This is a genomic window from uncultured Arenimonas sp., from assembly GCF_963976025.1.
Lineage (GTDB): Bacteria > Pseudomonadota > Gammaproteobacteria > Xanthomonadales > Xanthomonadaceae > Arenimonas.
Genome location: NZ_CAXBJS010000002.1, coordinates 1 through 44,010, shown reverse-complemented (window position 1 = coordinate 44,010; position 44,010 = coordinate 1). Strand labels below are relative to the sequence as shown.

Annotated in this window: 46 protein-coding genes and 1 pseudogene; 21 read left to right on the top strand and 26 right to left on the bottom strand. The window is 69.2% G+C overall.

The genetic code is table 11. The annotated features are described in order from the left end of the window. Window positions 1–89 precede the first annotated feature (89 nt). On the bottom strand, window positions 90–446 hold the full coding sequence (locus AACZ35_RS00440; protein WP_339824689.1) for an MGMT family protein: 357 nt from the start codon (window positions 444–446) through the stop codon (window positions 90–92). Window positions 447–488: 42 nt separating this feature from the next. Here AACZ35_RS00440 and AACZ35_RS00435 point away from each other — a divergent pair, with 42 nt between their 5' ends. Next, window positions 489–896: a hypothetical protein gene (locus AACZ35_RS00435; protein ID WP_339824686.1), complete on the top strand. Its 408-nt coding sequence runs from the start codon at window positions 489–491 to the stop codon at window positions 894–896. A 1-nt stretch (window position 897) separates the two neighbouring features. Here AACZ35_RS00435 and AACZ35_RS00430 read toward each other — a convergent pair whose 3' ends face one another. Together AACZ35_RS00430 and AACZ35_RS00425 are read right to left on the bottom strand one after the other, a co-directional pair. Beyond that, window positions 898–2,025 carry an inorganic phosphate transporter gene (locus AACZ35_RS00430; RefSeq protein WP_339824683.1) on the bottom strand — a complete coding sequence of 376 codons (1,128 nt, stop codon included), beginning with the start codon at window positions 2,023–2,025 and terminating at the stop codon, window positions 898–900. Between the two features lie 3 nt (window positions 2,026–2,028). Further along, the gene (locus AACZ35_RS00425) at window positions 2,029–2,658 is read right to left on the bottom strand and encodes a DUF47 family protein (RefSeq protein WP_339824681.1); all 630 of its coding nucleotides are present in this window, start codon (window positions 2,656–2,658) and stop codon (window positions 2,029–2,031) included. Between the two features lie 179 nt (window positions 2,659–2,837). On the opposite strand from AACZ35_RS00425, the gene AACZ35_RS00420 reads away from it, so the two are divergent. Together AACZ35_RS00420 and AACZ35_RS00415 are read left to right on the top strand one after the other, a co-directional pair. Beyond that, window positions 2,838–4,154 carry a hemolysin family protein gene (locus tag AACZ35_RS00420; RefSeq protein ID WP_339824679.1) on the top strand — a complete coding sequence of 439 codons (1,317 nt, stop codon included), beginning with the start codon at window positions 2,838–2,840 and terminating at the stop codon, window positions 4,152–4,154. Between the two features lie 36 nt (window positions 4,155–4,190). After that, window positions 4,191–4,799, top strand: coding sequence for an exopolysaccharide biosynthesis protein (locus AACZ35_RS00415; RefSeq protein ID WP_339824676.1), 609 nt, complete (start codon window positions 4,191–4,193; stop codon window positions 4,797–4,799). A 3-nt stretch (window positions 4,800–4,802) separates the two neighbouring features. On the opposite strand, the gene AACZ35_RS00410 is transcribed toward AACZ35_RS00415, so the two are convergent. The 3 genes from AACZ35_RS00410 to AACZ35_RS00400 form a co-directional block, all read right to left on the bottom strand. Further along, window positions 4,803–6,935 carry an EAL domain-containing protein gene (locus tag AACZ35_RS00410; RefSeq protein WP_339824673.1) on the bottom strand — a complete coding sequence of 711 codons (2,133 nt, stop codon included), beginning with the start codon at window positions 6,933–6,935 and terminating at the stop codon, window positions 4,803–4,805. Next, window positions 6,932–7,825 (bottom strand): phosphate/phosphite/phosphonate ABC transporter substrate-binding protein, encoded by an 894-nt coding sequence (locus AACZ35_RS00405; RefSeq protein ID WP_339824671.1) that lies wholly within the window; start codon window positions 7,823–7,825, stop codon window positions 6,932–6,934. The genes AACZ35_RS00410 and AACZ35_RS00405 overlap by 4 nt, the downstream gene beginning before the upstream one ends. Window positions 7,826–7,924: 99 nt before the next feature. Next, complete coding sequence (locus AACZ35_RS00400) at window positions 7,925–8,683, bottom strand: RNA methyltransferase (RefSeq protein ID WP_339824692.1); 759 nt, start codon at window positions 8,681–8,683, stop codon at window positions 7,925–7,927. Window positions 8,684–8,766: 83 nt separating this feature from the next. Between AACZ35_RS00400 and AACZ35_RS00395 the strand changes: the two genes are divergently transcribed. Next, window positions 8,767–9,570, top strand: a complete 804-nt coding sequence (locus AACZ35_RS00395) for an inositol monophosphatase family protein (protein WP_339824668.1) — start codon at window positions 8,767–8,769, stop codon at window positions 9,568–9,570. A 30-nt stretch (window positions 9,571–9,600) separates the two neighbouring features. Here the strand turns inward: AACZ35_RS00395 and AACZ35_RS00390 are convergent, their stop codons facing one another. Beyond that, the gene (locus tag AACZ35_RS00390; protein WP_339824666.1) at window positions 9,601–10,872 is read right to left on the bottom strand and encodes an NAD(P)(+) transhydrogenase (Re/Si-specific) subunit beta; all 1,272 of its coding nucleotides are present in this window, start codon (window positions 10,870–10,872) and stop codon (window positions 9,601–9,603) included. After that, window positions 10,869–11,162: an NAD(P) transhydrogenase subunit alpha gene (locus AACZ35_RS00385; protein WP_339824664.1), complete on the bottom strand. Its 294-nt coding sequence runs from the start codon at window positions 11,160–11,162 to the stop codon at window positions 10,869–10,871. Before AACZ35_RS00385 ends, AACZ35_RS00390 begins: the two co-directional genes overlap by 4 nt. A 140-nt stretch (window positions 11,163–11,302) precedes the next feature. On the opposite strand from AACZ35_RS00385, the gene AACZ35_RS00380 reads away from it, so the two are divergent. The 3 genes from AACZ35_RS00380 to AACZ35_RS00370 are packed head-to-tail and all read left to right on the top strand — an operon-like array spanning window position 11,303 to window position 12,710. Next, the gene (locus AACZ35_RS00380) at window positions 11,303–11,851 is read left to right on the top strand and encodes an RNA polymerase sigma factor (RefSeq protein ID WP_339824661.1); all 549 of its coding nucleotides are present in this window, start codon (window positions 11,303–11,305) and stop codon (window positions 11,849–11,851) included. Beyond that, window positions 11,848–12,192, top strand: coding sequence for a hypothetical protein (locus AACZ35_RS00375; RefSeq protein WP_339824659.1), 345 nt, complete (start codon window positions 11,848–11,850; stop codon window positions 12,190–12,192). Before AACZ35_RS00380 ends, AACZ35_RS00375 begins: the two co-directional genes overlap by 4 nt. Continuing rightward, window positions 12,189–12,710, top strand: coding sequence for a DUF3106 domain-containing protein (locus AACZ35_RS00370; RefSeq protein ID WP_339824656.1), 522 nt, complete (start codon window positions 12,189–12,191; stop codon window positions 12,708–12,710). Before AACZ35_RS00375 ends, AACZ35_RS00370 begins: the two co-directional genes overlap by 4 nt. On the opposite strand, the gene AACZ35_RS00365 is transcribed toward AACZ35_RS00370, so the two are convergent. Then, complete coding sequence (locus AACZ35_RS00365; RefSeq protein WP_339824653.1) at window positions 12,711–13,811, bottom strand: NAD(P) transhydrogenase subunit alpha; 1,101 nt, start codon at window positions 13,809–13,811, stop codon at window positions 12,711–12,713. 64 nt (window positions 13,812–13,875) lie between these two features. Next, a complete protein-coding gene (locus AACZ35_RS00360; protein ID WP_339824652.1) occupies window positions 13,876–16,149 on the bottom strand; it encodes a DUF1631 family protein in 2,274 nt (757 codons plus the stop codon). A 130-nt stretch (window positions 16,150–16,279) separates the two neighbouring features. Here AACZ35_RS00360 and AACZ35_RS00355 point away from each other — a divergent pair, with 130 nt between their 5' ends. The 3 genes from AACZ35_RS00355 to AACZ35_RS00345 are packed head-to-tail and all read left to right on the top strand — an operon-like array spanning window position 16,280 to window position 18,294. Continuing rightward, window positions 16,280–16,846, top strand: coding sequence for a nitroreductase (locus AACZ35_RS00355; protein WP_339824650.1), 567 nt, complete (start codon window positions 16,280–16,282; stop codon window positions 16,844–16,846). After that, window positions 16,834–17,724 carry a 5'-3' exonuclease H3TH domain-containing protein gene (locus AACZ35_RS00350; RefSeq protein WP_339824647.1) on the top strand — a complete coding sequence of 297 codons (891 nt, stop codon included), beginning with the start codon at window positions 16,834–16,836 and terminating at the stop codon, window positions 17,722–17,724. Before AACZ35_RS00355 ends, AACZ35_RS00350 begins: the two co-directional genes overlap by 13 nt. Window positions 17,725–17,757: 33 nt before the next feature. Continuing rightward, window positions 17,758–18,294: an NUDIX hydrolase gene (locus AACZ35_RS00345; RefSeq protein WP_339824645.1), complete on the top strand. Its 537-nt coding sequence runs from the start codon at window positions 17,758–17,760 to the stop codon at window positions 18,292–18,294. 4 nt (window positions 18,295–18,298) lie between these two features. Here AACZ35_RS00345 and pip read toward each other — a convergent pair whose 3' ends face one another. Further along, on the bottom strand, window positions 18,299–19,240 hold the full coding sequence (gene pip, locus AACZ35_RS00340; protein WP_339824642.1) for a prolyl aminopeptidase: 942 nt from the start codon (window positions 19,238–19,240) through the stop codon (window positions 18,299–18,301). Between the two features lie 102 nt (window positions 19,241–19,342). Between pip and AACZ35_RS00335 the strand changes: the two genes are divergently transcribed. The 4 genes and pseudogenes from AACZ35_RS00335 to AACZ35_RS00320 all read left to right on the top strand — a co-directional run. Continuing rightward, window positions 19,343–19,990: an HNH endonuclease gene (locus tag AACZ35_RS00335; RefSeq protein WP_339824641.1), complete on the top strand. Its 648-nt coding sequence runs from the start codon at window positions 19,343–19,345 to the stop codon at window positions 19,988–19,990. Window positions 19,991–20,076: 86 nt separating this feature from the next. Continuing rightward, entirely contained in the window at window positions 20,077–21,024 is a 948-nt protein-coding gene (locus AACZ35_RS00330; RefSeq protein WP_339824638.1) for a hypothetical protein, read from the top strand. Window positions 21,025–21,130: 106 nt separating this feature from the next. Beyond that, window positions 21,131–23,032: a 1-deoxy-D-xylulose-5-phosphate synthase gene (gene dxs / locus AACZ35_RS00325; RefSeq protein ID WP_339824636.1), complete on the top strand. Its 1,902-nt coding sequence runs from the start codon at window positions 21,131–21,133 to the stop codon at window positions 23,030–23,032. A gap of 64 nt (window positions 23,033–23,096) precedes the next feature. Continuing rightward, a pseudogene (locus AACZ35_RS00320) lies at window positions 23,097–24,311 on the top strand (OmpA family protein); the annotation flags it as partial. A gap of 52 nt (window positions 24,312–24,363) precedes the next feature. On the opposite strand, the gene prmC reads toward AACZ35_RS00320, so the two are convergent. From prmC to ahpC, 4 genes are all read right to left on the bottom strand, one after another. Then, a complete protein-coding gene (gene prmC, locus AACZ35_RS00315) occupies window positions 24,364–25,170 on the bottom strand; it encodes a peptide chain release factor N(5)-glutamine methyltransferase (protein WP_339824634.1) in 807 nt (268 codons plus the stop codon). A gap of 1 nt (window position 25,171) precedes the next feature. Beyond that, complete coding sequence (locus AACZ35_RS00310; protein WP_339824631.1) at window positions 25,172–25,738, bottom strand: Pycsar system effector family protein; 567 nt, start codon at window positions 25,736–25,738, stop codon at window positions 25,172–25,174. 75 nt (window positions 25,739–25,813) lie between these two features. Continuing rightward, window positions 25,814–27,415 (bottom strand): alkyl hydroperoxide reductase subunit F, encoded by a 1,602-nt coding sequence (gene ahpF / locus AACZ35_RS00305; RefSeq protein WP_339824629.1) that lies wholly within the window; start codon window positions 27,413–27,415, stop codon window positions 25,814–25,816. A gap of 135 nt (window positions 27,416–27,550) precedes the next feature. Continuing rightward, on the bottom strand, window positions 27,551–28,114 hold the full coding sequence (gene ahpC / locus AACZ35_RS00300; protein ID WP_339824626.1) for an alkyl hydroperoxide reductase subunit C: 564 nt from the start codon (window positions 28,112–28,114) through the stop codon (window positions 27,551–27,553). 180 nt (window positions 28,115–28,294) lie between these two features. Here ahpC and AACZ35_RS00295 point away from each other — a divergent pair, with 180 nt between their 5' ends. From AACZ35_RS00295 to AACZ35_RS00285, 3 genes are all read left to right on the top strand, one after another. Beyond that, the gene (locus AACZ35_RS00295; protein ID WP_339824624.1) at window positions 28,295–29,236 is read left to right on the top strand and encodes a LysR substrate-binding domain-containing protein; all 942 of its coding nucleotides are present in this window, start codon (window positions 28,295–28,297) and stop codon (window positions 29,234–29,236) included. A 93-nt stretch (window positions 29,237–29,329) separates the two neighbouring features. Next, window positions 29,330–29,743: a nucleoside diphosphate kinase regulator gene (gene rnk / locus AACZ35_RS00290; RefSeq protein ID WP_339824620.1), complete on the top strand. Its 414-nt coding sequence runs from the start codon at window positions 29,330–29,332 to the stop codon at window positions 29,741–29,743. A gap of 18 nt (window positions 29,744–29,761) precedes the next feature. Next, on the top strand, window positions 29,762–30,397 hold the full coding sequence (locus AACZ35_RS00285) for a hypothetical protein (RefSeq protein ID WP_339824618.1): 636 nt from the start codon (window positions 29,762–29,764) through the stop codon (window positions 30,395–30,397). A gap of 15 nt (window positions 30,398–30,412) precedes the next feature. Here the strand turns inward: AACZ35_RS00285 and AACZ35_RS00280 are convergent, their stop codons facing one another. Both AACZ35_RS00280 and AACZ35_RS00275 read right to left on the bottom strand, forming a co-directional pair. Further along, window positions 30,413–31,060 carry a glutathione S-transferase family protein gene (locus AACZ35_RS00280; RefSeq protein WP_339824615.1) on the bottom strand — a complete coding sequence of 216 codons (648 nt, stop codon included), beginning with the start codon at window positions 31,058–31,060 and terminating at the stop codon, window positions 30,413–30,415. A gap of 6 nt (window positions 31,061–31,066) precedes the next feature. Beyond that, entirely contained in the window at window positions 31,067–33,256 is a 2,190-nt protein-coding gene (locus AACZ35_RS00275; protein ID WP_339824613.1) for a diguanylate cyclase, read from the bottom strand. Between the two features lie 135 nt (window positions 33,257–33,391). On the opposite strand from AACZ35_RS00275, the gene AACZ35_RS00270 reads away from it, so the two are divergent. Genes AACZ35_RS00270 through AACZ35_RS00255 form a run of 4 tightly spaced genes read left to right on the top strand, consistent with a single transcriptional unit; the run spans window position 33,392 to window position 37,031 of the window. After that, window positions 33,392–35,134, top strand: a complete 1,743-nt coding sequence (locus tag AACZ35_RS00270) for a glutamine--tRNA ligase/YqeY domain fusion protein (RefSeq protein ID WP_339824610.1) — start codon at window positions 33,392–33,394, stop codon at window positions 35,132–35,134. Further along, window positions 35,131–35,685, top strand: coding sequence for a nucleoside deaminase (locus tag AACZ35_RS00265; protein ID WP_339824608.1), 555 nt, complete (start codon window positions 35,131–35,133; stop codon window positions 35,683–35,685). Before AACZ35_RS00270 ends, AACZ35_RS00265 begins: the two co-directional genes overlap by 4 nt. Beyond that, a complete protein-coding gene (rlmM, locus tag AACZ35_RS00260) occupies window positions 35,675–36,721 on the top strand; it encodes a 23S rRNA (cytidine(2498)-2'-O)-methyltransferase RlmM (protein ID WP_339824606.1) in 1,047 nt (348 codons plus the stop codon). Before AACZ35_RS00265 ends, rlmM begins: the two co-directional genes overlap by 11 nt. Continuing rightward, window positions 36,711–37,031: an EF-hand domain-containing protein gene (locus AACZ35_RS00255; protein WP_339824604.1), complete on the top strand. Its 321-nt coding sequence runs from the start codon at window positions 36,711–36,713 to the stop codon at window positions 37,029–37,031. The genes rlmM and AACZ35_RS00255 overlap by 11 nt, the downstream gene beginning before the upstream one ends. Here AACZ35_RS00255 and AACZ35_RS00250 read toward each other — a convergent pair. The 9 genes from AACZ35_RS00250 to rsmD form a co-directional block, all read right to left on the bottom strand. Then, window positions 37,028–37,423 (bottom strand): MAPEG family protein, encoded by a 396-nt coding sequence (locus AACZ35_RS00250; RefSeq protein WP_339824602.1) that lies wholly within the window; start codon window positions 37,421–37,423, stop codon window positions 37,028–37,030. The two genes, AACZ35_RS00255 and AACZ35_RS00250, sit on opposite strands and share 4 nt — an antisense overlap. Before the next feature lie 10 nt (window positions 37,424–37,433). Next, window positions 37,434–38,840: an alkaline phosphatase PhoX gene (locus AACZ35_RS00245; protein ID WP_339824600.1), complete on the bottom strand. Its 1,407-nt coding sequence runs from the start codon at window positions 38,838–38,840 to the stop codon at window positions 37,434–37,436. A gap of 61 nt (window positions 38,841–38,901) precedes the next feature. Beyond that, window positions 38,902–39,318, bottom strand: coding sequence for a DUF4920 domain-containing protein (locus tag AACZ35_RS00240; protein ID WP_339824598.1), 417 nt, complete (start codon window positions 39,316–39,318; stop codon window positions 38,902–38,904). 10 nt (window positions 39,319–39,328) lie between these two features. Further along, on the bottom strand, window positions 39,329–40,219 hold the full coding sequence (locus AACZ35_RS00235) for an MBL fold metallo-hydrolase (RefSeq protein WP_339824596.1): 891 nt from the start codon (window positions 40,217–40,219) through the stop codon (window positions 39,329–39,331). Between the two features lie 9 nt (window positions 40,220–40,228). Beyond that, entirely contained in the window at window positions 40,229–41,929 is a 1,701-nt protein-coding gene (gene ggt / locus AACZ35_RS00230) for a gamma-glutamyltransferase (protein WP_339824594.1), read from the bottom strand. After that, window positions 41,926–42,186, bottom strand: a complete 261-nt coding sequence (locus tag AACZ35_RS00225) for a YfhL family 4Fe-4S dicluster ferredoxin (protein WP_188660724.1) — start codon at window positions 42,184–42,186, stop codon at window positions 41,926–41,928. Before AACZ35_RS00225 ends, ggt begins: the two co-directional genes overlap by 4 nt. 67 nt (window positions 42,187–42,253) lie before the next feature. After that, on the bottom strand, window positions 42,254–42,757 hold the full coding sequence (locus AACZ35_RS00220; protein ID WP_339824588.1) for a hypothetical protein: 504 nt from the start codon (window positions 42,755–42,757) through the stop codon (window positions 42,254–42,256). A 25-nt stretch (window positions 42,758–42,782) separates the two neighbouring features. Then, the gene (coaD, locus tag AACZ35_RS00215) at window positions 42,783–43,283 is read right to left on the bottom strand and encodes a pantetheine-phosphate adenylyltransferase (RefSeq protein ID WP_339824586.1); all 501 of its coding nucleotides are present in this window, start codon (window positions 43,281–43,283) and stop codon (window positions 42,783–42,785) included. Between the two features lie 42 nt (window positions 43,284–43,325). Beyond that, on the bottom strand, window positions 43,326–43,898 hold the full coding sequence (gene rsmD / locus AACZ35_RS00210) for a 16S rRNA (guanine(966)-N(2))-methyltransferase RsmD (protein WP_339824583.1): 573 nt from the start codon (window positions 43,896–43,898) through the stop codon (window positions 43,326–43,328). Window positions 43,899–44,010 lie beyond the last annotated feature (112 nt).

Here is a 44,010-nt window from a genome sequence, read left to right as displayed (position 1 = left end):
AGGGCCTTGGTGACCGGCGGCAGGTACATGCGGAATTCCCGGGGAAAGACCCGGCCATCATAACGGCTGCCGGTGTGAAGCCGCCGGGCTCAGTCCGGCGGCGACCAGAGGATTTCATCCAGGCTGGGCGCCGCCCGCTGCCCGCGCACCCGGCCCGCTTCCACCCGCACGCCCTCGGCGCGCAGGCGCTGCACCTGTTCGTCGAACTCGGGCGAGCCGGCCGGGAAGGCGATACGGCCGTCCGAACGCAGCACGCGGTGCCAGGGCAGGCCAGGCTCGTCGCCGGCGGAAAGAATACGCGCCACCAGCCGGGCGAGGCCCGGCAGGCCGGCCCGGCGGGCGATTTCGCCATAACCGGCGACCTGCCCGGGCGGCACCGCGCGCACGGCCGCCAGCACCTGGCGGCGCTGTTCCTGGACCCGGCTTTCCTTGGGCTTTGCTGGCATGGGCGCTAGGATAGCCCTCCCCCAAGCCAGCAGTACGCAACCATGCAGAATTTCGAACAGATCCGCGGCCACCTCCAGGGCAAGTACAAGCTGACCGCCAGCGAGCCCTACCTGGCCTGCGTGCAGCTGTCGCTGGACAAGGGCAAGCGCCACCAGAGCATCTTCCTGTCGGAAATGATGGACGAGACCGACCGGCCCTACCTGCGCGTTAGCACCGTCATCGCGCCGATGACCGGCGTCGACGCCAAGCGCATGCTGGCCTTCAACTGGCAGAGCCCGGTGGGCTTCCTGGCCGTCGGCGAACTCGACGGCATGCCCTACCTGCAGCTGTGCGAAAACCGCCCCTACGACACCCTGACCGCCGCCGAGATCGACCGCCTCGTGCTGGAAATCGGCGGCCTGGGCGACCAGATGGAACGCATGCTCTCGGCCGGCGGCGACCTGCTGTAACTCAGGTCCAGCCAACCCACTCGGCGCCCTTGTACAGGGCATAAGCGAGCCCGCCCGCGGCGGGGATGGTGAGGATCCAGGCCCAGATTATTTTCTGGATGATGGTCCAGCGCAGCCCGCGCGGGTTCTTGGCCACGCCCACGCCCATGATCGCGGTGGAGATGCTGTGCGTGGTCGAGACCGGCATGCCGAAGTGCGCGGCCAGCGACAGGATGGTGGCCGAGCTGGTTTCCGCGGCGAACCCGTGGATGGGATGCAGCTTCACCATCTTGTGGCCCAGGGTCTTGATGATGCGCCAGCCGCCGGCCGCCGTGCCCACGGCCATGACGATGGCGCAGGTGACGATGATCCAGGTATCGATGCCACCTTCGGCGCTGCCCGGGTGCAGGAAGGCCAGCATCGGCGGCAGGTCGTCGAGCGTGCCGGCGGCTTCGGCGCCGATCAGGGCCAGGGCGATGATGCCCATGGTCTTCTGCGCGTCGTTGGTGCCGTGCGCATAGCCCATGTAGGCGGCGGAAACGATCTGCGCCTTGCCGAACACGGCGTTGACCCAGCGCGGCCGCGAAATGCGCGCCAGCCAGCCGCCGGCGCCGTTCATGGCACTGATGACGGCCATCAGGGCACCCATCATCACCAGGCCCAGCGTGAAGCCGGCCAGGGGCGAACTGACCATCGGCACGATCACCTTCCAGAAGATGCCTTCGTTCTGCGTCCAGTGTTCGGCCTGGCGGGCCCAGATGAGCACGTCGAAGTTGTTGCCCGACGCCGCCAGCGCGGCGCCGACCAGGCCGCCGATCAGGGCATGGCTTGAAGACGAGGGCAGTCCGAACCACCAGGTGATCAGGTTCCAGACGATGCCGCCGCTGAGCGCGCAGATCATCAGCTGGGAGCTGACCAGCACCACTTCGGCGTCGATCAGGCCCGAGGAAATGGTCAGCGCCACCGCCGTGCCCATCAGCGCGCCGATCAGGTTCATCACCGCGGCCAGCGCCACCGCCTGCATGGGCGAAAGCACCTTGGTGGCGACCACGGTGGCGATGGAGTTGGCGGTGTCGTGGAAGCCGTTGATGTATTCGAAGACAAGCGCGACCAACACCACGAACAGCACCAGGCCCAGGGCGACGGTCATGGATCAGGCGTTCTTGAGCACGATGTGGTAGATGACGTTGCCGGCGTCGCGGCAGCGGTCGATGGCCTTTTCCAGGATCTCGTAGAGGTCCTTGAGGATCAGGTAGCGCATCGGGTCGGTTTCGTTGGTGTAGGTGTCCCGGTACATCTCCAGGATCAGCCGGTCGGCCTCGGACTCGATCGCCTGCAGCTTGTCGTTCAGGGCCTTGGTGGTTTCCAGGTCCATGCCCTTGCGCAGCATGCCGACCATCTGTTCGAGCACCGTGCAGGCGCGTTCGAGCATGGCCGCACGCGGAATGAAATCGACGTCGCCGACCCGTTCCGAGGCCAGGGCGTAACGTTCGGCGAACTTCTCCACGACCTTGGGGATCTTGTACAGGGCGCCGGACAGTTCCTCGATGTCCTCGCGCTCGAGCGCGGTGACGAAGGTGTTCACCAGCTGCTGGCTGATTTCCGCCTGCAGGTCCTTTTCCAGCTGCCTGGCCGCCTTGAAGCGCTCCAGCGAGCGTTCCGCCGGCGGCGTGGACAGCAGTTCGCCCAGGGCCCGGGCACTTTCGCGGGCGGCGCCGGCGCTGGCTTCGAGCAGGCCGTAGAACTTGTCGCCCTTGCCGAAGATGGTCTGGAGGGAAAACATGGGGATTCCTTGCCTGGCCGGGACCGCCCCGCGCTTTGGTTGGCGCGCATGTTACCGCCATGTGACGGGTGGCCCCAGCTTCCTGCACCCCGATGGCCCGGGGCGCCTGTGGCATATTGTCGGCCATATCCGCCCCGAACCTCCTGCAGGAGCCCTGCGCCGGCCCAGTCCGGCAGCCCATGACCTTCGAACTCGCCCTCGTCCTGTTCCTGATCCTTTGCAACGGTTTCTTCGCCCTGTCGGAGATGTCCGTGGTCACCTCCCGGAAGGCCCGCCTCAAGCAGCAGTCCGAAGAAAGCCTGCGCGCCAAGGCGGCGCTGGAGCTGGCCGAACACCCGGAACGTTTCCTGTCCACCGTGCAGGTGGGCATCACCTCGATCGGCATCCTCACCGGCATGTTCGGCGGCGCCAGCATCGGCCGCCAGATCGCCGCGTCCCTGGCGCCGCTGGGCCTCGACGCCGGGCTGGCGGACGACGTCGGCAAGGGCATCGCGGTCGTGCTGATCACCTACTTCAGCATCATCGTCGGCGAGCTCGTGCCCAAGCGCATCGCACTGCTGGCGCCCGAGCGCATCGCCGGCATCGTGGCGATCCCGATGAAGTGGATATCGCTGGTCGCCACGCCCTTCGTCTGGCTGCTTTCGCACAGCACCCGCCTGCTGATGAAGGTGCTGCGCCTGGACCGCGGCCAGGCCGACCAGGTGACGGAAGAAGAAATCCGCATGCTGGTCGCCGAAAGCCACGAACAGGGCGTCATCGACGTCGGCGAACGCAACATGATCAACCGCGTGCTGCGCCTGGGCGACCGCAGCAGCGCCGGCCTGATGACGCCGCGTACGCGCATCGTGTGGCTGGACGCCTCGGCCAGCTTCGAGGAAAACCTGGAAGTGATGCGCGAAACGCCCTTCGCCCGCTACCCGGTCTACCGCGGCAGCGACACCGAAGTGCTGGGCATCCTGGAAACCAAGTCGCTCACCGGCATGATCGGCCGCGTCGGCAGCAATGCCGAACTGTTCCGCGAGCTGCGCCCGGCGCTGTTCGTTTCCGAATCCACCCAGGCCATGAAGCTGCTGGAAATCTTCCGCGAGGAACAGCAGACCCTGGCCCTGGTGGTGGACGAATACGGCGACGTGCAGGGCATGGTTTCCGCCAACGACCTGCTGGCGGCGGTGCTGGGCCGCGTGCAGGACACCGAGTCGGCGCCCGAGGAAGCCCTGGTGGTGACCCGCGACGACGGCTCCTACCTCGTCGACGGCCGCCTTTCCACCGAAGAACTTCGCGAACTGCTGTCCCTGAGCCGCCTGCCAGACGAAGACGACGGCGACTACCACACGGCCGCCGGCATGGTCATCGCCAGCTTCGGCCGCATCCCGCATTCGGGTGAACACTTCGACTGGGCCGGCTGGCGCTTCGAGGTGGTCGACCTGGACGGCGCGCGCATCGACAAGCTGCTGGTCGCCCGCCTGCCCGAACCCGATCGCGAGGACGGGATTTAGCACGGATAAAGGCACCCCACCCCAGACTCCGGTGCCATGACACCCGCCGAAATCAGCACCCGCGCCCTGCTCGATGCCCTTGCCGAAGGGCGCTGCGGGGCGTCGCCGATGACCCTGGGCGGGATCCTGGACGAATTCCGGGCCCGCGCCTTCGGCATTTACCTGCTGATCGTCATCCTGCCCGCCTTCATCCCGCTGCCGGCCGGCGCCGGCGCCGTCAGCGGCCCGCTGGTGTCCCTGGCCGGCCTGCAGCTGATGGCGCTGATGGCCCATCCCTGGGTACCGGGATTCCTGTCCCGGCGCCCCCTGCCCCCCGAACGGCTGGCGCGATTCCGCGACCGCAGCTCGGGCATGCTGCGCCGGCTCGAGAAGATCAGCCGCCCGCGCAGTGAATGGGCCATCGACCATCCGGCGGCGCGCCTGTTCACCGGGCTGCTGCTGGTGCTGCTGGGCGTGCTTCTGGCCCTGCCCATCCCGCTGACCAACTACCCCTTCGGCCTGCTGCTGCTGGCCTACGCCATCGCGCTGATCGAACGCGACGGCCGCCTGCTGGTGGTGGTCTGGGTGCTGGGCGTGGCCGAGATCGTCACCGTGGCGCTGTTTTCCAGCCAGATGGCGCAGTGGCTGGCCGACCTCTTCGCCTGAAGCTTATTCGCCCGAGGCTTCGCGGAAAGTCCGGCGCATCTCGTTGGCTGGCATCGGCCGGCCCAGCCAGAATCCCTGGCCCTGGTCGCAGCCGCGTTCGCGCAGCACCGCGTACTGCCCTTCGGACTCGATGCCCTCGGCCACCACGGTGATGCCCAGCGAATGCGCCATGGCGATGATGGCGGAGGTCAGGGCCAGGTCGTCGGGATCGCGCAGCACGTCGGCGACGAAGCTGCGGTCGATCTTCACCCCGTCCACCGGTACCCGGCGCAGGTGGCTCAGGCCCGAGAAACCGGTGCCGAAGTCGTCCAGCCAGACCTTGACGCCGGTGGCGCGAAGCCGGGACAGCAGGGCGCTGGCCTGGGCCTCGTCGCCCAGCACCGCGGTTTCGGTGAGTTCAAGGTGCAGCTGCTGCGGCTTCACGCCGGTGGACTGCAGCGCGCTGGCCACCACGTCCGGCAGGTCGCCGGTGCGCAGCTGCCGCGGCGAGATGTTCACCGACACGAAGGGTGTTTCCATGCCCGGCTGCTGCCAGGTGGCGGCATCCTGGCAGGCCTGCACCAGCACGTGCCGGCCCAGGGCCTCGATAAGTCCGCTCTGTTCGGCCACTTCGATGAACACCGAGGGCGGCACCACGCCCAGGCGTGGGTGTTCCCAGCGGCACAGCGCCTCGGCGCCCATCGGGCGGCCGTCGGCGAGGCGGTAGATGGGCTGGTAGTGCAGGCTCAGTTCGCCGCGCTCCCAGGCGCCGCGCAGTTCTTCTTCCAGTTGCACCCGGCGCTCCACCGCCTGGTCCATGGCCTTGGAATAAAAGCGATAGCAGCCCTTGCCGGCGACCTTGGCCTGGTACATGGCGATGTCGGCGTTCTTGAGCAGCTGCACGGCGCTGGACGCATCGAAGGGGAACAGCGTGATGCCGACCGAGGCGCCCAGGAACACCTGCCGCCCCTGCAGCACCAGCGGCCGCTGCACTTCTTCGATCAGCTCCTCGGCCAGACGGCCCGAGCTGGCGCGGATGTCTTCGGCCAGGAACAGCACGATGAATTCGTCGCCACCGAAGCGGGCGATCTCGGCGCCCTGCCCGCCCAGTCGTTCGACCGTCATGCGGATGCGCACCGACAGCTGGCCCAGCACTTCGTCGCCGGCCTCGTGGCCCAGGGTGTCGTTGACGCGCTTGAAGTCGTCCAGGTCCACGAACAGCAGGGCCAGTTCGCCGCTGCTGGCCTGCAGGGTCATCAGGCGGTCGTCGAGCGCTTCGCGGAAAGCCAGTCTGTTGGACAGGCCGGTCAGCGAATCGGTGTAGGCCATGCGGCGGATGTCGCGGTCGTGCCGCGCCACGGCTTCGGCCATGCGCCCGAAGCCACGCACCAGGTCGCCCAGTTCGTCCTGGCGCTCCGAGCGCAGTTCGATCTCGCCGTAGCGGCCCTTTTCCATGCGCCCGGCCGCGTCGGCCAGTTCGCTGATGGGCTGCACGATACGCTTCTGCAGCAGCCACATCGCCAGTATCGCAATGCCGAACTGCGCGGCCAGCAGCGCCACTATCCATGCCAGATGTTCGCGGTTGGCCTGGCCCAGGCTGGCTTCCAGCGGGCCCAGCACCTCGACCTCTCGGCTCAGGGCGTTGTCGCGCGAAAGGCCGACGCGCACGCCGCCGATGCGTTCGCCGCCGATGCGGATCGGGCTGGCGACGTCGAGCAGCTTGTCGTTCCACTGGCCGTGCGGGCCCTCGGCCTGCAGCGCCTCGAAAGCCATCGGGTCGGACATCGGCTGGCCGAAGGCCGGGATGTCGCCGGAGCCGTCGTGCAGCACCTGGCCTTCGGCGTCGTGGATGATCACGTACACCACGTCGGGCTGGCGCAGCGTGGCGCGCGCCAGCTCACCCAGCTTGGCCAGGTCCAGGTAGTACATCGGGTTGGTGGCGGCGTCGGCCAGCTGGCTCGACAGCGTCTGGCCGCGCATCAGCAGGCCCTCGCGGGCCAGTTCGCGCACGGCGTCGGCGCTCAGCTCGCGGGCATCGGCATTGCTGCGCTGGGTGTGCAGCCAAAGCGCTCCGAACAGCGCGGCGACCACCAGCATCACCAGGGCCAGCAGCCAGGTCAGTTCACCGCGCAGGCCCAGCCGGAACGGCAGCCTCATTCCAGGGCCTCGCGCACGCGGCGGGCACCACGCTGGAGCTCGTCGAGCGAACGGCGGGTCTCGGCGTCGGCTTCGTAGAAGCCGGTGGTGCGGAAGAACTGGCGCAGGGCGTCACGCGCCTGCGGGTCTTCGCTGGCGCCAAGCAGCACTTCCTTCAGGCGGGCGGCGACCTTGGGGTCCATGTCCTCGCTGACCAGCTCCATCGCCCGCGGCACCGGGCCGGTGGTGTGGATGATGACCAGGTCGCGGCGGAAGGCTTCGGACACCTTCTGCAGCGACGACCAGTCCTGGTCGCTGAAACCGCCGGCATCGACCAGGCGCTTGTGCACCCAGGCGCCAAGGTTGGCGTCGGTATTGGCGAAGACATATCCCACCGAATCGTCGTCGCCCTCGTCGAGCGGCGAGATCATCAGCGCCATCGGCAGGTCGCGCTCGAGCAGGGCCATGGCCGGCACCAGGTAGGCGCTGGTGGACGAGGGCGACTGGAAGGCGATGGTGTGCCCGCGCAGCTGCGAGAGGTCGGTGATGCCGCTGTCGCGGTGGGTGAAGATGACGCTGCGGTATTCGCGCGAACCGCTGCGTTCGGTGAGCAGCAGCGGCCGGGCGCCGGCGCGGTCGGCCAGCAGCAGGCCGGTGCCCGGGGTTTCGGTGACCCAGTCGACCTTGCCGCGGCGCAGGTAGCTCATCATCTGCTGCGGGTCGCGGGCCATCAGCACGCGGCCTTCGGTGATGCCGACGTCCTTCATGCGCGGAACGACGTAATCGATCAGCGGCTTGAGCTGTTCGTAGTGCCGGCGGGGGTCGTCGCTGATGCGTCCCAGCACCAGCACGCCGTCATTGGCCGAGGCCAGACCGGAAAAGGCCAGCAACAGCAGGGAGGCCAGGCGCACCAAACCACCGGGAACTGCACTGTGGAAAGGGGGCGTCACTGGGTTCTCTTCGTGCTCTGGACCGGACCTGCCTACTGTATTCGCCCGGCCGCGGCGGCGCTAGGCTTGCCCGCCCCGGGCCAGCCGGGCCATGCGCTGGGCCTCGGACAGGATGCCGCGCAGGATTTTAACCTCCCGCGTGTCCAGCCCGGCCCGCAGGTACAGGCGGCGCAGCCGGCCCATGACCATCTCGGGCGGGCGGCCCTTGTGGAAGTCGATGTCGTCCAGGGCCTCTTCGAGGTGGCCGAACAGGCGCTCGAGCTCGTCCGCGGTGGCCGGCGGCTCGGTGTCGGGCGGCGGCATGGGCCGGGCCACGGGCAGCTGGCCCCCGGCGGCCTCCAGGGTGGCCAGGCGCAGCTCGTAGGACAGCACCTGGACGGCGGCGGCCAGGTTGAGGGAGGCGAAACCGGGGTCGGTGGGGATGCAGACCGAGGCGTGGCAGCGCTGCAGTTCCGCGTTTTCCAGGCCGGTGCGTTCGCGGCCGAACAGCAGGGCCACGGGGCCTTCGGCGGCGGCCTGGACCAGCTGCCGGGCGGCCTCGCGCGGGCTCAGCTCGGGCAGCGGGATGGTGCGGCGACGGGCGCTGGTGCCGACCACGAAGCGGCAGCCGGCCAGGGCCTGAACCAGGTCATCGTGGACCGGGGCGGAGGCCAGCAGGTCGTCGGCACCGGCGGCCAGCATGTTGGCCTCGGGGTCGGGAAAACGCTCGGGCGCGACCAGGCGCAGGGACGCCAGGCCCATGGTCTTCATGGCCCGGGCAGCGGAGCCGATGTTGCCCGGATGCTGCGTGCCGACGAGCACGATGCGGATATTTTCGATGGCCAACCTGTTATCCTTGCGCGGCGCCGGCACGGACCGGCCCCTTGTTCTTCACACAATCCAGCGGTTCTTCGGACGGGAATATGCAGAAACCTGTCGTCAACGTCATGGTCAAGGCCGCCCGATCGGCCGGTAACCTGATCTTGCGCCACATGGGCAAGCTCGACGCCCTCAATGTCTTCGAGAAATCGAAGCTCGACTACGCCAGCGAGGTCGACTCCGAGGCCGAGGCGGCGATCATACGCGAGCTTCGCCGGGCATTCCCCGACACCGCCATCCTGGGCGAGGAGTCGGGCGCGATGGGCAAGGGCCGCTCGACCTTCGTTATCGATCCGCTGGACGGCACCTCGAATTATCTTCGTGGCTGGCCGCATTTCTGCGTGTCGATCGCGCAGGTGGAAAACGGCGAGCCGGTGCACGGGGTGATCTTCGATCCGATGCGCAACGAGCTGTTCACGGCCTCGAAGGGCGCGGGCGCGCTGCTCAACGACAAGAAGATACGCGTGGCCGAACGCAAGGACCTCAAGGGCGCGATGCTGGTGACCGGCTTCCCGCCGCGCGAGCGCGCGCGCCTGGCGCCGCAGCTCGATTCGATCCGCACGATGCTTTCGGAAGCCGAAGACATCCGCCGCACGGGTTCGGCGGCGCTGGACCTGGCCTACGTGGCCTGCGGCCGCGCCGATGCGTACTTCGAGGCGGGCGTGAAGCCCTGGGACATCGCGGCCGGCATCCTGCTGGTTCGCGAAGCCGGTGGCCGCGTCTGCGACTTCCACGGCCGCGGCGACCGCCTGCTCGATTCGGGCCAGATCATCGGCAACCTCAAGATCTCCGAGGTGCTGCAGAAGACCGTGTACTCCACCAACTACGCCGCCGCCTTCTCCGCCTGACCCCCCACTCCTGTTGTAGGAGCGCCAGGGTCAGTGGCCGCCGTCTACGGATTTGAGTTCTGCGATCAGTTCGGCCACCGCGGCGGCGCCGTCGCCGTAGAGCATGCGGGTGTTGTCGGCGTAGAAGAGCGCGTTTTCGATGCCGGCGAAACCCGTGCCCTTGCCGCGCTTGATCACGATCGTGTTTTTCGACAGCGACACGTCCAGGATCGGCATCCCGTAGATCGGCGAGGCCGGGTCCGTTTTCGCCACCGGGTTCACCACGTCGTTCGCGCCGATCACCAGTGAAACGTCCGTCGTCGGGAATTCGGGGTTGATGTCGTCCATGTCCGTGATCAGGTCGTAGGGCACGCCCGCTTCCGCCAACAGTACGTTCATGTGCCCCGGCACGATCACCACGCGCTCGGCGTAGGCCATCATCGCCGCCACGTCGCCGGCTTCGATCGGCTTCTGCGCGCCCGCGATTTCCTTCGCCTCGCCCGTCGCCCCGAAGCTGCCGAACAGCACGCTCGCGATCGAGCGGTTCATCGCCTTGGCCATCAGCTGCGTCAGCATCGTGCCCGCCGCGCCCACCACCATGCCGGCGATGATCAGCGCCTCGTTCTGCAGCACGTAACCTTCGAAGGCCACCGCCAGGCCGGTCAGCGCGTTGTACAGCGAAATCACCACCGGCATGTCCGCGCCGCCGATCGGCAGCGTCATCAGGATGCCCACCGCCAGCGCCGCCACGAAGAAGCCGATGATCACAGGCTGCTGCAGCCCCAGCACCGTGAACACGCCCAGCACCACCGCCACCAGGAACACCAGCGCGTTGAACACCTGCTGGCCCGGGAAGGTGAAGCGCCGGTCCAGCCGGCCGTCGAGCTTGGCCCAGGCGATCACCGAGCCGGTGAGCGACACCGAGCCGATGAGCGCGCCCACCACCGCCAGCACCAGCACGGTTTGCGAAGGCGCCACGCCCAGGTCCGAATACCGCAGCAGTTCGACCGCGCCGATCGCCGCCGCCGAGCCGCCGCCCAGGCCGTTGTACAGCGCCACCATCTGCGGCATGTCGGTCATCGCCACGCGTTTGCCCGACCACCAGGCCACCACCGTGCCCAGCACCACGGCGGCCAGGATAAGCGGGATGTTGTGCATGCCCGGCGTCGCGAAGGTCGCCACCGTGGCCAGCACCATGCCGGCGCCGGCCCAGCGGATCCCGCTGCGCGCCGTCACCGGCGAAGCCATGCGCTTGATGCCCAGGATGAAAAGCAGTGCGGCGACGAAGTAGCTGGCCTTCACCAGCAGCGGCAGCCAGCTCATGCGCCGCCTCCCTTCTTGCTGGGCTTGAACATCTCCAGCATGCGCTCGGTCACCACGTAGCCGCCGGCCGCGTTGCCCGCGCCCATCAGCACCGCCAGGAAGCCGATGACCTTTTCGGCCGTGGTGTCGGCGTGGCCCAGGACCACCATGGCGCCCACCAGCACGATGCCGTGCACGAAGTTCGAGCCCGACATCAGCGGCGTGTGCAGGATCACCGGCACCCGGCCGATGATTTCGTAGCCCGTGAAAGCGGCCAGCATGAAGATGTACAGCGCGACGAAACCGTCCATGTCCCCTCCCCGTGCGATGGCGATCGCCCTGGCATCATAACCGCTGCTTGAATGCCGGCCAGCGCCGGCTGCCGCGCGGTCAACCCGGCGGCCGGCGATGCGTTATAAGGCCACATGCCCGGACCGACCGCCCGCCCTTGATGCCCTTCGACGCCGCCCCCGCCGCCGGACCCACCAGCCTCGACGCCTTCCTGGCCTCGGTCGAGCGCCGTGGTTTCCGCATGGCCGAGCTGGCGCTGGGCCACCGGGAGGACGCCCTGGACGCGGTGCAGGAGGCCATGATCAAGCTGGTCGGCTACCGGGACCGGCCGCCGGCGGAATGGACGCCGCTGTTCTGGGCCATCCTGCGCCGGCAGGTCACCGACCGGCACCGCCGCAACGGGGTGCGCCAGAAGGTCATGGCCATACTGGGCCGGGACGAGGACAGCCGCGAAGACCCGCTGGAAATGTTGCCCGACCCGAACGAGGACCCGGCCCGCCGCCACGCCGACGGCGCCGCCTGGGCCGCGCTGGGAAAGGCCGTGCGGCGCCTGCCCCGGCGCCAGCGTGAAGCGTATTTGCTGCGTGAGCTGCAGGGCCTGGACGTCGCGGAAACCGCGGCCGCCATGGGCTGTTCCGAAGGCTCCGTGAAAACCCACCTGTCGCGGGCGATGGCCGCCCTGCGCATCCACCTGGAGCAATGGCGATGAGCCGCCCCGACCCCACCCTCGACCGGGCCCGCGACCTGTTCGATCGAGCCAGCGACCGCCTGGATCAGGGCACGGCCTTCCGGCTGCGCCGGGCCCGCGAGGCCGCGCTACGGCCGCAAACCGCATCCACCGGCCGCCGCATGTGGCCGGCCGGCGCGCTGGCGGCCAGCGTCATGACCCTGGCCCTGGCCTGGTGGATTCCTTCGCGCATCGGCCCGGAAGCCCCGGGCGCCGCGCCGCTGGCCAGCGACGAGATCGAATCGCTCGTGATGGCCGAAGATGCCGAACTCTACGCCTGGCTGGCCGAGGCCCCGGTGGCCTCGCCCGGGGAGCCGCAATGACGTCCCACTGGCCCCGGATGCTGCGCCTTGCGGCCCTCGCCGTGGTGCTGGTGGCGTCGCTGCCGGCCCTGGCGCACGAGCGCGGGGACCGCGGCGAGCGCCTCTGGCATGACCCGCCCGGCGCCGCCCCCGTGCCCCCCGGCGTGAAAGTGCCCAGCTGGGAAGAACTGAGCCCGCAGCAGCGCAAGCACCTTGCGCGCCACGAGGCCGACTGGGACACCCTGCCCGCCTCGCGGCGGGTGCAGGCGCTCGAGCGCGCGGAGCGGCGCGCCCGCTGGGAAGCCATGCCGCCCGAACAGCGCGAACGCATCCGCCAGGGCATGCGCAACTACCGGGACATGTCGCCGGCGCAGCGCGAGCAGATGCGGGAATCGATGCGGGTCATGCGCGGCCTGCCGGCCGAACAGCGCCAGGCCCTGGCCGACCAGTGGCGGGCGATGAACCCGCAGCAACGTCGCGCCTGGCTGGAAACCGGCGGCCCCGGCATTTCCCCGCCCCCGGAGCCGGAAACCGACTGATCAGCCGTCGCGGCGCGCGCCGTCATGGGCCAGGCAGGTCCTGGCCAGCAGTTCGTCGTCCCAGTCCATGGCCAGCGCGCCGTCCTTGAGCGACAGCGCCAGGAAGTTGTAGACGTTGCGCGCGTACATTTCGCTGGCGTGCATCGCGCCCTGGCTGGCCAGGTTCAGCGGGCCGGCGAAGGTGACGCCGCCCTGTTCGAAGGTTTCGCCAGGACGCGTCAGTTCGCAGTTGCCGCCGGTTTCAGCCGCCAGGTCGACGACCACGCTGCCCGGCTTCATGCCCGACACCATTGCCGCGCTGATGATCTTCGGCGCCGGCCGGCCGGGTACGGCCGCGGTGGTGACCACCACATCCACGGTCTTGAGGTGTTCGCCCAGGCGCCGCTGCTGTTCGGCGCGTTCTTCGGCGGTGAGCTCACGGGCATAACCCCCTTCGCCTGCGGCGCTGACGCCCAGGTCGAGGAACTTGCCGCCCAGGGATTCGATCTGCTCGCGGGTTTCCGGGCGCACGTCGAAACCTTCCACCTGCGCGCCGAGGCGGCGCGCGGTGGCGATGGACTGCAGGCCGGCGACGCCGGCGCCGACCACCAGCACCTTCGAGGGCCGGATGGTGCCGGCGGCGGTGGTGAGCATCGGGAAATAACGCGGCGCCAGCTGCGCGGCCAGCAGCACGGCCTTGTAGCCGGCCATGCCGGCCTGCGAGGACAGCACGTCCATGGCCTGGGCGCGGGTGGTGCGCGGCAGTTTCTCCAGCGGGAAGGCGGTGAGTTTTCCGTCGACGAAGGCCTGAACGCGGGCCGGGTCGGCATGCGGGGCCAGCAGGCCGATCACCACGGCGCCGGGCTTGAGCCTGGCCAGGCGATCGTTCGACGGCGGCTGCACGCAGACCAGCACGTCGGCCTGGGCCAGCGCGGCATCGGCGTCGTCGGAAAATTCAGCACCGGCGTAGGCGGCGTCGGGAAAGAAGGCGGGTTCGCCGGCGCCACGCTCGATAAGCACCCGTGCGCCGAGACCGGTGAGCTTGCGCGTGGTTTCCGGCGTCAGCGCGACGCGCCGTTCGCCCGGCGCGGTTTCGCGGATGAAGACGATGCAGGCCGCCATGCGTGCCACTCCCCGGTTTGTCCGGTCCTGATGCTACCGGAAACCAGGGCGCACGCGGCAGGGATCAGCCCAGGTCTTCGCGCAGCTTGCCCATGACGCGATGCAGGACCTGGTCGAAGACCTGTTCCTGTTCGCGCACCAGCAGATTGCCCGCCTGCTTCATGGCCGCCAGTTCCTCGACCGACGCAACCAGCACGCGCACGCCGCGGCGGTTGACGAACATCAGGCGCGAGGAGATCGGGCTGATCCAGGACAGCTTCACCGGATGGTGCTTGCCGTCTTCGCCGGCGATGTGGATCCAGGTGCCGATCTTGATCTGGCGCATCTGCTCGACGTCGCTGTCGCTGACCTCGATGCCGGCCTTGCCACCCACGACTTCAAGCCGGGGCTTGAGGTCGGCCATCGCGGCGGCCACGGCCGAACGGCGCTCGGGCATCTGCACGACCTTGTCGTCGTGGTGCTGGGCGGGCACTTCGGTCTTGGCCGGCGCCTGGCCGCGGGCGCGGCGCTGCAGGCTGTCGGCCAGGCCGTGCATCACGTCCTGGGCCGCTTCGCCGATGATGCCGGAGCTGGCCAGCACGGTTTCGATCGGTTCGCGCATGGCCTGCACGGCCGGCTCGATGGCCTCGGCCGGGTCGCCGGGCTTGGGCAGCAGGGACAGCAGGCGGTCGGCCACGGTCAGCGCGGTCTGCCAGGAGCCGCTGTCGGGGCCCTCGCGCAGCGCGATCATGGAAAGGTGGTGGGTCCAGTTGCGCTCGAGGAAGTCGCGCATCGCCGGGGTCGGGTCCAGGCCGCGGGTGCGCTGCTCAAGCTCGATCTTGGCCAGGTCGCGAGCCTGTTCCAGGCGCTCCTGGCCACGCTGGGCCTCGGCGGCGCGGCGCTCGGCCAGTTCGACCCGGCGGCGGTGCTGTTCGAGGAACTGGCGCAGCTCCTGTTCCAGGGTCTCGAAGATCGCCAGGTCTTCGTTGAACTCGGCGATCAGGCGGTCGACAGTGTTTTCGGCCTTCTGCAGCAGCTCGCGCTCCTGCGGGCCTTCGCCACGGTTGCCTTCGACGGCTTCGGCCAGCGAGTTGAGCAGGCGGCGCGCCGGGTGGGTCTTGTAGAGGAACAGGCGACGGTCCATGACCGCGGCCTTCACGAAGGGCACGACCAGGCGGGAAATCATGGTGCGGGCGGACTGTTCGAAGTCGCGCTCGTCGAACATCACGTCGAACAGCATGCCGACCAGGTCGACCGCGTCCTCGTCGGCCTGGCTGATGCTGACGTCCTCGGGCGGCAGGCCGATGCGGCTGGCGCCACGCAGGACTTCGTTCTTGAGCAGCGCGGCCAGCGAAACCTCGGGGCGGTCGAGCGCCTCGTTGACGGCCTGCGGCACGGTCGCCTGCATGAGCGAAAGCAGCGACATCATTTCGTTGGCCTGCAGCGGGCGCTGGCCGGCGCCGCCGGTCTGGCGGCCGCCCTGCTGGCCGCCACCGGGCTGGGCCGGGCGCCAGGCGTGCAGCAGCTGCTGGAGCACCTCGAAAACAGCGCGGTCTTCGGCGGGCGCGCCTTCCGAAGGATCGGCGCCGGCGCCCGAGGGCATGTAGTCCGAGGCCGCGGGGGCGTAACCGTCGGCCGTGGCCGGCGGCACGTAGTCGGGCTTGGGCTTGGGCTTCTGGGCCGGCTTCGGCGCGGCCTTGTCGGACCGGAACCCGGCCGCTTCCAGACGCGCGTTGATGTCGGTGAGCAGGTCGCGCAGGTCGTGGATGAGCTCGCGTTCGTAGTACTTGAACAGCACCATGCGCACGTCGTCGGGCAGTTCGATGCCGGTGTGCGCGGCGCCGATGGCGCCCGCCAGGGCGTGGGCGCTGAGCGGGTTGTCGTCGGCTTCGAGCTTGGCGACGCCGACCATGCGCGCCAGGCGGCCGGCCAGCTCGTCGAGCTGGTTGCCGTGGATGCGGGTGATGGCTTCGGCGGTGAGGTTGGTGGCCAGCTGCTGTTCGAGTTCGGCCTCGGGCAGCAGGCTCAGCTCCGGCAGGCTGGACTCGGCTTCATCGGGCCGGCGCGGCGCGGTGCGGGTTTCGAAAGAGGAAAAACCCTTGTCCAGGTAGTCGCGGAAGCCGCGCTCGAGCGGCGCGCGCGACGTGCGCAGGGCGCGCATCGCGAACAGGTAGGGCGAACCGTCGGGCACCCCGTCCTTTTTGGCCAGGTCGAACAGCCAGTCGTCGGCACGGGCGAACACACGGGCCAGCACGGCCTGCAGGTGTTCGGTGCTGCGGCGGCGCATCGCCGTCACCAGGTCCCGGGCGGAAGTCGGGGTACTGGTCTGGGCGTTGCCGGGATGGGGATTCTCGTTCATGAGCCTCTGCACGTCGGGGGGGACTACGCGCTGTGGAGGAATTCTGGGCAATCGTGCCACAGATAACTGTGAACCCATTCCCAGAACCGCTGATAAGGAGCTGGTTTGGACGAATGGTAATCTCCGCCGGATGAACGCACTCAATTTCCTGCGGCAGCGGCGCTCGGTGCCCTCCCGCCTGCTGGGCGAGCCCGGCCCGGACCCGGCCCAGCTGCAGGCCATGCTGGCCGAGGCCGTGCGCGTGCCCGACCACGGAAAGCTCACGCCCTGGCGCTTCCTGGCCATCCGCGGCGACGCCCGCCACGCCCTGGGCCAGCGCCTGGCGGCCCGGGCGCTGGAAAAGGACCCCGCGGTCGCGCCGGCCGTGGTGGACAAGGACCGCGCGCGCTTCTCGCAGGCCCCGCTGGTGCTGGTCGTGGTGGCCTGCCCGGTGCCGGGCCACAAGGTGCCCGTGCAGGAACAGCTGCTGTCGGGCGGCGCCGTCTGCTTCGCCCTGCTCCAGGCCGCGCAGGCCCTGGGATTCGGCGCACAGTGGCTGACCGGCTGGGCCGCCTACGACCCGCACATCCAGCGCCAGCTTGGCCTGGCCGGGGACGAACAGGTGCTGGGCTTTATCCATATCGGCACGCCCGCCGAAGCGGCGCCCGAGCGCCAGCGCCCGGATCCCGGCGCCCTGCTGACCGAATGGCAGCCATGACCCGCCCGGTCCATCTGGTCGACGCCAGCCTGTACGTGTTCCGGGCCTGGCACTCGATGCCCGACGAGTTCCACGACGTCGACGGCTGGCCGGTCAACGCGGTGCAGGGTTTTGCCCGCTTCGTGCTCGACCTGCTGGAGCGGCAGAAACCCGAGCGCATCGCCGTGGCCTTCGATCAGTCGCTGGAATCGAACTTCCGCAACGCGCTGTACCCGGCCTACAAGGCCAACCGCGAGCCCGCGCCCGAGGAACTCAAGCGCCAGTTCGGCCATTGCCAGGCGCTGTGCCGGGCCCTGGGCCTGGCGGTGCTGTCGGACAGCCGCTACGAGGCCGACGACCTGATCGGCGCCAGCCTGGCGCGGGTGCGCGCCGCCGGCCACGCCGGCCTGATCATTTCCGCCGACAAGGACCTTTCCCAGCTGCTTGCCGGCGACGACCAGCAGTGGGACTTCGCCCGCAACGAACGCTGGGGCGCCGACGGGGTGAAGGCGCGCTACGGCGTGCACGCACACCAGGTGGCCGACTACCTGGGCCTGACCGGTGACGCCATCGACAACATCCCGGGCGTGCCGGGCATCGGCCCCAAGACCGCCGCCATCCTGCTGGCGCATTTTGGCAGCCTCGACGAGCTCTACGAACGCCTGGACGAAGTGCCCTTCCTGCGCATGCGCGGCAGCGCCCAGCACGCGGGCCGGCTGCGCGAACACCGCGACATCGCCCTGCTTTCGCGCCGCCTGGCGACCATCGCCGTGGACGCGCCGCTGCCCGACGACCTGGGCCTGTGCGAACGCCGCGATCCCGACGCGGCCGCGCTCGAAGCGCTCTGCGAACAGCTGCGTTTCGGCCCGCTGACGCGCCGCCGCCTGCTGGCGACCTGACGCCGGCGGGCGCGCCGCGATACGATCCGCGGCATGAGCGATGAACCGGTGGTGATGTGCGAAGGGAAATACCTGCGGCTGGTGAAGCGCGGGCACTGGGAATATGCCGAGCGCACGAATGCCGGCAGCGCGGTGATCGTCATCGCGGTCACGCCGGAGCGCAAGCTGCTGTTCGTCGAACAGTTCCGCATCCCGATGGGCGCACCGACGATCGAGATGCCCGCGGGCCTGGTCGGCGACCTCGATGAGGCCGACACCATGGAAGAAGCCGCCAGGCGAGAGCTTCTGGAAGAAACCGGCTGGCGCGCGGACGAGGGGAAGGTACTGATGGTCGGCCCCACCAGCTCGGGCATGAGCAACGAACTGATCGCCTTCGTGCGCGCCCGCGGCCTGACCCGGGTCAACGCCGGCGGCGGCGACGCCACCGAAGACATCACCGTGCACGAAGTCCCGGTCGACGAAGCACCGCGCTGGCTGGCCGGCAAGATGGCCGCCGGCTATTCCATGGACCCCAAACTCTGGGCCGGCCTGTGGCTGCTGGACCACAATCCCGACGGCACCCCGGCCTGAGCCGCTAGCGGAAGCCGTCGGTCGCCCGCACCAGGATGTCGACCAGCTCGGGTTCGAAAGCCGAGTGGCCCGAGGTCGGCGCGATCTCGAGTTTGGCGCCCGGCCAGGCCTGCTTGAGGTCCCAGGCGTTCTGCACCGGGCAGACCACGTCGTAGCGGCCGTGCGCGATCACGCCCGGGATGTCCTTGAGGCGATGGGCGTCGCGCAGCAGCTGGTCGTCGACGTCGAAAAAACCACCGTTGACGAAGTAGTGGCATTCGATGCGCGCGAAGCTCAGCGCGAAATGCGCGTCCTCGTGGCTGTGCACGAAGGCCTCGTCGGCCTGCAGGAAGCTCGTGCTGGCCTCCCAGACCGACCAGCTGCGCGCCGCCGCCAGCCGCGTGGCTTCGTCGTCGGAGGTCAGCCGGCGGTGGTAGGCGCTCATCAGGTCGTGGCGCTCGACCACCGGGATCGGCTCGAGGTAACGCTGCCAGGCCTCCGGGTACAGGCGCGACGCGCCTTGCTGGTAGAACCACTCCAGCTCCCAGCGCCGCAGCATGAAGATGCCGCGCAGAACCAGCTCGCTGACCTGGCCCGGGTGTGCCTGGGCATAGGCCAGCGCCAGGGTCGAACCCCAGCTGCCGCCGAAAACCTGCCAGCGCTCCACGCCCAGGTGCCGGCGCAGCTTTTCGATGTCGGCCACCAGGTCCCAGGTGGTGTTGTCCACCAGGTCGGCGTGCGGGGTCGACCGGCCGGCGCCGCGCTGGTCGAACAGGATGATCCGGTAGGCCTTGGGATCGTGGAAACGCCGCATCTTGGCCCCGCAGCCCGCGCCCGGCCCGCCGTGCAGCAGCACCACCGGCTTGCCCTCGGGGTTGCCGCACTGTTCGTAATACAGCCGGTGGCGGCCGTCCGCCTGCAGGAAGCCGCTGTCGTAGGGTTCAAGGTCGGGGTACAGGCCGCGCATGCCGTTTTCGCCACTGGAAGGGGGAGCGGGGATTCTAGCCCGCCCCCGCTGCGGCACCCCACCGCTTGAACTGCAACACGAGGGGCGTATGCTCGGGTCCTGATGGGCATACCGCCGACCCGCTTGAGTCTGGTGGGTTCCGGGAGCAGCCCCTACCCGGCCGGGGCCCCGTCTTTCCTCGAAACTGCCCTGCCCCGCGTACTTTCCCTCGACGCGCATGGCCGGATCCTTGACTGGATGCACTGGCAGGACGCCGTCTGCCTGTACGTGCGCGGCGCCGTCGCCTGGACCCTGGGCGATCCCTGCCTGGTGGTGCGCGGCGGCACCAACCGCGCCAGCGGCCTGCAGAGTTTCGTCGAACTGCACCCGATCGTCGCCGGCCGCAGCCACGCCCAGGCCAAGGCCCTGGATCCTTCGCCCTCGCTCAGCAACACCGCGCTGTTCGCCCGCGACCGCAACCTGTGCATGTACTGCGGCAAGGAATACGGCCGCCATTCGCTGACCCGTGACCACGTGGTGCCGGTGTCCCGCGGTGGCCGCGACGTCTGGGAAAACGTCGTCTGCGCCTGCTTCCACTGCAATTCGCGCAAGGGTGGCCGCACGCCGCAGCAGGCCGGCATGCCGCTGCTGGCCGTTCCCTACCGGCCCAGCTGGGTTGAACACCTGATCCTTTCGAACCGCCACATCCTTGCCGACCAGATGGCCTTCCTCAAGAGCCACCTGCCGCGCCGGCCCGCCCGACCGGCCTGAGCCGATTTGACGCGGTGCGCGCCAGCGCCGACACTTCCGGCCTTCGCGCCGTACCTTGCCGGCGCGACCAGGGGGAACAACAGCAAATGACGACTCGAAGCATCTGTTTCGCGGGCCTTTCCCGCGACGAACAGGCCACCGTGGAAGCCGCGTTCAAGCAGGCCAATGCCGCCCATCGCTGGGCCCTGGCCAACGAAAACGAGGCCGAGGCCGTGGTGGTCGACATGGACTCCATGTACGGCCAGATGAGCCTGATGAAGGCCATGAGCGGCGGCAAGGTGGTGGTCGCGCTGACCGCCGGCGGCCGCGTCGACACCGATTTCAAGCTGTCCCGGCCGGTCACCGCCGAGGGCATCGCCACCCTGCTGGCCGAACTCGAAACCCAGGCGCCGCCGGTCGCGGCCGAGCCGGCCCCGGTGGAAGCCCCGGTCGCCAGCGCCCCGGCACCCGCGCCCGAGCCCGCGCCGGCCCCGCCGGCCGACCCGCACCTGGCCGACTACCTGCGCCCGGGCGCGCTCAAGGGCCCCGTGCGCCTGCAGATGGGCGACGCGCCGGCCATCGTGCTCGACCCGGCCCAGGGCGTTTACCTGGGCGGCGCCACGCTCAAGCCGCTGCTGCCCTACGCCACCGCCATCGTGCGCGAAGCCGACCTCGAGCCGGTGGACCCGGCGCAGCTGCCGGCCCTGGCCACCGAACTCGGCGGCAGCCATCCCTTCAGCCGGCTGGCCTGGATCCTGGGCCTGGGCGGCTTCAACGGCAGCCTGGCGCCGGGTTTCAACCCGAACGACCGCTACAAGCTGCTCAAGTGGCCGCAGACCGAACGCGAGTTCCCGCGCCACTTCCGCATCGCCACCGTGATGATGAAGGGCCCGGCGCTGCTGACCGAAATCGCCGAGCTCAGCGGCGCCAGCCTGGCCGAGGTCACCGACTACGTGAATGCCAGCCTCGCGGTTGGCGTCGCGGAACCCGACGTGATCGCGCCCAGCGAGCCCGAGCCGGCCAAGGGCGGCCTGCTGGGCCGCTTCCGCCGCTAAACCGGCGCGCAAACCATACGGGCCGCCTGAACCGCGGCCCGTGTTCGCCTTGCCCCCACCGGCGGGGTGCCGGACAATTCAGCCCTGTCCCCACGCCAGATACCCGATGGATCCCCAGCGCTACCCGCGCCTTTCGCGCATTGCCGTTCCCGCCGACCTGCGCCAGTTCCCGGAAGCCGAACTGCCGGCGATCGCCGATGAACTGCGCGCCTACCTGATCGAAAAGGTCAGCCAGTCGGGCGGGCATTTCGGCGCCGGCCTGGGCGTGATCGAACTCACGGTGGCCCTGCACTTCCTGTACGACACCCCGTCCGACCGCCTGGTCTGGGACGTCGGCCACCAGTGTTACCCGCACAAGATCCTCACCGGCCGGCGCGACCAGATCCACACCGTCAAGCAAAAGGACGGCGTCGCGCCCTTCCCCAAGCGCGAAGAAAGCGATTACGACACCTTCGGCGTCGGCCACAGCTCCACGTCCATCTCCGCGGCGCTGGGCATGGCCGTGGCCGCACGCGCGCGCGGCGAAGACCGCAAGGTCGTGGCCGTCATCGGCGACGGTGCGATGACCGCGGGCATGGCCTACGAGGCCCTGAACCACGCCGGCGGCATGGACCCCGAACCCGACCTGCTGGTCATCCTCAACGACAACCGGATGTCCATTTCCGAAAACGTCGGCGGCCTGACCAAGATGCTCGGCCGCGCCTCCGGCAGCCGCACGCTCAACGCCCTGCGTGAAGGCGGCAAGAAGCTGCTGGGCGACAAGAAAAAGCCCGCCGCGCGTTTCATGCGCCGCTGGGAAGAACATTGGAAGGGCATGTTCGTGCCGTCCACCCTGTTCGAGGAAATGGGCTTCCACTACACCGGCCCCATCGACGGCCACGACGTGCCGGCGCTGGTGAAGACCCTGCAGACGCTGCGCGGCCTGAAGGGCCCGCAGCTGCTGCACGTGATCACCACCAAGGGCAAGGGTTACGAGCGCGCCGAAGGCGACCAGATCGAATACCACGCCGTCGGTCCCTTCGACCCGGACGTGGGCGTGGTCAAAAAAGCCGGCCCGGCAAAACCCACCTACACCCAGGTCTTTTCCGACTGGCTGTGCGACATGGCCGCGGCCGATCCGCTGCTGATGGGCATCACCCCGGCGATGCGCGAAGGCTCGGGCCTGGTGCGTTTCAGCAAGGAATACCCGGAGCGCTATTTCGACGTCGCCATCGCCGAACAGCACGCGGTGACGCTGGCCGCGGGCATGGCCTGTGAAGGCGTGAAGCCGGTGGTGGCGATTTATTCCACCTTCCTGCAGCGCGGTTACGACCAGCTGATCCACGACGTCGCGCTGCAGAAGCTCGACGTGCTGTTCGCGATCGACCGCGGCGGCGTGGTCGGGCCCGACGGCGCCACCCATGCCGGCAGCTTCGACCTGAGCTTCCTGCGCTGCGTGCCCGACATGGTGGTGATGGCGCCGGCCGACGAAAACGAATGCCGGCAGATGCTCAGCACCGGCTTCCGGCACAAGGGACCTGCCGCCGTGCGCTACCCGCGCGGCACCGGCCCGGGCATCGCCGTGCAGCCGACCCTGGACATGCTGCCGATCGGCAAGGCCGAACTGCGCCAGCGTGGTGCCGGCCTCGCCCTGCTGGCCTTCGGCGCCATGCTGCCGGCGGCCGAAGCGGTGGCCGCCGAGTTCGGGCTGACGGTGGTGAACATGCGCTTCGTCAAACCGCTCGACCGCACGCTGCTGCTGGACCTGGCCAAGGGCCACGACGGCTTCGTGACCCTCGAGGACAACGTCGTCGCCGGTGGCGCCGGCAGCGGCGTCGCCGAACTGCTGGCCGCCGAAGGCATAAGCCTGCCGATGCTGCACCTGGGCCTGCCCGACGGCTGGCAGGAACACGCCAGCCGCGAACAGCTGCTGGCCGAAGCCGGCCTGGACGTGGAAGGCATCCGCCGCGCCCTGCTGGCCCGCTGGCCCGACCTGGCCAAGTCCCGCCGCAGCGCCGTCGGCGGCTGATCCCGGCGTCCTGCGCGCCCCCTGCGCTGCGTTGTTCCGGACACGCCCCCCGGAGGACACGACCATGCGCGCGATCTTCGCCCTGTTGCTGCTTTTTACCGGGGTGGCCCTGGCGCCACCGGCCTGGCCGGAAACCGGCGGCGACGACGGCGCGCCCGGCCAGGTGCTGGCCGACGGTCCCGAGGCCGAGCTGCTGATCCGCGTCGGCGACATCGACAACCTGGGCTTCGGCTGGCCGGCGGGCTTCGACCCCTTCACCGGCCGGAACACGCCGGTGCACCCCTTCCCCTTCCAGCCCGAAGCGGACGACCCGCCAGGCACCGACCGCATCATGGTCGTCAGCGGCAATACCGGGGCCAGCGGCGACGGTTACGTGTACGAGTCCCGCCGCCCCGACAACCTTCCCCAGCCGCTGGTATTCGAATTCGACCTGGGCCCCGTGCAGGTTACGACCGTGGCGCTGCAGTTGTTCGTGGACGATTTCCAGTCCTCGCGTTTCGGCAGTCGCTATCGCGTCTGGCTCGACGGCGAGGAGGCCGCCGACCTGGCCGTGACCCTCAATGCGCTCGACCAGACCGGACCCAACGGCAAGCTGCTGACCCTGCAGCTGCTGCCCGAATTCCTGGACCTGGTGCGCGACGGGCGCCTGGAAGTGCGCATCGACGACCCGGACAACAACGCCGGCGACGGCTTCGCCTTCGATTTCGCGCGGCTGCTGGTCAACCCGAAGGGCTACCGGCATTCGGGCACGGTTACCGGCATGGCGGTGGACAGCAGCGACGGCAAACCACTGGCCGGCGTGCTGGTTTCGGCGTCCAACGTGCGCCAGGCGCTGACCGGTGCCGACGGGCGTTTCGTACTTGAGCAGGTGCCGGCCGGGCTGGTGGTCACCACCGGCAGCAAGGCCGGCTTCAGCCCCGACAGCGAGGTCACCGACCTGGTGTCGGGCGCCAGCGTCGAGCTCGTGCTGGAACTGGCGCCGCTGAGCTCGGACAGCAGCTCGCTGGCCGAACGCCTGGGCCGCGAACGCAAGGTGGATCTTTACGGGATCTATTTCGACACCGCCAAGGCAGACCTGCGGCCGGAATCGGAGGCCACGCTGCGCCAGGTGCTGGGCGTGCTGGAAGCCGACACCGGCCTGCGCCTGGTCATCGCAGGCCACACCGACAGTGAAGGCGAAGCCGGCTACAACCAGGGCCTGTCGGAACGACGGGCCCGGTCGGTGGTCGCCTGGCTGGCCGGCCAGGGCATTGATGCCGCGCGCCTGTCGGCCGAAGGCCTAGGCGAGACCCGGCCGGTGGCCGACAACGCCACCGAGGCTGGACGCGCGCTCAACCGCCGGGTCGAAGGCCGCGGGCGGTGGCGACCTGGGCAAAACCCTGCGCCTGGAAGAGCGCGCGCACCGCGGCGCCCTGCTCGTTGCCGTGTTCGATCAGCAGCCAGCCCCCGGGCAGCAGGTGCGTGGGCGCGCCGGCGACGATCAGCCGGATCGCGTCCAGGCCATCGGCGCCCGAAGCCAGCGCCGAACGCGGCTCGAAGCGCAGGTCGCCCTGGCCCAGGTGCGGGTCGCTTTCGGCGATGTAGGGCGGGTTGGAAACGATCATTCGGTAAACGTCGCCGGCCACCGGCTCGAACCAGCTGCCCTGCAGCAGGCGCAGCGGCAGGCCGGCCTCGTCGGCGTTGGCGCGCGCCACCGCCAGGGCGGCATCGCTGACGTCCACGGCGCTGACATCGACCAGGGGGCGTTCACTGGCGATCGCCAGGGCGATGGCGCCGGTGCCCGTGCCCAGGTCGAGCACCTGGCCCATTTCGGCCGGCGGCAGGCGTTCGAGCGCCAGTTCCACCAGCAGTTCGGTTTCCGGCCGGGGGATCAGCGTGTCGGGCGTTACCGCCAGTTCCAGCGACCAGAAGCCGCGGTGGCCGGTGATCTGCGCCACTGGTTCGCCGCCCTCGCGCCTTCGCAGCAGCGCGTCGAAAGCCCGCGCCTGGCTGCCGTCGAGCACGTCGCCGGAGTGCGCGTAGAACCAGCTGCGCGGACGCTCCAGCGCGTGCGCCAGCAGCAGCTCGGCCTCGAGCCGCGCCTCGTCGCCGGGCAGGCGCGCGGCGGCTTCGCGGATGGCGTTGGCCAGGGTCGTCACTTCAGCCGACCACCAGCTGCCAGCCCTGGACAAAACACGCCAGGATGAAACCGCCCAGGAAAAACAGATAGGACAGGCGCAGGTACCGGTACTTGTGGTGCGCCAGGTAATAGCCCAGGGCGTAGGTGTCGCGCGCCATGGTTTCGTAGACCGAACCGTCGGACTTGAGCGCGCCGGCGATCTCGGTGAGGAAACGTTCGCGCGGCAGTTCGGCGAAATGGCCGAAGAACATCAGGTTGAACTGCGGCGGGATGGTGTCATCCGTCAGCTTCAGCGGCCGGTATTTCGGCAGTACCGCCAGCACCGCCAGCAGCAGCGCCAGCATGGTGAAGGCGGCCAGGGTGATCGAGGCGCTGCGCAACATGGGGTCGCCGAGCCGGCCCAGCACCAGGGTCAGCACGATCGAGGACATCGTGATGATGATGTTGGCCTTGGTGTCGGCCATGGTCGAGAGCTGCACGTGGTGCTGCTGCATCGTTCGCAGCAGGCAGTCGCCGGTATTGCGTTCGGGGATGGCCGCGTAGAGGCGATCGATATCGCCGGCGGCGCCGGGCTGTACAGGGGGCATGGCGCGTTCCTCCGGGGGCGGCGCCATGATAACGCCCTTGCGGGAGGGACTTCAGTCCCTCCCGCGGGGATGTCTTCACGCGGTCTCGGCGGCCTCGCCCGGCACGTCGGCACTGGCCGGCAGCGGATGCCGGATCAGGTGGTCGAAAGCCGCCAGGCTGGCGGTGGCGCCGGCGCCCAGGGCCACCACGATCTGCTTGTAGGGCACGGTGGTGGCGTCGCCGGCGGCGAACACGCCGTGCGCCGAGGTGCGGCCGTGGGCATCGACCACGATTTCGCCGCGCGGGCTCAGTTCAATCGCGTCGGCCAGCCATTCGGTGTTGGGCAGCAGGCCGATCTGCACGAAGATGCCGTCCAGGTCCAGCTGGCGATCCTCGCCGCTGACGCGGTCGCGGTAGCTCAGGCCGGTCACCTTGCGGCCGTCGCCCAGCACTTCGGTGCTCTGGCCGTTGAGCACGACCTCCACGTTCGGCAGGCTGCGCAGCTTGCGCTGCAGCACTTCGTCCGCGCGCAGCTTGTCGGCGAATTCGATCACCGTCACGTGGGCGACGATCCCGGCCAGGTCGATGGCCGCCTCGATGCCGGAATTGCCGCCGCCGATCACCGCCACGCGCTTGCCCTTGAACAGCGGGCCGTCGCAGTGCGGGCAATAGGCCACGCCCTTGTTGCGGTACTGCTCTTCGCCGGGCACGCCCATCTGCCGCCAGCGTGCGCCGGTGGACAGGATGACGGTGCGGGCGAACAGGCTGGCGCCGTTGGCCAGCTGCACTTCGGCCAGGCCGCCGACCTCGTCCGCGGGCACCAGGCGCGTGGCGCGCTGAAGGTTCATCACGTCGACATCGTTGGCGCGCACGTTGGCGTCCAGCGCCGCGGCCAGGCGCGGGCCCTCGGTGTGGTCGATAGCGATCAGGTTTTCGATGCCCATGGTGTCGAGCACCTGGCCACCAAAACGTTCGGCCGCCACGCCGGTGCGGATGCCCTTGCGCGCGGCGTAGATGGCCGCGGCCGCGCCGGCCGGGCCACCGCCCACCACCAGCACGTCGTAGGGCGCCCTGGCGCGGATGCGGTCGGCGTCGCGGCTGCCGGCGTTGGTGTCGAGTTTGGCCACGATTTGCGCCAGGTCCATGCGGCCCTGGTCAAAAACTTCGCCGTTGAGGAAGACGGTGGGCACCGCCATCACTTCGCGGCGCTCGACTTCGTCCTGGAACAGGGCGCCGTCGATGGCCACGTGTTTGATGCGCGGGTTGAGCACCGCCATCAGGTTCAGCGCCTGGACGACGTCCGGGCAGTTCTGGCACGAGAGCGAATAATAGGTTTCGAAGCTGAAGTCGCCGTCCAGCGCCGCCGCCTGTTCCAGCAGTTCCTGCGATTCCTTCGACGGGTGGCCGCCGACCTGCAGCAGGGCCAGCACCAGCGAGGTGAACTCGTGGCCCAGCGGGATGCCGGCGAAACGCACGGCGACGTCGCTGCCGCTGCGCACGATGGCGAAGGACGGCTTGCGGGCGTCGTCGCCGTCCAGGCGCAGGGTGATCAGATCCGACAGAGAAGCGATTTCGCCGAGAAGGGCCTCGAGTTCGCGCGACTTTTCGCCGTCGTCCAGCGACGCGACCAGCTCGATCGGCACGCGCAGCTTTTCGAGGTAGGCAGCGAGCTGGGTCTTGAGATTCTGGTCAAGCATTTCCTGACTCCTTGGGCAGGGGTTTGCGCCTGGGGCCGGTGAAGGCCGCAGGCGAAAACCACCGTTTGGGATGCAAAGCGCGGGGCATTGCCCGGGCGGACCAGCCGCCCGGGCAAACCTTCCGTGAAGCGGGACTCAGATCTTGCCGACCAGGTCCAGCGACGGGGCGAGGGTCTTCTCGCCTTCCTTCCACTTGGCCGGGCACACCTGGCCCGGATGGGCGGCGACGTACTGGGCGGCCTTGAGCTTGCGCACGGTTTCCTTCATGTCACGCGCGATGGCGTTGTCATGGATCTCCAGGGTCTTGATGACGCCCTTGGGATTGATGATGAAGGTGCCGCGCAGGGCCAGGCCCTCTTCGTCGATGTGCACGCCGAAGGCGCGGGTCAGCTGGTGGGTCGGGTCGCCGACCAGCGGGAACTTCGCCTTGCCCACGGCCGGCGAGGTTTCGTGCCAGACCTTGTGCGAGAAGTGGGTGTCGGTGGTGACGATGTAGACCTCGGCGCCCATCTTCTGGAACTCGGCGTAGTTGTCGGCCGCGTCCTCGACTTCGGTCGGGCAGTTGAAGGTGAAGGCGGCCGGCATGAAGACGATGACCGACCACTTGCCCTTCAGGGAATCCTGGGTGATTTCGACGAACTTGCCGTCGTGGAAGGCCTGGGCCTTGAACGGCTGGATTTCGGTGTTGATCAAGGACATGTGAGCTCCTGTTGGTTTGAGGAAGGGTGAATCGAAACTTGGCGCTATGGTAGGCAATAGCTATTGATATGTGAAAGTGATAGTTCCTATCGTACTGATAGGTTTTATCTATCATCCGGACACCTTGCCTTCACGCTCCGACGATTGTCATCGGCAGTTCCATAGGCTATAGCAATCGCCATGAACCTCCGCGATCTGCGTTACCTGGTTGCCCTGGCCGACCTGCGGCATTTTGGTCGGGCCGCGGAATCGTGCCATGTCAGCCAGCCCACGCTCTCGACCCAGGTCAAGAAGCTCGAGGAAGAACTCGGCGTTTCCCTGGTCGAACGCGCGCCCCGGCACGTGATGCTGACCGCCGCCGGCCAGGACATCGCCATGCGCGCGCGCCGCGTGCTGGCCGAGGTCGAACAGATGCGCGAAACCGCCCGCCGCACCGCCGACCCCGAGGCCGGCAGCGTGCGCCTGGGCCTGTTCCCGACCCTGGGCCCCTACCTGCTGCCGCACGTGGTGCCACGCATCCGCAAGCGTTTCCCGCGCCTGGAGCTGCTGCTGGTCGAGGAAAAAACCGAAGTCGTGCTGCACATGCTGCGCGAGGGCAAGCTCGACGCTGCGGTGCTGGCAATGCCGGTGAACGAGGAATGGGCCGAAACCGAATTCCTGTTCGAAGAGCCCTTCATGCTGGCGGTGCCCGACGGCCATCCGCTGGCGGGCCGCCGCAACCTGCGCCTGGGCGAACTGGGTGACCAGCACCTGCTGCTGCTCGAGGAAGGCCACTGCCTGCGCGACCATGCGCTGGAAGTCTGCGGCCTGGCCGGCGCCGGCGAAAAGGAAGGATTCCGGGCCACCAGCCTGGAAACGCTGCGGCAGATGGTCGCCGCCGGCGTGGGCGTCACCCTGCTGCCGGTGCTGGCGGTGAAACCACCGGTGCCGGCGTCCGAAGACATCCGCCTGCTGTCTTTCCGCGACCCGCCGCCGAGCCGCCGGCTGGCCCTGGTCTGGCGGCGCAGTTCGGCCATGGGGGCCTTCCTGCACGACCTGGCCGCGGTGCTGCGCGACCTGCCCGCCGGCCTGCTGGACCTGCCCGCCGACGACCCGCCCGGGAAGCGCCCCGCCAAGCCTTGAAGCCCGCGGGGCCAGGGGCTATCGTGGCCAGACATGTTTGATTACCCCGGGCGGCGCGTGCAACGCGGCGCCCCTTTTGCTTTTGGAGCCACCATGGCCACGCCGCCGCCGATCACCGTTTCCAGCCGCGACCTCGACCGCCTCGAGCGCCTGCTCGAGTCCCCCGCCGTCGCCGCCCTGCCCGCTGCCGCCGCCCTGGGCAGCGAACTCGAGCGTGCCAACGTGGTCGCGCCGGCCGACATGCCCGCCGACGTCGTCACCATGAACTCCGAAGTCACCTGCGTGGACGAAGTCGGCGGCGAGACCCATCGCCTGACCCTGGTCTATCCGCCCGACGCCGACGTGGACAAACACAGGATCTCGGTACTGGCGCCGGTCGGCACCGCCCTGCTGGGCCTGTCGGTGGGCCAGAGCATCGACTGGAACGCGCCGGGTGGCCGTTCACTGCGCCTGCGGGTCACGTCCATCGCCTACCAGCCCGAAGCTTCGGGCGATCTTTCGCGCTGACCGCAGCGCCCTGCCGCCATGCCGCGCTGGCTCTGGATAAGTCTGGTTGTCGGCACCCTGGCCCTGTTCTGGGCCGCGGGTCGTGGTCCGTCCGTCGTGCCCGCCACCGGCCCCGGCGGCGCGCTGGCCTGCCCGCAGATGGCCTCGCCGGCCGGCCTGGCCGAGCCCCTGCAGGTTCGCGTGGACGACGCGCCGGTCGTGACCATCCAGGGACACACCATGCGCCCGCTGGCGGCCTTTGCGCTCGAGGCGCGGGTGCTGGGCCGCGAGGATTATCGTTTCGACCGCAACGCAGCGCTGTCGCCCACCGACCTGGCCCTGGGCTGGCAGCGCATGGCCGACCCGGAGGTCTACAAGCGCCTGGACATTTCCCAGGGCGGGCGCTGGTATCGCTACCGCTGGGGCGCGGAGGGGCCGCCGCTGCCGCAGCGCGAGATCGTGCGCTCCAGCGCCAACATGCACCTGGTGCCGGCCAACGACGAGGTGGCCGACGCCATCGACCGCGTGCGCGAAGACCAGACCGTGCGCCTGCAGGGCTGGCTGGTCGAGATCCGCAGCGACGACGGCTGGCAGTGGCGCAGTTCGCTCACCCGCGAAGACAGCGGCGACGGTGCCTGCGAGCTGATCTACGTCTGCGAGCTTGAGTCGTTCTGAAAGCAGTGCCGGGGCTCAGGCCTCGTCGTGCGCCACCCTTTCGGATTCACCGCGCCCGGCCATCAGCCATTCCGACATCGCCGGCAGCGCGTACATCGCCTCGACATAATCGGCCGCGGCGCCGGCCAGCGGCACGCCGTAGCCGCGCAAGCGCACGCAGACCGGCGCGTACATCGCGTCGGCGATGCCGAAGCGGCCGAACAGGAAATCGCCGCCGCCGGCCTGGGCACGCAGTTCGTCCCACAGCGACACCACCCGGTCGATGTCGCGCTGCGCGGCCTCGTCCCAGTGCGGTTCGCGCGGCTCGCGCCGGCAGTTCATCGGCAGCTGCGCCCGCAGCGCGGGAAATCCCGAGTGCATTTCGCAGGCCACCGAACGCGCCAGCGCGCGGCGCCCCGGGTCGTCGGGCCAGCCGCTGCCGCGCAGCCAGCGTTCGTTGGCGTATTCGCAGATGGCCAGGGAATCCCAGACCACCTGGCCATTGTCGTGCAGCACCGGCACGCGGCCGGTCGGCGACCAGTCGCCGATGCGGGCATGGAACTCCGGCGTGTCCAGCGGCAGCCGCACTTCTTCGAAGGCCACGCCGGCGTGGCGCAGCAGCAGCCAGGGCCGCAGCGACCAGGACGAGTAGTTCTTGTTGCCGATGACAAGGGTCGTGGTCATGGGTAATCAGCTGAAGATCTGGTCGCCGCCGTTGCGCGTGGCCACCCGCGCGGCGTTGGCTGCCCGGTCGGCCAGGTCGGCCGACTTGCGTTCTTCCGGGCCCGCCTGGGCGATGCCGACGCTGATGCTCAGGGTGGGCGCGATACGCGGGTCCACCGCCATGTGCGACACCGCCTCGCGCAGGCGTTCGGCGTATTCACGCGCCTGCAGCAACTTCTTGCCCGGCGCCAGCACCAGGAAACCGCCGCTGGCGCTGCGGCCGATGAGGTCGCCGTGGCTGATTTCCTTCTGCAGCAGGCCGGCCACCGGGCGCAGGGCCGCCACCACGGCGACTTCGCCGCCGGCTTCGCGCAGCGAGGGCAACTGGTCGAGTTCGATCCAGAGCAGGCTGAAGGGCGTCTGCCGCAGCCGGGCGGCCTCGACCAGCTGCTGCAGGCGATCGCGGATGGCTTCCTCGCGGAAGACGCCCGTAGCCGGGTCGGTTTCCGCCTGGCGCTGGGCGCTGACCGTGCCCGAGGCTTCCTCGCCGGCGACCACGGCCATGGCCGCGAACTCGGCGCACAGCGCCAGTTCGGCGTCGCTGTAGCTCACGTCGGCGGGCCTTTCGACCAGCAGCGCGCCCCAGCCGGGTTTGGGGATCGGCAGCGGGATGACCGCCAGCTGCACTTTCTCCAGCGGGCCTTCGGGCCCGTCGAAGTCGAAGCCGACCTGCTGGGCGGCCTTGAGCTTGCTGAGGTTGCGCAGCAGGGTGGCGCGCTCGCGCAGCAGGTTGCGGTAGCGCGATTCGGCCGACTTGGGTTCGACCTGCAGCAGTTCTTCGCCGTCGGCGTGTTCGCCGACCACGGCCGAGCTGTCCTGGGCCAGCACCGACTTGAGGCCATCGAGCAGGCGCCGGTAGGCGATCCAGGCCACGTCGTCGTCGTCGGCATGGGTCAGGCCGTGCTGCAGGCTGGCCATCAGCTTCTCGCGCGCGGCCTCGATCTTTTCTTCGGCGCTGGGCGGCGGCGGTTCGGCCCGCTTGCGCATGGCCCAGCGCTGCAGCCGCGCCCGTGTCCAGGGCAGGCCCAGGTACTGGGCCATCACCAGCGCCAGCGCCAGCTGCCAGCCGTACAGCGTCCACCAGTTCGCTTCGATCACCTGGTGGTCGGCCAGCACCCGCAGCAGCACCGCCGCGCCCATCACCAGCAGGGTGAACAGCGGCGCCCAGCGGTAGCTGCGCGAGTCGAGCACCAGCATCACCACGCAGGCAAGCAGCGCCACCGGATAGCTGAACCAGGCCACCCACTGCAGGGTGATGCTGGCGTCGCTGGGCAGGGTCAGCGCAAACAGCGCCGCGACCACCAGGATCCAGCCCAGGGCGCGCATCCAGCCCACCAGCTGCGGCGCCGATTTATCCAGCCCGCTGTAGTGCCGGGTGGCCAGCACCACCGGCCCCGCGCCCAGCAGGAACAGGGCCTGCGGCACCACCGCGCCCAGCCCCGAAAGCAGGGCCACTTCGGGCAGCGAATACAGGTGGCCATTGATGCCCAGGCAGGCCAGCCAGGAACAGAAGGCCGCCGCGCCCACCGACAGCGCGCCGGCGCGGGAGTCTTCGGCGTGGCGCACCAGCGACAGCAGCGCCACCGCCAGCAGCAGGGCGTATACGACGCGGAACCAGAACCGCGCCTCCTGCTCCTCCGCGCTGGCCACGGCGGCGTCGCGTAGGCTGACGTGCAGGCCGCCCATCACTCGGCCTTCGAGCTCCAGGTAGAGCTCGGTCGGGCCGGACAGGCCCGCCGGCAGCGGCAGGTCGAAATGGCTGGGCCAGGGCCGCTGGCCGTCGCCGCGGGAGAAGAAACTGTCCCGGACCACCACGTCGCCGGGCGGGTGCACGCGCAGGCGCAGGCGCTCAAGCGGCACCCGGACCACGCCCAGGCGCCAGTCGTACTCGCCGGCCGGCAGGTCGGTGCGGATGCGCACCCAGAGCGTGCGCTCCTCGCGGGCGGTGAAGGGGAAGCCCGGGGTCAGCACGGGCGTGAAGCCGGGCTGGGCCCGGCCGGTGAGGATGTCGTCGAGGGTCGTGCCGGCCGGTGTCTCCATGACCGCCAGGTCCAGCGCCGGCTGCGGCGCCTGGGCGCGGACGCCGGAAGCCAACAGGACCGCGGCGGCCAGCAAGGCGGCGGCGGTGAAGCTAGTCAGGGCCCATGCATGTCGCAAGCGCCGTCTCCCCTACACGTGGTTGCAGCCCCCTGCCCGGCGATTCTAGCCCGAGCCCGGGCCGGGGCGCAGGAAAGGCCGCGGAATGCGGCCAAGCCGTTAGACTAGACGCCTTTCCACGCTGTTTCCGGACGCATGACCCTGACCCCCGCCCCCACCGACGCCGCCGCGGCGCCGGAAAAGAACGACTTCATCCGCCAGATCGTCCGCGAGGACCTGGCCAGCGGCAAGCACGCGGCCGTGCGCACGCGCTTCCCGCCCGAGCCCAACGGCTACCTGCACATCGGCCACGCCAAGTCGATCTGCCTGAACTTCGGCATCGGCCGCGAGTTCGGCGGCCTGGTGAACCTGCGCTTCGACGACACCAATCCGGCCAAGGAAGACCCCGAGTACGTCGAGGCGATCAAGGAAGACGTGCGCTGGCTCGGTTTTGAATGGGCCGAGCTGCGCCACGCCTCGGATTATTTCGAGGTCTTCTACCGCGGCGCCATCAAGCTGGTCGAACAGGGCCTGGCCTACGTCTGCGACCTCAACGCCGAGCAGGTGCGCGAATACCGCGGCACCCTGACCGAACCTGGCCGCAATTCGCCCTTCCGCGATCGCAGCATCGACGAAAACCTCGACCTGTTCCGGCGCATGCGCGCGGGCGAGTTCGCCGACGGCAGCCGCACCCTGCGCGCGAAGATCGACATGGCCAGCGGCAACATCAACCTGCGCGACCCGGCCATCTACCGCATCAAGAAGGTGGCCCACCAGAACACCGGCGACGCCTGGCCGATCTACCCGATGTACGACTACGCGCACTGCCTGTCGGACGCGCTCGAGGGCATCACGCATTCGCTGTGCACGCTGGAGTTCGAAGACCACCGGCCGCTGTACGACTGGTTCGTGGACAAGGTCGACCTGGCCGGCGACCCGGCCCTGTACCAGCCGCTGGTGGACGCCGGCTTTTCCGTGCCCGCCGCCAAGCCGCGCCAGATCGAGTTCTCGCGCCTGAACATCAACTTCACCGTGATGAGCAAGCGCAAGCTGCTGGCGCTGGTGCAGGACGGCCTGGTGGCCGGCTGGGACGACCCGCGCATGCCTACCCTGCAGGGCCTGCGCCGCCGCGGCACGCCGCCGGCAGCGCTGCGCCTGTTCTCCGACCGCGTGGGCATCAGCAAGCAGAACTCGCTCATTGATTTTTCCGTGCTCGAAGGCTGCATCCGCGAAGTGATGGACGCGGCCGCGCCGCGCCGCCTGGCCGTCATCAACCCGGTGAAGCTGGTGCTCACCAATCTGCCCGAAGACCACGCCGAAACCCTGCGTTTCCCGAACCACCCGAAGGACGTTTCCTTCGGCGACCGCGAGGTGCCGTTCTCGCGCGAACTGTGGATCGAGCGCGAGGACTTCGCGGAAGTACCGCCCAAGGGTTTCCACCGCCTTGTGCCCGGCGGCGAGGTGCGCCTGCGCGGCGTCGGCATCGTTCGCTGCGAGGAAGTCATCAAGTCCGGCGACGACATCACCGAACTGCGCTGCACGCTCGACCCGCTGACGCGCACCGGCATGGAAGGCGCCGACCGCAAGGTCAAGGGCACCATCCACTGGGTCAGCGCCGCGCACGCGGTGCCGGCCGAAGTGCGCCTGTACGACCGCCTGTTCAACGTACCCGACCCGGACCGCGACGAAGACGGCAAGACCTACCGCGACCACCTCAATCCGGAATCGGTGAAGGTGGTGCAGGCCTACGTCGAACCCTCGGCGGCGCAGCTGCCGGCCGAAGCCGGCGTGCAGTTCGAACGCCTTGGCTTTTTCACCGCCGACCGCCGCGACCACGCGCCGGGCCGGCCGGTGTTCAACCGCACCGTCACCCTGCGCGACACCTGGGCGAAAAAATGATCTACGCCCAGCTCCACCTCACCCTGCCGGCCTGGATCCACGAGGAAGTGGACGCCCAGCGCGCCTATCCCTCGGCGCAGGACAAGGTGGCGCTGGCGATCCAGCTTTCGCGCCGCAACGTCGACCACCGCAGCGGCGGCCCGTTCGGCGCGGCGGTGTTCAGCGGCGAGCGCCTGGTCGGCGTCGGCGTCAACCGCGTGGTTCCGCACAACTGCTCGGCGGCGCATGCCGAAATCATGGCGCTGGCGACCAGCCAGCAGCGTTTGCAGAGCTTCCGGCTCAACCAGTCCGGCGGCCCGATCACCCTGGCCACGTCGGCCCAGCCCTGTTCGATGTGTTACGGCGCCGTGGTCTGGGCCGGCATCGATGAACTGCTGATCGGCGCGCGCGCCGATGACGTGCAGGACCTGGCCGGCTTCGACGAAGGTCCGCTGCCGGCCGACTGGCGCGGCGAACTTGAAAAACGCGGCATCCGCGTCAGCACCGACCTGCTGCGCGACCATGCCCGCGACATCTTGCGTGATTACGGGGAGTCCGGACTTGTCTACTGATGGCCTGTTGGCCTACTGCCGCCCCGGTTTCGAACCCGAACTGGCGGCCGAACTGAGCGAACGCTCTGCGCTCGCCGGTTTCCCCGGCTATGCCAAGGCCGAACGCAACACCGGCTTCGTGCAGTTCCTGGGCATCGAGGACGGCGCGGCGCTGGCTTCGGCCCTGCCCTGGTCGACGCTGATCTTCGCGCGCCAGAAGCTGCGCCTGCTGGCCGACCTGCCGGACCTGGACCCCAAGGACCGCGTCGGCCCGATCATGGAAGCCCTGGGCGGCCGCGGCCGCCACGGCGACGTCTGGGTCGAACACACCGATTCCGACGAAGGCCGCCAGCTTTCCGGCCTGGCGCGCGCGCTGGGCAATGCCCTGCGCCCGGCGCTTCGCAAGCGTGGCCTGGTCACCGAGAAGGAAGACCCGCGCCTGCCGCGGCTGCACGTGCTGATGCTGGCCGGCAACCACGCCCTGCTGGCCAGCGCCGACCCGAAGGACGCCTCGCCCTGGCCGCTGGGCGTGCCGCGCCTGCGCGCGCATGCCGATGCGCCCAGTCGTTCCTCGCTCAAGCTCGAAGAGGCGCTGATGTGCCTGCTTACCGACAAGGAGCGCGACGCCTTCCTGCAGCCGGGCATGAGCGCCGCCGACCTGGGCGCCGCGCCCGGCGGCTGGAGCTGGGTGCTGGCGCGCCGGCACATCCGTGTGGCCGCGATCGACAACGGCCCGATGGCCGACAGCGCCATGGACACCGGCATCATCGAACACATCCGCGCCGACGGTTTCCGCTGGCAGCCGCCCAAGCCGCTGGACTGGATGGTCTGCGACATGGTGGAGTCGCCGGCGAAGGTGGCCGACCGCATGGGCACCTGGTTCCGCGAAGGCTGGTGCAAGCGCTCGATCTTCAACCTCAAGCTGCCGATGAAAAAGCGCTGGGATGAAACCCGCGACTGCCTGCAGCACTTCGTCGACAAGGCCGGCCGGCCGCTGACCATCCGCGCCAAGCAGCTCTACCACGACCGCGAGGAAATCACGGTCTATGCGGGCTAGCCTGCTGGCGCTGCTGTTGCTGGCCGCGCCCGCGTTCGGGCAGGCCGACGATTATTTCCAGCGCGTCGACCTCGACGGCGACGGCCGGGTTTCGCTGGAAGAATTCCTCGAACGCATGGGCTTTGCCTTCCGGCAGATGGACGTGGACGGCAACGGCGTGCTCGAGCCGCACGAACAGCACGTGCCCGACGCCCCGCGCATCACCCTTGAACAGCACGAGGCGCGCTTTGGCGCCCAGTTCCGCCGGCAGGACGCCAACGGCGACGGTTACCTGAGCCGCCAGGAGCTGCTGGCGCCGCCGCGCCGCTAGTAGGCGGAATAACCGGCCGCGAATCCGACGATCGCCATCACGCACATCGCGACCATCAGCAGCAGCGTCAGCAGCGTGCCCCAGAAACGGCCGGTGCTGCGGCCTTCGCTGACCGCCAGGCCCCAGGCGTGCAGTGCGCGCGCGATCACCAGCGTGGCGCCGAAGACGTGCACCAGCCAGTCCGGGTAACCGTTCAATTCCATGCCGCCGAGCAGGATCAGCGCCAGCGGCACGTATTCGACCGCATTGGAGTGGGCGCGCACGCGCCGGTTGAGTTCGCCGTGCCCGCCGTCGCCCAGGCCCACCTTCAGGCGGCCGCGGGCCAGCATCACGCGGATGGCAAGGCCCAGCACCAGCAGGGTGCACAGCGCGGCATAAAGCAGGGTGATCATGGCTCGCTCCTCAGATCAGGCCGGGCCTCCAGGGGCCGGTGATGGCGACCGTGAAGCCAGGCTCGTAAACGTTGGCGAACAGCCAGCGGCCGTCCGGGGAAAAACAGGCACCCGCCCATTCCTCGTTCCGGAAGTCTCCGCTGAAGCCCCGGTGGCCGTCCAGCACCACGTTGCTGCGGCAGAACTCGAACAGGCCGCCGGCACGGTCCAGGCCATAAAGGCGCTGCACCGGCTGGTCGGAGTCTTCGCAGATCACCAGGCCACCGCGCGGACTGGCGACGATGTTGTCGGGGTAGTCCAGCACGTCGCGCGAGGGCGATTCGAACACCAGCTCCAGCAGGCCTTCGTCCGGGCGGTAGGCCCACATCTGGCCACAGCCGGCGTCGCCGCCGCTGGTGGAGATGAAAAAGACCCGGCCCTGCTCGACGATCACGCCCTCGAGCCGGATGAAGGCCGTGCCGCCGTTGGCCAGGCCCTGGCGCACCAGGCCGCCCGGGCCGCCGTCGCTGTCGGTGCCCTTGGTGGGTTCGTCGATGTCGACCCAGCGCACCTTCATCACGTCACCGACCCGGCAGCCGGTGCGCAGGTCCGGGGCGCCTTCGGCGCGCAGCATCTGCAGGCGGCCGCCGCGATGCAGTTCGCCGGGCGCGCGGGGAATGAAGCGGTAGAAGCCGGCGTAGGGCTTGTGGTCTTCGGTGAGGTAAACGATGCCGTCGCGCGGATCGACCGCGGCGGCTTCGTGTTTCATCTGGCCCATGGCCAGCAGCGGTTCGGCCCTTGAAAGGCCCTTGCCCGGCACTTCGAAGATGAAGCCGTGGCTGTGCGTCATCTCGTGCACGTAGTCCTTGCTGACGCGCACCTTCTGGCCGGCGTCGAGCACGATTTCCTCGCACGACAGCCAGCTGCCCCAGGGCGTGACGCCGCCGGCGCAGTTCACCAGCGTGCCCGACAGCGACGGCATCGCGTCCACGAACTGGCCGCGCGCGGTGTCGAAGCGCAGGGTGACAGTGCCGCCGCGCACGTCCGGGTTGTAGGTGGCCGAGGCGGGCGCGAAGCTGCCGCCAGGTTCGCTGGTCAGTTCGTGGTTGCGCACCAGGGTGACGATGTCGCCCTCGGCCCCGACCACGCCCATGCCGTCGTGTTTGCCGGGGCAGGCCTGGCCGGGCGCGATTTCTTCGCCGGCCCAGCCGAAGCTGATGTATTCGAACCCCGCCGGCAGCTGCAGCAGTGCCAGCCCGGTGGCGCGGTCGCGCACCGGCGCCAGCGGCCCGTAACCCGACGAAACACCCAGGCCACTGCCGGCCTTCGCCAGCAGCGTACCCACCGGCCCCAGGCCCAGCGCCGCAACGCCGAGTCCCAGGCTTCCCTGCAACATGCGTCGCCGCGAGAAACGCGGCGTTTGATCGTGGTTGTTCAACGTGGCTCCCGCGGGTGGGTCCTTTCAAGAGACCCACCATGCTGCGGGTCCCGCATGACAGTTACGCGTCGGGCAGGCTGATGGCCGTGGCGACGATGCGCAGTTCCTGCTTGGCCGGCGCTTTGGCGCCGTCGTCTTCGACCAGGTGCCGGGCGTGTTCCTCGCTGATCGGCTCGACCTGCAGCACGCCGTAGGCCACGGCCGGGCCGCTTGCGTCTTTGGGCACTTCGAAGCCGTGGTCCTTGGCCATCACGCGGGCGTTGTGGCCGTCCTGCTCCATCACCACCCAGCAGCCCTTCTTCTGGCAGACCTCGGTGATGCGGCCGGTGAACTTGCCCGGCTTGCCTTCGTAGGCCTGCGGATTGGCGGCGGCATCGGCAATGGCGGTCGCTTCGCCCTCGGGCATCGGTTCGCCGTAATCGGCGGCCAGGGCGACCGGGGACAGGCACATCAGCAGCGGCAACAGCAGTCGGTTCATCGGCAGGTCCTCAGGCGGCGAGTTGGCGGGCATGCAGGGCGGGCACCTCGTGGGTGGTGCCGAACTTGCCCTTTTCATCCCGGGTGACCTGCGCCAGCGCGCAGCCGGGATCGTGGGTGAAATACAGGTGCACGTTGCGTTGAAGCTTGTCCTCCAGGAAGGCGCGCTTTTCATCAATGAGCATTTCCGGGAACCGGTCGTAGCCCATCGTGATGGGCACGTGCACCCAGGGCCGCCCCGGAATCAGGTCGGCGCAGAAGACCAGGCCGCCGCGCGGCCGGCCGTCGTCGCCGTCGTGGCCGCACAGTTCGGCCAGCATCAGGCCGGGCGTGTGGCCTTCGCTGAAGTGGAAACGCACGGTGTCGCCCAGGGCCTTGCAGCGGTCGCCTTCGACCAGGTCGAGCCGGCCGCTGGCTTCAAGCAGGTCCATCAGTTCGGGGATGAAGCTGGCGCGGTCGCGCGGGTGCGGGTCGCGCGCGCGGCGCCAGTGTTCGCCGCCGACCACGAAGCGGGCATTGGGGAACAGCAGCCGCGCCGGCTTTCCCTCCTCCCAGGCCGCCAGCAGGCCGCCGGCGTGGTCGAAGTGCAGGTGGCTGAGCACCACCACGTCGATGTCCTCGTGGGAAAAACCAGCTTCGGCCAGGGAGTCGAGCAGCACGTGCCGCTCTTCCACCACGCCGTAACGCTCGCGCAGCTTCGGCTCGAAGAAGGCACCGATGCCGGCTTCGAACAGCACCGTCTTGCCGTTCACCGGCGTCGCCAGCAGCGCGCGGCAGGCCAGTTCGATGCGGTTGAGTTCGTCGGGCGGCGACCACTTCTGCCACATGGCGCGCGGCGCGTTGCCGAACATGGCGCCGCCGTCCAGGCGCTGCGAGTTTCCAAGGATGGACCAGAGTTTCATGGCGGCTTCCTAGCGGTAGACCGAGGCTTCGGTGGACGAGCCCTTGCCGACGCCTTTCCAGCGCGGGTCGGTGCCGGCCTCGACCTCACCATTCTGATGATTCCACAAAACCACCTGCATGTTGCCCCAGGTGCGTTCGGCGGTTTGCACATCGTGGCCCATGGCCTCGAGCGCGGCGATTTCCGCCGGGGCGAAGGCATCGGCTTCGGCCAGCACCACGTCGGGCAGGTACTGGTGGTGGAAACGCGGCGCCGCGGCGGTGGCCTGGGCGCCCTCGCCCTGCATCAGCTCGACCAGGCCCAGCAGCACCATGGTGATGATTCGGCTGCCGCCCGGCGTGCCGATCACGGCGGTGCGTTCGGGGCCGACCAGGAAGCTGGGCGTCATCGACGACAGCGGGCGCTTGCCCGGCGCGATGGCATTGGCGTCGTCGCCGACCAGGCCGAAGGCATTGGGCACGCCCGGCTTGACCGAAAAGTCGTCCATTTCATTGTTGAGCAGGAAACCGGTGCCCGGCACCACCAGCGCATTGCCGTAGGGCAGGTTCACCGTCTGGGTGACGGCGACCAGGTTGCCTTGCGTGTCGATGACCGAGAAGTGGCTGGTGTCCGGGCGCAGCGGCTGCGCATCGACGCCCGGCAGCAGGTCGCTGGGCGTGGCCCTGGCCGGGTGGATGGACGCACGCAGGCCGGCGGCGTAGGCGTCGGAAACCAGCATGTCCACCGGCGCCTGCACGAAGTCGGGGTCGCCCAGGTACAGCGCGCGGTCGCGGTAGGCGCGGCGCATGGCTTCGATGAAAAGATGACTGCGTTCGGTCTTGCCCAGGCGCGGGTAGTCGTAACCTTCCAGCACCTTGAGCATGGTGGCCAGCGCCACGCCGCCCGACGACGGCGGCGGCGCGGTGATGATGTCGAAACCGCGGTGCCGGATGCGCAGCGGTTCGCGTTCGACCACGGCGTATTGGGCCAGGTCGCGTTCGGTCCAGATGCCGCCGGCGTCGCGTACGCCGCGGACAAGCCTGCGGGCGAAGTCGCCGCGGTAGAAACCATCGGCGCCCTGTGCGGCCAGTCGTTCGAGCGTGCGCGCATAGTCTTCATTGCGCATCAGCGTGCCCTCTTCCGGCACCTTGCCTTCGCGCAGGAAGAGTTTGCTGGCCGCCGGGCTGCGCGCGATCACGTCGCGGCGATAGCCCAGGAACGCCGAGTTCTTCGGCCCGAAGCGCCAGCCTTCGCGAGCCAGGCGGATGGCCGGCGCCAGCGACTGCGACAGCGGCAGCCGGCCGTATTTTTTCGCCAGGTGGTCCAGGCCCGCGGGCAGGCCGGGAATGCCCGCTGCCAGTGCACCGTTGACCGACAGGTCGCGGTTGGCCTTGCCTTCCGCGTCCAGGAACATGTCGCGTGTCGCGGCCAGCGGCGCGCGCTCGCGGGCATCGATGAACACGTCGCGGTTCTCACCGGCGACACGCAGCAGCATGAAACCGCCGCCGCCCAGGCCCGAACTTTCCGGCTCCACCAGGCCCAGCGTGGCGCTGACCGCGATCGCCGCGTCGAAGGCGTTGCCGCCCTTGGCCAGCACTTCCATGCCGGCGTCGGTGGCGTAGGTGTTGGCGCTGGCGATGCCGGCTTCGGCCGGCGTTGCCGGAGACTTGGCGGTATCGGCCAGGGCCGGCGGCGAAAGCGCCAGCAGCAGGGGCAGCAGGAAACGGATCATGCGGCGGACTTTCCTTTCGTCAGGGCATGGTATTTGCCCAGCAGCTGTTCCCGGGTTTCAGGATGCCCGGGGTCGAGGTCGATGCACTCGACCGGGCAGACGACCACGCACTGGGGTTCGTCGAAGTGGCCCACGCATTCGGTGCACAGGGCCGGGTTGATCTCGTAGATCACCTCGCCCTGCGAGATCGCCGTGTTCGGACAGGCCGGCGCACAGACGTCGCAGTTGATGCAGATATCGCTGATGAGCAGGGACATGGGGGTCGTCCCGTCGGATGCCCGGGGCCCGCCGGCAAGCGGCGGGCCCGCGCGGACAAGACGAGGCTTATTTGGCCTCGACGAACACGAACTTGGCGCCGGCGGCTTCGACAGCGGCCTTCACGCGCTCGCGGTCTTCGGTCTTGCCGATGAACAGCACCTGCGAACCCGCCAGGGCGCTGGGGTCGGCGTCGGTGAAGGACATGACCACCAGGTCGGCGATCTTGGTGCTGTCGGGAGAACCGAAGGCCAGCATGTTGCCGGGCAGCACGGTGCGCTGCACGACCATGGTGACGTTCTCGAGCTGGCGGTCGAACATGGTCTTGCCGTCCTGGTCGCCTTCGGCCGGGACGTCGCTGCCCACCGGCAGGTAGTACGAGAACACGCGGTCGGTCACGCCTTCCTGGTTGCGGCCGATGACCTGGCCCAGGTAAGCCTTCCATTCGGCGTCGTCGGTGCTGGCCGGGGCGGTGAGTTCAACCGGCGCGGCGGCGACTTCCTCTTCCTTCTTGCAGCCCGAAAGCACCAGGGCCGAGAGCATCAGGGCGACGGGAATCAGAGCACGGGTCATGGCAATACCTCTTGTGTGGATTGTGTTACTTCGGCTGCTTCCACCGGGCGGCCAGGGCGGTCGCGACGGCCGGGTGCACGAACCCGGAAACATCGCCGCCGAGACGCGCAACCTCGCGCACCAGGCTGGAAGAAATGAAGCTGTGTTGTTCGGCCGGGGTCAGGAACAGGGTCTCGACGTCCGGGATCAGGTGGCGGTTCATGCTGGCCATCTGGAATTCGTATTCGAAGTCCGACACCGCGCGCAGGCCGCGCAGCAGGACGCCGGCGCCGATCTCGTGCACGAAGTGGGCCAGCAGGGAGTGGAAACCGACGACTTCGACGTTGTCGTGGCCAGCCAGGGCGATGCGGGCCAGCTCGACCCGCTGGGCCAGGGGCAAGGCGGGGCTCTTGCCGGGACTTTCGGCGATGCCCACCACCACCTTGTCGAACAACGGGGCCGCGCGGGCGACCAGGTCGATGTGTCCGTTGGTGATGGGATCGAACGTGCCGGGATAAACCGCGACGCGGGTTCGGGCCTGGCTCATGCCGATCAGTCGCCCTGCGGGTGTGGATACGTCCGAAGTGTATCAGCCTCCGGCGCGATGGAGCGCGAAGTGCACGTCCCGCGTATGGCCTTCGCGGTGCAGGGTCCAGCCCTTGGGAAGCGTAGGCACCACGTTGCGCGGACATTCGACGTAGATAAGCGCCCCCGGCGCCAGCCACGGCGCCAGGGCCGCGGCCGCCGGCTCCCACAGTCCGGCCGCGAAGGGCGGGTCCAGGAAGACCAGGTCGAAGGCCTGGCCCGGGCTGCGGCCCAGCCAGGACAGGGCGTCTTCGGCCAGCACTTTCACCTGGTCCACCTTCAGGCGCGTGGCCTGTTCGCGCAGCGACCGGGCCAGTTCGGGGTCGCGTTCGACCAGCAGCACCTCGGCGGCCCCGCGGGACACCGCCTCGAAGCCCAGCGCACCGGTGCCGGCGAACAGGTCCAGCACCCGGGCACCGTGCAGGTGCGGCTGGAGCCAGTTGAACAGGGTCTCGCGCACCCGGTCCGAGCTTGGCCGCAGGCCGGGGCGGTCGGGCACCGGCAGCTTCGAGCCGCGCAGGTGGCCGGCAATGATGCGGACGCTGCCCGGGGGGCCGTTGTTGGGTCGCTGGTTCATCGGGGAGGCAGGGGGCCGGGTGGTAACATTCCGGCCATTGTCCGCGAAAGCAGCGCGATGTTCGATTTCCTGAAGAAAAAGCCCGAGAAGACCCCCGAGCCGGCCAAACCCG

Bases quoted from the DNA above. Each gene is read 5' to 3' on its own strand.
- AACZ35_RS00440 (WP_339824689.1), bottom strand. From the start codon at position 446: ATGCCAGCAAAGCCCAAGGAAAGCCGGGTCCAGGAACAGCGCCGCCAG.
- AACZ35_RS00435 (WP_339824686.1), top strand. From the start codon at position 489: ATGCAGAATTTCGAACAGATCCGCGGCCACCTCCAGGGCAAGTACAAG.
- AACZ35_RS00430 (WP_339824683.1), bottom strand. From the start codon at position 2,025: ATGACCGTCGCCCTGGGCCTGGTGCTGTTCGTGGTGTTGGTCGCGCTT.
- AACZ35_RS00425 (WP_339824681.1), bottom strand. From the start codon at position 2,658: ATGTTTTCCCTCCAGACCATCTTCGGCAAGGGCGACAAGTTCTACGGC.
- AACZ35_RS00420 (WP_339824679.1), top strand. From the start codon at position 2,838: ATGACCTTCGAACTCGCCCTCGTCCTGTTCCTGATCCTTTGCAACGGT.
- AACZ35_RS00415 (WP_339824676.1), top strand. From the start codon at position 4,191: ATGACACCCGCCGAAATCAGCACCCGCGCCCTGCTCGATGCCCTTGCC.
- AACZ35_RS00410 (WP_339824673.1), bottom strand. From the start codon at position 6,935: ATGAGGCTGCCGTTCCGGCTGGGCCTGCGCGGTGAACTGACCTGGCTG.
- AACZ35_RS00395 (WP_339824668.1), top strand. From the start codon at position 8,767: ATGCAGAAACCTGTCGTCAACGTCATGGTCAAGGCCGCCCGATCGGCC.
- AACZ35_RS00390 (WP_339824666.1), bottom strand. From the start codon at position 10,872: ATGAGCTGGCTGCCGCTGCTGGTGAAGGCCAGCTACTTCGTCGCCGCA.
- AACZ35_RS00385 (WP_339824664.1), bottom strand. From the start codon at position 11,162: ATGGACGGTTTCGTCGCGCTGTACATCTTCATGCTGGCCGCTTTCACG.
- AACZ35_RS00380 (WP_339824661.1), top strand. From the start codon at position 11,303: ATGCCCTTCGACGCCGCCCCCGCCGCCGGACCCACCAGCCTCGACGCC.
- AACZ35_RS00375 (WP_339824659.1), top strand. From the start codon at position 11,848: ATGAGCCGCCCCGACCCCACCCTCGACCGGGCCCGCGACCTGTTCGAT.
- AACZ35_RS00370 (WP_339824656.1), top strand. From the start codon at position 12,189: ATGACGTCCCACTGGCCCCGGATGCTGCGCCTTGCGGCCCTCGCCGTG.
- AACZ35_RS00365 (WP_339824653.1), bottom strand. From the start codon at position 13,811: ATGGCGGCCTGCATCGTCTTCATCCGCGAAACCGCGCCGGGCGAACGG.
- AACZ35_RS00360 (WP_339824652.1), bottom strand. From the start codon at position 16,149: ATGAACGAGAATCCCCATCCCGGCAACGCCCAGACCAGTACCCCGACT.
- AACZ35_RS00355 (WP_339824650.1), top strand. From the start codon at position 16,280: ATGAACGCACTCAATTTCCTGCGGCAGCGGCGCTCGGTGCCCTCCCGC.
- AACZ35_RS00350 (WP_339824647.1), top strand. From the start codon at position 16,834: ATGGCAGCCATGACCCGCCCGGTCCATCTGGTCGACGCCAGCCTGTAC.
- AACZ35_RS00345 (WP_339824645.1), top strand. From the start codon at position 17,758: ATGAGCGATGAACCGGTGGTGATGTGCGAAGGGAAATACCTGCGGCTG.
- pip (WP_339824642.1), bottom strand. From the start codon at position 19,240: ATGCGCGGCCTGTACCCCGACCTTGAACCCTACGACAGCGGCTTCCTG.
- AACZ35_RS00335 (WP_339824641.1), top strand. From the start codon at position 19,343: ATGGGCATACCGCCGACCCGCTTGAGTCTGGTGGGTTCCGGGAGCAGC.
- AACZ35_RS00330 (WP_339824638.1), top strand. From the start codon at position 20,077: ATGACGACTCGAAGCATCTGTTTCGCGGGCCTTTCCCGCGACGAACAG.
- dxs (WP_339824636.1), top strand. From the start codon at position 21,131: ATGGATCCCCAGCGCTACCCGCGCCTTTCGCGCATTGCCGTTCCCGCC.
- AACZ35_RS00310 (WP_339824631.1), bottom strand. From the start codon at position 25,738: ATGCCCCCTGTACAGCCCGGCGCCGCCGGCGATATCGATCGCCTCTAC.
- ahpF (WP_339824629.1), bottom strand. From the start codon at position 27,415: ATGCTTGACCAGAATCTCAAGACCCAGCTCGCTGCCTACCTCGAAAAG.
- ahpC (WP_339824626.1), bottom strand. From the start codon at position 28,114: ATGTCCTTGATCAACACCGAAATCCAGCCGTTCAAGGCCCAGGCCTTC.
- AACZ35_RS00295 (WP_339824624.1), top strand. From the start codon at position 28,295: ATGAACCTCCGCGATCTGCGTTACCTGGTTGCCCTGGCCGACCTGCGG.
- rnk (WP_339824620.1), top strand. From the start codon at position 29,330: ATGGCCACGCCGCCGCCGATCACCGTTTCCAGCCGCGACCTCGACCGC.
- AACZ35_RS00285 (WP_339824618.1), top strand. From the start codon at position 29,762: ATGCCGCGCTGGCTCTGGATAAGTCTGGTTGTCGGCACCCTGGCCCTG.
- AACZ35_RS00280 (WP_339824615.1), bottom strand. From the start codon at position 31,060: ATGACCACGACCCTTGTCATCGGCAACAAGAACTACTCGTCCTGGTCG.
- AACZ35_RS00270 (WP_339824610.1), top strand. From the start codon at position 33,392: ATGACCCTGACCCCCGCCCCCACCGACGCCGCCGCGGCGCCGGAAAAG.
- AACZ35_RS00265 (WP_339824608.1), top strand. From the start codon at position 35,131: ATGATCTACGCCCAGCTCCACCTCACCCTGCCGGCCTGGATCCACGAG.
- AACZ35_RS00255 (WP_339824604.1), top strand. From the start codon at position 36,711: ATGCGGGCTAGCCTGCTGGCGCTGCTGTTGCTGGCCGCGCCCGCGTTC.
- AACZ35_RS00250 (WP_339824602.1), bottom strand. From the start codon at position 37,423: ATGATCACCCTGCTTTATGCCGCGCTGTGCACCCTGCTGGTGCTGGGC.
- AACZ35_RS00240 (WP_339824598.1), bottom strand. From the start codon at position 39,318: ATGAACCGACTGCTGTTGCCGCTGCTGATGTGCCTGTCCCCGGTCGCC.
- AACZ35_RS00235 (WP_339824596.1), bottom strand. From the start codon at position 40,219: ATGAAACTCTGGTCCATCCTTGGAAACTCGCAGCGCCTGGACGGCGGC.
- ggt (WP_339824594.1), bottom strand. From the start codon at position 41,929: ATGATCCGTTTCCTGCTGCCCCTGCTGCTGGCGCTTTCGCCGCCGGCC.
- AACZ35_RS00225 (WP_188660724.1), bottom strand. From the start codon at position 42,186: ATGTCCCTGCTCATCAGCGATATCTGCATCAACTGCGACGTCTGTGCG.
- AACZ35_RS00220 (WP_339824588.1), bottom strand. From the start codon at position 42,757: ATGACCCGTGCTCTGATTCCCGTCGCCCTGATGCTCTCGGCCCTGGTG.
- coaD (WP_339824586.1), bottom strand. From the start codon at position 43,283: ATGAGCCAGGCCCGAACCCGCGTCGCGGTTTATCCCGGCACGTTCGAT.
- rsmD (WP_339824583.1), bottom strand. From the start codon at position 43,898: ATGAACCAGCGACCCAACAACGGCCCCCCGGGCAGCGTCCGCATCATT.